General features: G+C 68.6%; 55 protein-coding genes and 1 riboswitch (2 of these 56 running past the window's edge). Of the genes, 32 read left to right on the forward strand and 23 right to left on the reverse strand.

Translation table 11 applies throughout. The features are described from left to right. The 13 genes from nifN to rpoN form a co-directional block, all read left to right on the forward strand. Nucleotides 1–877: the 3' portion of a nitrogenase iron-molybdenum cofactor biosynthesis protein NifN gene (nifN, locus tag ACK8CO_RS03015; protein WP_414898122.1), read on the forward strand. 524 nt of this gene lie to the left of the window's left edge; 877 of the gene's 1,401 nt are visible here — the last part of the coding sequence; its start codon lies off the left edge, out of view; its stop codon occupies nt 875–877. Nucleotides 878–890: 13 nt separating this feature from the next. Continuing rightward, entirely contained in the window at nt 891–1,334 is a 444-nt protein-coding gene (nifX, locus tag ACK8CO_RS03020; RefSeq protein WP_414898123.1) for a nitrogen fixation protein NifX, read from the forward strand. Next, complete coding sequence (locus tag ACK8CO_RS03025) at nt 1,331–1,804, forward strand: NifX-associated nitrogen fixation protein (RefSeq protein ID WP_414898124.1); 474 nt, start codon at nt 1,331–1,333, stop codon at nt 1,802–1,804. The genes nifX and ACK8CO_RS03025 overlap by 4 nt, the downstream gene beginning before the upstream one ends. A gap of 187 nt (nt 1,805–1,991) precedes the next feature. Next, nucleotides 1,992–2,285 (forward strand): ferredoxin III, nif-specific, encoded by a 294-nt coding sequence (fdxB, locus tag ACK8CO_RS03030; RefSeq protein WP_080615857.1) that lies wholly within the window; start codon nt 1,992–1,994, stop codon nt 2,283–2,285. Between the two features lie 426 nt (nt 2,286–2,711). Next, nucleotides 2,712–3,035 carry a HesB/IscA family protein gene (locus tag ACK8CO_RS03035; RefSeq protein WP_080615856.1) on the forward strand — a complete coding sequence of 108 codons (324 nt, stop codon included), beginning with the start codon at nt 2,712–2,714 and terminating at the stop codon, nt 3,033–3,035. Between the two features lie 17 nt (nt 3,036–3,052). Next, on the forward strand, nt 3,053–3,754 hold the full coding sequence (locus tag ACK8CO_RS03040; RefSeq protein ID WP_414898125.1) for an iron-sulfur cluster assembly scaffold protein: 702 nt from the start codon (nt 3,053–3,055) through the stop codon (nt 3,752–3,754). 11 nt (nt 3,755–3,765) lie between these two features. Continuing rightward, entirely contained in the window at nt 3,766–4,971 is a 1,206-nt protein-coding gene (gene nifV / locus ACK8CO_RS03045) for a homocitrate synthase (RefSeq protein ID WP_414898126.1), read from the forward strand. Continuing rightward, nucleotides 4,968–5,303 carry a nitrogenase-stabilizing/protective protein NifW gene (locus ACK8CO_RS03050; RefSeq protein ID WP_231119256.1) on the forward strand — a complete coding sequence of 112 codons (336 nt, stop codon included), beginning with the start codon at nt 4,968–4,970 and terminating at the stop codon, nt 5,301–5,303. Before nifV ends, ACK8CO_RS03050 begins: the two co-directional genes overlap by 4 nt. Further along, nucleotides 5,300–6,232, forward strand: a complete 933-nt coding sequence (locus tag ACK8CO_RS03055; protein WP_080615852.1) for an electron transfer flavoprotein subunit beta/FixA family protein — start codon at nt 5,300–5,302, stop codon at nt 6,230–6,232. Before ACK8CO_RS03050 ends, ACK8CO_RS03055 begins: the two co-directional genes overlap by 4 nt. A 12-nt stretch (nt 6,233–6,244) precedes the next feature. Then, the gene (locus ACK8CO_RS03060) at nt 6,245–7,336 is read left to right on the forward strand and encodes an electron transfer flavoprotein subunit alpha/FixB family protein (protein WP_080615851.1); all 1,092 of its coding nucleotides are present in this window, start codon (nt 6,245–6,247) and stop codon (nt 7,334–7,336) included. A gap of 12 nt (nt 7,337–7,348) precedes the next feature. After that, nucleotides 7,349–8,659, forward strand: coding sequence for an FAD-dependent oxidoreductase (locus ACK8CO_RS03065; RefSeq protein WP_080615850.1), 1,311 nt, complete (start codon nt 7,349–7,351; stop codon nt 8,657–8,659). Further along, nucleotides 8,656–8,967 (forward strand): ferredoxin family protein, encoded by a 312-nt coding sequence (locus ACK8CO_RS03070; RefSeq protein WP_080615849.1) that lies wholly within the window; start codon nt 8,656–8,658, stop codon nt 8,965–8,967. Before ACK8CO_RS03065 ends, ACK8CO_RS03070 begins: the two co-directional genes overlap by 4 nt. A 184-nt stretch (nt 8,968–9,151) precedes the next feature. Next, nucleotides 9,152–10,459 carry an RNA polymerase factor sigma-54 gene (gene rpoN / locus ACK8CO_RS03075; RefSeq protein ID WP_414898127.1) on the forward strand — a complete coding sequence of 436 codons (1,308 nt, stop codon included), beginning with the start codon at nt 9,152–9,154 and terminating at the stop codon, nt 10,457–10,459. Between the two features lie 9 nt (nt 10,460–10,468). Here the strand turns inward: rpoN and ACK8CO_RS03080 are convergent, their stop codons facing one another. The 3 genes from ACK8CO_RS03080 to ACK8CO_RS03090 all read right to left on the reverse strand — a co-directional run bounded on the left by ACK8CO_RS03080 (nt 10,469) and on the right by ACK8CO_RS03090 (nt 14,384). Continuing rightward, nucleotides 10,469–11,239, reverse strand: coding sequence for an HpcH/HpaI aldolase family protein (locus ACK8CO_RS03080; RefSeq protein ID WP_414898128.1), 771 nt, complete (start codon nt 11,237–11,239; stop codon nt 10,469–10,471). A gap of 89 nt (nt 11,240–11,328) precedes the next feature. Further along, nucleotides 11,329–12,630, reverse strand: coding sequence for an HlyD family type I secretion periplasmic adaptor subunit (locus ACK8CO_RS03085; protein WP_414898129.1), 1,302 nt, complete (start codon nt 12,628–12,630; stop codon nt 11,329–11,331). Further along, entirely contained in the window at nt 12,627–14,384 is a 1,758-nt protein-coding gene (locus tag ACK8CO_RS03090; protein ID WP_414898130.1) for a type I secretion system permease/ATPase, read from the reverse strand. Before ACK8CO_RS03090 ends, ACK8CO_RS03085 begins: the two co-directional genes overlap by 4 nt. A 268-nt stretch (nt 14,385–14,652) precedes the next feature. On the opposite strand from ACK8CO_RS03090, the gene ACK8CO_RS03095 reads away from it, so the two are divergent. The 6 genes from ACK8CO_RS03095 to ACK8CO_RS03120 all read left to right on the forward strand — a co-directional run bounded on the left by ACK8CO_RS03095 (nt 14,653) and on the right by ACK8CO_RS03120 (nt 21,955). Further along, a complete protein-coding gene (locus ACK8CO_RS03095) occupies nt 14,653–15,534 on the forward strand; it encodes a LysR family transcriptional regulator (protein WP_414898131.1) in 882 nt (293 codons plus the stop codon). 87 nt (nt 15,535–15,621) lie between these two features. Continuing rightward, a complete protein-coding gene (locus ACK8CO_RS03100; RefSeq protein ID WP_080615843.1) occupies nt 15,622–16,086 on the forward strand; it encodes a formate dehydrogenase subunit gamma in 465 nt (154 codons plus the stop codon). Continuing rightward, nucleotides 16,083–17,597 carry an NADH-ubiquinone oxidoreductase-F iron-sulfur binding region domain-containing protein gene (locus ACK8CO_RS03105; RefSeq protein ID WP_080615842.1) on the forward strand — a complete coding sequence of 505 codons (1,515 nt, stop codon included), beginning with the start codon at nt 16,083–16,085 and terminating at the stop codon, nt 17,595–17,597. Before ACK8CO_RS03100 ends, ACK8CO_RS03105 begins: the two co-directional genes overlap by 4 nt. A gap of 451 nt (nt 17,598–18,048) precedes the next feature. Beyond that, nucleotides 18,049–20,919 carry a formate dehydrogenase subunit alpha gene (fdhF, locus tag ACK8CO_RS03110; protein WP_414898132.1) on the forward strand — a complete coding sequence of 957 codons (2,871 nt, stop codon included), beginning with the start codon at nt 18,049–18,051 and terminating at the stop codon, nt 20,917–20,919. A gap of 6 nt (nt 20,920–20,925) precedes the next feature. Continuing rightward, on the forward strand, nt 20,926–21,744 hold the full coding sequence (gene fdhD / locus ACK8CO_RS03115; protein ID WP_414898133.1) for a formate dehydrogenase accessory sulfurtransferase FdhD: 819 nt from the start codon (nt 20,926–20,928) through the stop codon (nt 21,742–21,744). Beyond that, the gene (locus tag ACK8CO_RS03120) at nt 21,734–21,955 is read left to right on the forward strand and encodes a formate dehydrogenase subunit delta (protein ID WP_080615839.1); all 222 of its coding nucleotides are present in this window, start codon (nt 21,734–21,736) and stop codon (nt 21,953–21,955) included. The genes fdhD and ACK8CO_RS03120 overlap by 11 nt, the downstream gene beginning before the upstream one ends. Nucleotides 21,956–22,178: 223 nt before the next feature. Here the strand turns inward: ACK8CO_RS03120 and ACK8CO_RS03125 are convergent, their stop codons facing one another. From ACK8CO_RS03125 to ACK8CO_RS03165, 9 genes are all read right to left on the reverse strand, one after another. Continuing rightward, nucleotides 22,179–23,012, reverse strand: a complete 834-nt coding sequence (locus ACK8CO_RS03125) for a TonB family protein (RefSeq protein WP_414898134.1) — start codon at nt 23,010–23,012, stop codon at nt 22,179–22,181. Next, on the reverse strand, nt 23,009–23,395 hold the full coding sequence (locus ACK8CO_RS03130; RefSeq protein ID WP_414898135.1) for an ExbD/TolR family protein: 387 nt from the start codon (nt 23,393–23,395) through the stop codon (nt 23,009–23,011). Before ACK8CO_RS03130 ends, ACK8CO_RS03125 begins: the two co-directional genes overlap by 4 nt. Before the next feature lie 4 nt (nt 23,396–23,399). Next, nucleotides 23,400–23,783, reverse strand: coding sequence for an ExbD/TolR family protein (locus tag ACK8CO_RS03135; protein WP_414898136.1), 384 nt, complete (start codon nt 23,781–23,783; stop codon nt 23,400–23,402). Further along, a complete protein-coding gene (locus tag ACK8CO_RS03140; protein ID WP_414898137.1) occupies nt 23,783–24,406 on the reverse strand; it encodes a MotA/TolQ/ExbB proton channel family protein in 624 nt (207 codons plus the stop codon). Before ACK8CO_RS03140 ends, ACK8CO_RS03135 begins: the two co-directional genes overlap by 1 nt. Before the next feature lie 34 nt (nt 24,407–24,440). Beyond that, a complete protein-coding gene (locus tag ACK8CO_RS03145) occupies nt 24,441–25,199 on the reverse strand; it encodes an ABC transporter ATP-binding protein (protein ID WP_414898138.1) in 759 nt (252 codons plus the stop codon). After that, nucleotides 25,196–26,188: a FecCD family ABC transporter permease gene (locus tag ACK8CO_RS03150; protein ID WP_414898139.1), complete on the reverse strand. Its 993-nt coding sequence runs from the start codon at nt 26,186–26,188 to the stop codon at nt 25,196–25,198. The genes ACK8CO_RS03145 and ACK8CO_RS03150 overlap by 4 nt, the downstream gene beginning before the upstream one ends. 169 nt (nt 26,189–26,357) lie before the next feature. After that, a riboswitch (cobalamin riboswitch) is annotated at nt 26,358–26,559 on the reverse strand. A 37-nt stretch (nt 26,560–26,596) separates the two neighbouring features. Next, a complete protein-coding gene (cueR, locus tag ACK8CO_RS03155; RefSeq protein WP_414898140.1) occupies nt 26,597–26,986 on the reverse strand; it encodes a Cu(I)-responsive transcriptional regulator in 390 nt (129 codons plus the stop codon). Beyond that, nucleotides 26,983–29,424, reverse strand: coding sequence for a heavy metal translocating P-type ATPase (locus tag ACK8CO_RS03160; RefSeq protein WP_414898141.1), 2,442 nt, complete (start codon nt 29,422–29,424; stop codon nt 26,983–26,985). The genes cueR and ACK8CO_RS03160 overlap by 4 nt, the downstream gene beginning before the upstream one ends. A 147-nt stretch (nt 29,425–29,571) precedes the next feature. Continuing rightward, nucleotides 29,572–30,498 carry a LysR family transcriptional regulator gene (locus ACK8CO_RS03165; protein ID WP_080615830.1) on the reverse strand — a complete coding sequence of 309 codons (927 nt, stop codon included), beginning with the start codon at nt 30,496–30,498 and terminating at the stop codon, nt 29,572–29,574. Between the two features lie 110 nt (nt 30,499–30,608). Between ACK8CO_RS03165 and ACK8CO_RS03170 the strand changes: the two genes are divergently transcribed. The 8 genes from ACK8CO_RS03170 (at nt 30,609) to rpe (ending at nt 40,091) form a co-directional block, all read left to right on the forward strand. Then, nucleotides 30,609–31,616, forward strand: coding sequence for a class 1 fructose-bisphosphatase (locus tag ACK8CO_RS03170; RefSeq protein WP_080615829.1), 1,008 nt, complete (start codon nt 30,609–30,611; stop codon nt 31,614–31,616). 17 nt (nt 31,617–31,633) lie between these two features. Beyond that, nucleotides 31,634–32,506: a phosphoribulokinase gene (locus ACK8CO_RS03175; protein ID WP_080615828.1), complete on the forward strand. Its 873-nt coding sequence runs from the start codon at nt 31,634–31,636 to the stop codon at nt 32,504–32,506. 10 nt (nt 32,507–32,516) lie between these two features. Further along, complete coding sequence (gene tkt, locus ACK8CO_RS03180) at nt 32,517–34,508, forward strand: transketolase (RefSeq protein ID WP_414898142.1); 1,992 nt, start codon at nt 32,517–32,519, stop codon at nt 34,506–34,508. 17 nt (nt 34,509–34,525) lie between these two features. After that, nucleotides 34,526–35,527, forward strand: a complete 1,002-nt coding sequence (gene gap / locus ACK8CO_RS03185; protein WP_080615826.1) for a type I glyceraldehyde-3-phosphate dehydrogenase — start codon at nt 34,526–34,528, stop codon at nt 35,525–35,527. After that, nucleotides 35,527–36,735, forward strand: coding sequence for a phosphoglycerate kinase (locus ACK8CO_RS03190; RefSeq protein WP_414898143.1), 1,209 nt, complete (start codon nt 35,527–35,529; stop codon nt 36,733–36,735). Before gap ends, ACK8CO_RS03190 begins: the two co-directional genes overlap by 1 nt. A 13-nt stretch (nt 36,736–36,748) precedes the next feature. Further along, complete coding sequence (gene fba, locus ACK8CO_RS03195; protein WP_414898144.1) at nt 36,749–37,813, forward strand: class II fructose-bisphosphate aldolase; 1,065 nt, start codon at nt 36,749–36,751, stop codon at nt 37,811–37,813. 110 nt (nt 37,814–37,923) lie between these two features. After that, nucleotides 37,924–39,312: a ribulose-bisphosphate carboxylase gene (locus tag ACK8CO_RS03200; protein ID WP_414898145.1), complete on the forward strand. Its 1,389-nt coding sequence runs from the start codon at nt 37,924–37,926 to the stop codon at nt 39,310–39,312. A gap of 83 nt (nt 39,313–39,395) precedes the next feature. Next, complete coding sequence (rpe, locus tag ACK8CO_RS03205) at nt 39,396–40,091, forward strand: ribulose-phosphate 3-epimerase (protein ID WP_080615822.1); 696 nt, start codon at nt 39,396–39,398, stop codon at nt 40,089–40,091. 128 nt (nt 40,092–40,219) lie between these two features. Here rpe and ACK8CO_RS03210 read toward each other — a convergent pair whose 3' ends face one another. Next, the gene (locus ACK8CO_RS03210; protein ID WP_414898146.1) at nt 40,220–40,387 is read right to left on the reverse strand and encodes a transposase; all 168 of its coding nucleotides are present in this window, start codon (nt 40,385–40,387) and stop codon (nt 40,220–40,222) included. Between the two features lie 209 nt (nt 40,388–40,596). On the opposite strand from ACK8CO_RS03210, the gene ACK8CO_RS03215 reads away from it, so the two are divergent. Genes ACK8CO_RS03215 through ACK8CO_RS03225 form a run of 3 tightly spaced genes read left to right on the forward strand, consistent with a single transcriptional unit; the run spans nt 40,597 to nt 42,511 of the window. Further along, nucleotides 40,597–41,154, forward strand: coding sequence for a thioredoxin family protein (locus ACK8CO_RS03215; protein WP_080615820.1), 558 nt, complete (start codon nt 40,597–40,599; stop codon nt 41,152–41,154). Further along, the gene (gene gph / locus ACK8CO_RS03220; protein WP_155773966.1) at nt 41,151–41,813 is read left to right on the forward strand and encodes a phosphoglycolate phosphatase; all 663 of its coding nucleotides are present in this window, start codon (nt 41,151–41,153) and stop codon (nt 41,811–41,813) included. Before ACK8CO_RS03215 ends, gph begins: the two co-directional genes overlap by 4 nt. Continuing rightward, nucleotides 41,810–42,511, forward strand: coding sequence for an HAD-IA family hydrolase (locus ACK8CO_RS03225; RefSeq protein WP_414898147.1), 702 nt, complete (start codon nt 41,810–41,812; stop codon nt 42,509–42,511). Before gph ends, ACK8CO_RS03225 begins: the two co-directional genes overlap by 4 nt. 737 nt (nt 42,512–43,248) lie before the next feature. On the opposite strand, the gene ACK8CO_RS03230 is transcribed toward ACK8CO_RS03225, so the two are convergent. The 7 genes from ACK8CO_RS03230 to ACK8CO_RS03260 all read right to left on the reverse strand — a co-directional run bounded on the left by ACK8CO_RS03230 (nt 43,249) and on the right by ACK8CO_RS03260 (nt 51,433). Then, entirely contained in the window at nt 43,249–43,518 is a 270-nt protein-coding gene (locus ACK8CO_RS03230; RefSeq protein WP_080615816.1) for a hypothetical protein, read from the reverse strand. Nucleotides 43,519–43,636: 118 nt separating this feature from the next. After that, the gene (locus ACK8CO_RS03235; RefSeq protein ID WP_414898148.1) at nt 43,637–44,803 is read right to left on the reverse strand and encodes a M20 aminoacylase family protein; all 1,167 of its coding nucleotides are present in this window, start codon (nt 44,801–44,803) and stop codon (nt 43,637–43,639) included. Nucleotides 44,804–44,806: 3 nt separating this feature from the next. Next, nucleotides 44,807–45,973, reverse strand: a complete 1,167-nt coding sequence (gene argE / locus ACK8CO_RS03240; RefSeq protein ID WP_414898149.1) for an acetylornithine deacetylase — start codon at nt 45,971–45,973, stop codon at nt 44,807–44,809. 277 nt (nt 45,974–46,250) lie between these two features. Continuing rightward, on the reverse strand, nt 46,251–47,534 hold the full coding sequence (locus ACK8CO_RS03245) for a DUF3422 family protein (protein ID WP_414898150.1): 1,284 nt from the start codon (nt 47,532–47,534) through the stop codon (nt 46,251–46,253). Between the two features lie 272 nt (nt 47,535–47,806). Next, nucleotides 47,807–49,252, reverse strand: coding sequence for an NAD(P)(+) transhydrogenase (Re/Si-specific) subunit beta (locus ACK8CO_RS03250; protein WP_080615812.1), 1,446 nt, complete (start codon nt 49,250–49,252; stop codon nt 47,807–47,809). 13 nt (nt 49,253–49,265) lie between these two features. Next, nucleotides 49,266–50,840, reverse strand: coding sequence for a Re/Si-specific NAD(P)(+) transhydrogenase subunit alpha (locus ACK8CO_RS03255; protein WP_414898151.1), 1,575 nt, complete (start codon nt 50,838–50,840; stop codon nt 49,266–49,268). A gap of 119 nt (nt 50,841–50,959) precedes the next feature. Next, entirely contained in the window at nt 50,960–51,433 is a 474-nt protein-coding gene (locus ACK8CO_RS03260; RefSeq protein WP_414898152.1) for a methyltransferase family protein, read from the reverse strand. A gap of 109 nt (nt 51,434–51,542) precedes the next feature. Between ACK8CO_RS03260 and kynU the strand changes: the two genes are divergently transcribed. Both kynU and ACK8CO_RS03270 read left to right on the forward strand, forming a co-directional pair. Continuing rightward, complete coding sequence (gene kynU, locus ACK8CO_RS03265; protein ID WP_414898153.1) at nt 51,543–52,736, forward strand: kynureninase; 1,194 nt, start codon at nt 51,543–51,545, stop codon at nt 52,734–52,736. A gap of 17 nt (nt 52,737–52,753) precedes the next feature. Further along, on the forward strand, nt 52,754–53,215 hold the full coding sequence (locus tag ACK8CO_RS03270) for a GNAT family N-acetyltransferase (RefSeq protein ID WP_414898154.1): 462 nt from the start codon (nt 52,754–52,756) through the stop codon (nt 53,213–53,215). A 21-nt stretch (nt 53,216–53,236) separates the two neighbouring features. Here the strand turns inward: ACK8CO_RS03270 and ACK8CO_RS03275 are convergent, their stop codons facing one another. The 3 genes from ACK8CO_RS03275 to ACK8CO_RS03285 form a co-directional block, all read right to left on the reverse strand. Next, on the reverse strand, nt 53,237–53,680 hold the full coding sequence (locus ACK8CO_RS03275) for a c-type cytochrome (RefSeq protein WP_414898155.1): 444 nt from the start codon (nt 53,678–53,680) through the stop codon (nt 53,237–53,239). A gap of 135 nt (nt 53,681–53,815) precedes the next feature. Then, the gene (locus ACK8CO_RS03280; protein ID WP_414898156.1) at nt 53,816–54,592 is read right to left on the reverse strand and encodes a gamma-glutamyl-gamma-aminobutyrate hydrolase family protein; all 777 of its coding nucleotides are present in this window, start codon (nt 54,590–54,592) and stop codon (nt 53,816–53,818) included. A gap of 220 nt (nt 54,593–54,812) precedes the next feature. Continuing rightward, nucleotides 54,813–55,368, reverse strand: the final stretch of a protein-coding gene (locus tag ACK8CO_RS03285) for an FAD-binding domain-containing protein (protein ID WP_414898157.1). It continues 674 nt past the right edge of the window; the window shows 556 of its 1,230 coding nt (coding positions 675–1,230); its start codon lies beyond the right edge, outside the window; it ends in the stop codon at nt 54,813–54,815.

The raw sequence follows: 55,368 nt of genomic DNA on the forward strand, positions 1-55,368 counted from the left end.
CGTCCTGCCCTCGGCCAACGTCACCCCGGCCGAGATCGAGGAGATCGACCGCCTGATCCGCGCCTTCGGGCTGACCCCGATCTTCCTGCCCGATCTCTCGACCGCGCTTGACGGCCATCTGGCCGAGGACTGGTCGGGGCGCTCGCTGGGCGGCACCCGGCTCGACGCGATCCCGGCGATGGCGCGCTCGGCCGCGACCTTCGCCATCGGCGAAAGCATGCAAGGGGCGGCGCGGCTTCTGGGCGCGCGCGGCGGGATGCCGGTACAGGTCTTCCCCGCGCTGACCGGGCTGCGCGCCGTCGACGGCTTCGTGCAGGCGCTGATGGCGCTGGCCGGCACCGCCGATGCGCCCGAGGCGATCCGGCGCGACCGCGCCAGATTGCAGGACGCCATGCTGGACGCGCATTTCCAGATCGGCGGGCTGCGCTATGCCATAGCCGCCGATCCCGACCTCGCCTATGCGCTGAGCTCGGCACTGGCGGGCCTGGGCGCCGAGGCGGTTGCCGTCATCACCAGCTCGGGCGCCAATCCCATCGTCGAGCTGATCCCGGCCGAAGAGGCCGTGCTGGGCGATCTCGGCGATCTCGAGGCCGGCGCCCGCAAGGGTTGCGCGCGCCTTCTGATCAGTCATGCCCATGGCCGCCACGCGGCCCAGGCACTGGACCTGCCGCTGGTGCGGGCGGGCTTTCCCATCAATGACCGGCTCGGCGCGCAGGATATCTGCCGGGTCGGCTATCGCGGCACCCGCGCCTTCCTCTTCGAGATCGCCAATGCGGTGCTTTCCCATCCGCATGACGCGGCCCGCCCCGAGGATTTCGGCGCCGCCCCCATCGAGCCGGAGTTCGAGCATGACCGCCCGCAGACTGCGCCTCATTGAGCCGGAGACAGCCATGACAGACAGCGAGATCCCGCTGAAAATCGCCATTGCGACCAATGACCTCGAACATCTCGACGCGCATTTCGGCGCGGCCGCGAAATTCGCCATCTACGAGGTGACGACCGCGTCGTCGCGTCTCGTCGAGGTGCTGGAGTTCGACACCGTGACCGACCAGAAGGGCGGCCATGACAGTCTCGACGACCGGATCACCCCCAAGGTCGAGGCGCTGAGCGGCTGCGCGCTTCTGTTCGTGCTGGCGATCGGCGGGCCCTCGGCCGCCAAGGTGGTGCGCGCCGGCATCCATCCGATCAAGCGCAAGGACCCCGAGCCCATCGCCGAGGTCATCGCCCGGACCCGGACCATGCTGAAAGGCTCGCCCCCACCCTTCCTGCGCAAGGTGCTGGGCCGTCCGCAGACCGATTTCGCCTCTGATTACACCGGGGAGTACAGCGAATGAGCACCGAGGCCGACACCCTGGCCCGCGGCGGCGCGCTGCCGGTCAGCGACTACCTGAGCCAGCTGATCGCGGTGATCCGCGCCGAGGACATCCATGGCAGCTGGGATGGCAAGCCCGATGCCGAGATCCTGGCCGATTTCATCGTGACCCGGGAAGAGCGCCGCGAGATCCCGATCATCTGCGACCCCGATCCGGACCTGCTCTGGCGGGTCGAGCGGTTCTACGACGCGGTCGCGCTCTTGCTGGAACGTCGGACCGGCGCCCAGGCGGCGCAGATGTCGAAGATCACCCATGAGGGATTCGGCCGGATCGTCCTGATATCCGGGCGGCTGGTGGTGCTGTCCAGACATGTGCGCGACATCCACCGCTTCGGTTTCGAGACCTTCGCGAAGCTGGCCGAGACCGGCGAAGCGCTGACCCGGGACGCAGCCGACATGGTCGCGCGCTTCCCCGAGGCGGCCCGGGCCTGACCGGTCCCGCCGGTTTTCCCCCGGGGATGACATCCCCCTAGGAGGCAGGACATGAGCCCCCCGATGGGCCCGGAGGATCAGAACGGGCCTCCGTCCCGAAACCGGCCCCGAGCTGACGCCGACGGCCGCAAAAAGGCATGCAAGGCACACAAAAGCGGCCCCGAAAGCCGCAAAGGAGATCCCAGCCATGACGATCACAGCCACGACCCGCGGCGGCACCGAATACATCCCCGAATTCCTGATGAGCATCGATCAGGGCAAATGCATCGGCTGCGGCCGCTGCTTCAAGGTCTGCGCCCGCAACGTGCTGACCCTGAAGGGCGTCACCGACGAGGATGAGATTGTCGATCTCGACGACGAGGAGGTCGAGGACGAGATCGAACGCAGGATCATGGTCATCGCCGATGGCGACGACTGCATCGGCTGCGGCGCCTGCGCCCGGGTCTGCCCCTCGGGTTGCCAGACCCACGCCCCCGCCTGACGAAATCGGCGTAGCTTCACTCCGACCGGCGCGGCGAGCCGCGCCTCCCGGGGCCGGCTCGACACCTGTTCGGCACCGGGGGCTCTGCCCCCGGACCCCCGGGGTATTTCCGCCAGGAAGAAACAGGGAACGCGGTTCTTCTTCTTGGCGCAAATACCCTCCGCGAAGCGGCCGCGGCCCGCAGGGGCGCGGCCCGGCCCAAGGCCGGACAAGCGGGGCGCATGCCCCGCGCAGGCCGGGTGCGGGAGCCCTCCTGTTTCTGACAATCGGCCGCGATCGGCATGTCGCAAATCCGCCAAAGAGCGCACCGACAAAGCCAACACCGGTCGGAGCCGGAGCGCAAATCTCCCTGAAACCAACGTGAACGGCTCCTGGCACGCTCCTTGCTTCACTCCTGTCAGGGACCGAGACCGACAGGAGACAGCCATGATCCAGATCACCGAAGCCGCCAGAGACGCCATGGCCAGCGCGATCCAGGGCGCGGGCCAGCCCATCGCGGGGCTGCGCCTGATGGTGCAATCGGGCGGCTGCGCCGGGCTGCAATATGCCATGGCGCTCGAGCTGACCCGCGAAGCGACCGATGCGGTGGTCGAGACCGAGGGCGGGGTCACGGTGCTGATCGATCCCGAGAGCCAGGGCTATCTGCTCGGCACCACCATCGATTTCGTCACCGGTCTCGAGGGCTCGGGCTTCGTCTTCGACAACCCCAATGCCAAGGGCGGCTGCGGTTGCGGCAAGTCCTTCTGCTGACACCCCGGGAGAGAGAGATGCTGGACTATTCCGAAATCCTCACCGACCATTTCCTGAACCCGCACAACCGCGGCACGCTCGAGGCAGCCAATGCGCTGGGCGAGGCCGGTGCCGTCCGTAGCGGCAATGCCTTCCGGCTGACCCTGAAGATCGAGGCCGGGCGTATCGCCGCCGCGATGTTCCAGTCGACCGGCGGCGGGCCCGAAATCGCCGCGGGCTCGGCACTGACCGAGCTCGTGATCGGCAAGCCCCTCGCCGAGGCCCGCGGGCTCGACGCCGATGCCATCGAGGCCGCTTTGGGCGGGCTGCCCGCCGAGGACCGCTCGGCCGCAGAGGTCGCAGCCGAGGGCCTTGTCGCCGCGCTGAAGGATTACGCCCAGCCCCCGGCCTTCCGGGCCGCGCAAGGCATCCGCGTCGCCCGGCCGCTGGGCCTTGCCCCGATCAGGCCCGCCCTGCCCTCGGCGACCGGCGCCCCGCGCATGTCGGCCGAAGAGGAACGCGCGCGCGTCGAGGCGGTGCTGGACGAGATGCGGCCCCGCTTCCGGGCCGATGGCGGCGATGTCGCCTTCCACGACATTCTGGGCCCCCGCGTCCGTGTGCATCTGAAGGGCAGTTGCTCGGGCTGCCAGCTGGCCGGGCTGACCCTTGGCGGGCTGCAGAAACGCCTGGCCGAGGAACTCGGCCGGCCGGTCTTCGTCGTTCCCGCCCCCAGCCGCTGAGGACCGCCGCCATGACTGCCCCCTATGTCTTCGAGAACTTCACCCCTGCCCCGCCTCCGGCGCAGATATGCGACACCACGCTTCGGGATGGTGAGCAGGCCGCTGGCGTGGCCTTCTCGGCCGCCGAGAAGATCGGGATCGCGGTCGCGCTCGACCAGGCGGGTGTGGCCGAGATCGAGCTTGGCGTGCCCGCCATGGGCATGGCCGAGGTCGCGGCGATCCGCGAGGCGGGCGCGCATCTGACCCGCGCCCGGGGCGTTGCCTGGTGCCGGTTGCGCGACAGCGATCTGGAGCTGGCGGCGATGACCGCGCTGTCGCGCCTCCACCTGACCGTACCTGCCTCGGACCGCCAGCTGGCGGGCAAGCTCGGGCGCGACCGCGACTGGGCGCTGAAAGAGGTCTCGCGGCTGGTCCGGTTGGCCGCGCGGGCGGGATTTGAGGTCTCGGTGGGCGCCGAGGATGCCTCGCGCGCCGATATCGGCTTTCTTGCCCAGCTGGCCGAGGTCGCGGCCGAGGCGGGCGCGATCCGGTTGCGGCTGGCTGACACGCTGGGGCTGATGGACCCGTTCGCGGCCCATACGCTGGTCTCGATCCTGGCGCCGGGGCCGTTGCCGCTGGAATTTCACGCCCATGACGATCTGGGGCTCGCCACCGCCAACACGCTCGCGGCCCATCGCGGCGGCGCGACCCATCTGTCGGTCACCGTCAACGGGCTGGGCGAACGGGCGGGCAATGCCGCGCTGGAACAGGTCGTGGCGGCCCTGGCCGTGCAGGGAAGGCCGACCGGGGTCGCGCTCGACCGGCTTTGCGCCCTGTCGCAGACCGTCGCCCGGGCCTCGAACCGGCCGCTCTCGCCGACCCGGCCCATCGTCGGGGCCAATGTCTTCAGCCATGAAAGCGGCATCCATGTCGACGGGCTTCTGAAAGATCCCGGTACCTACGAGGCCCAGGCCCTCAGCCCGGCCCGCTTCGGCCGCAGCCGCGAGATCGTGCTGGGCAAGCATTCGGGGCTCGCGGCCGTGACCCGGGCGCTGTCCGCCGCGGGGCTGCCCTCGGACGAGGCCTCGGCCCGCGCGGTGCTGCCGCTTCTGCGCGACTGGGCCGACCGCGAGAAGCGCACCGCCACCGCGGCCGATCTGATCCTTCTCACCGCCCGGGCCGAGGCGCTTGCGCGCCATCCCGGACCGACCGAACCCCAAGAACGGAGCCTGACATGACACGCCCCGCGTCCCGGCCGAGCATGCTCGACCAGCTCTATGCCCTGTCCTCGGCCGAAGATCTCTTCGCCTTTCTGGACCTGCCCTTCGATCCGGCGGTGCTCAACCGGGCGCGTCTGCATGTGATGAAACGGATGGGCCAGTACCTGGCCGAAACCGATCTGAGCCAGCTCGATGACGCGGCCGTGCGCGCCGCCGCCCGGCAAGCGCTGCGAAAGGCCCATGCCGATTTCGAGAATTCCACCCCGCGCGCCCAGAAGGCGCTGAAGATCTACACGCAACCGCGCGGCAATGTCGTGCCGATGGAGGGGCTCCGGCTGTCTGTCAAATGAGCGAGAAACTCACCGAACCCGACTTCCCCGCCGCCGAGGCCATCGACGCGCCCGAACAGCCCGTCGAGGCCAGGAAGGGGCTCAAGATCGTCGTCTGCATCAAGCAGGTGCCGGACTCGGCCCAGATCCGGGTCCATCCGGTGACCAACACCATCATGCGCCAGGGCGTGCCGACGATCATCAACCCCTATGACCTCTTCGCGCTCGAAGAGGCGATGCGGCTTCGGGACGATTACGGCGGCACGGTCACCGTCCTGACCATGGGCCCGCCCATGGCCGAGGACGCGCTGCGCCGCGCGCTGGGGCTGGGCGCCGACAAGGCGGTGCTGATCACCGACCGCCGCTTTGCCGGCTCGGACACGCTGGCCACGTCCTTCGCGCTGAGCTCGGCGCTGGACAAGTTGGCCGAGGACGGGCCGATCGACATCGTCTTCACCGGCAAGCAGACCATCGATGGCGACACCGCGCAGGTCGGCCCCGGCATCGCCCGGCGGATGGGGCTGAACCAGCTGACCTATGTCTCGGCCATCGACTCGCTGGAAACCGAGGCGGCCACGATCACGGTCCGTCGCCGCTCCGAGGGCGGGGTGCAGGTGCTGCAGTCGAAGCTGCCCTGCCTGATCACCATGCTCGAGGACACCAACCAGCTGCGCCGGGGCAGCCTGCAGGACATGCTGCGCGCCGCCCGCGCGCCGCTGACGGTCTGGTCGGCCGAGGATGCCGGCATCGAGGACCCGATGAAATGCGGGCTGCGCGGCTCGCCCACCGTGGTCCGGCGCGTCTTCGCGCCCCAGCCCCGCGCCGAGAAGGCCGAGATGGTCGCCGTCGAAGGCAAGGCGCCCGCCCAGATCGGCGATGCGATCCTCGACGTCCTGTTCGCGAAAAGCCCGAAACTCGAGGCGGAGCTTTCCGCCAAGACCCCTGCATAAGGAGACAGCGTGATGGCACAAGCGCCGCAAACCCCTGCCGGCAGCCGCGCTGCGATGCAGATGCAGCTGGCCGAGAAATACAAGGATTACAAACACGTCTGGGTCTTCGTCGAGATCGAGCGCGGCAAGGTCCACCCGGTCTCATGGGAGCTGATGGGCGAGGGCCGCAAGCTTGCGGACGATCTGGGCGTCGATCTCTGCGGCGTTGTTCTGGGCGCGCGCGACGAGGGCACCAAGCAGGCGATCCGGCAGGCCTATCACCACGGCGCCGATGTCTGCTACATCTGCGAGGACCCGCTGCTCGCCGATTACCGCAACGAGCCCTTCACCCTCGCGATGACGGATCTGGTCAACAAGTACCAGCCCGAGATCCTTCTGCTGGGCGCGACGCCCCTTGGCCGCGATCTGGCCGGCTCGGTCGCGACCACGCTGCAGACCGGTCTGACGGCGGACGCGACCGAGCTGAAGATCGCCGATGACAAGTCGCTGGCCGCAACCCGGCCGACCTTCGGCGGCACGCTCCTGTGCACCATCCACACGCTGAACCACCGCCCGCAGATGGCGACGGTGCGGCCGCGGGTGATGGCGATGCCCGAACCCGATACCTCGCGCTCGGGGCGGATGGTCTGGCACTCGCTCCGGATGAAGGAGGACGACATCGTCACCAAGGTGCTCGAATTCGTCTCGGACTCGCAGGTCGAGAAGGCCAACCTCGCCTATGCCGATATCGTGGTCGCCGGGGGCATGGGGCTGCAACAGCCGCAGAACCTGGCGCTGGTGCAGCGACTGGCCGAGGTGCTGGGCGCCGAATGGGGCGTCTCGCGGCCGCTGGTGCAGAAGGGCTGGGCGCCTGCCGAACGCCAGATCGGCCAGACCGGCAACACCATCCGGCCCAAGCTTTACATCGCCGCCGGGATCTCGGGCGCGATCCAGCACCGGGTGGGCGTCGAGGGGGCGGATCTGATCATCGCGATCAACACCGATCCCGAGGCCAAGATCTTCGATTTCGCCCATCTGGGCGTTGTGGCCGACGCGCTGAGCGTGTTGCCGGCGCTCACCGATGCCTTCGCCCGCCGGCTCTCGGCGCGTGCGATGGCCAGCTGAGAGGACTGACCGATGCCTGCTGAACATTTCGATGCCATCGTCGTCGGGGCCGGTCCGTCCGGCAACGCGGCCGCCTACACCATGGGCAAGGCGGGAATGAACGTGCTGCAGATCGACCGGGGCGAATATCCCGGCTCGAAGAACGTGCAGGGCGCGATCCTCTATGCCGACGCGCTGGAACGCATCATCCCCGATTTCCGCGAGACGGCGCCCTTGGAACGCCATGTGGTGGAACAGCGGTTCTGGATGCTGTCGGAGAACTCCCATACCGGCACCCATCACCGCTCGGACACCTTCAACGAGGAAAAGCCGAACCGCTACACCATCCTGCGCGCACAGTTCGACAAGTGGTTTTCCAAGCAGGTGCGCGATGCGGGCGTGACGCTGATCACCGAGACCACGGTGACCGAGCTGGTGAAGAACGAGGCCGGCAAGGTGATCGGCGTGCTGACCGACCGCGAGGGCGGCCCGGTCTATGCCGATGTGGTGGTGCTGGGCGAGGGCGTGAACGGGCTTGTCGGCCAGCGCTCGGGCCTGCGCCCCGAGCTGAAGCCCCAGCATGTGGCGCTGGCGGTCAAGGAAACCCATTTCCTGCCCGAGGAGACCATCCGCGAACGCTTCAACCTCGCCGACGAGGACGAGGGCGTGGTGATCGAGGTGCTGGGCTCGGTCTCGTCGGGCATGGTCGGCACCGGCTTCCTTTACACAAACAAGGAATCGATCTCGATCGGCGTCGGCTGTCTGGTCGCCGATTTCGCCCGCGAGAAGATCCCGCCCTACGAGCTGCTCGACCGGTTCAAGAGCCATCCCTCGGTCAGGCCGCTGCTGAAGGGGGCCGAGATGAAGGAATATGTCGCCCACCTGATCCCCGAGGGCGGCTATGACGCGATCCCGCGTCTGACCGGCGATGGCTGGCTGATCGTGGGCGATGCGGGCCAGTTCCTGAACGCGGTCCACCGCGAGGGCTCGAACCTCGCCATGACCTCGGGTCGTCTTGCGGGCGAAAGCCTCGCTGCGCTCAAGGCCCGGGGGTTGCCCGCCAGCGAGGAGAACCTAAAGCTCTACCGCGACGCGCTCGAGCAGAGCTTCGTGATCAAGGACCTGAAGAAATACCGCAAGATCCCCGGGCTGCTCGAGAAGAACCGGCAGCTCTTCACCACCTACCCCGCGATCCTCAACCGGTCGATGAACGCCTTCCTGCGGGTCGACGGGCGCGACAAGCGGGCCAAGGAAGCCGAGATCCTCAAGGGTCTCAAGACATCCCGCGGCAACTGGCTGAATGTTGCCTTTGACATGCTCAAAGTGGCGAGGGCCTGGAGATGACGGACAAGATGAACGGCACCAAATCCCCCCGCATGGAAGAGCGGCTTTACCAGAACCGCTACCAGGTGGACGAGGGCCGCCCCCATGTGAGGATCAACCACCAGCCCGGCGGCGACAGCGAAGAGCTGAAGGCGCTGACGAAGATCTGCCCGGCCGGCTGCTATTCGATCAACGAGCAGGGCCAGGTCGAGGTCGCAGCCGACGGTTGCATGGAATGCGGCACCTGCCGGATCGTGTGTCAAGCCACGGGCGAGCTGGAATGGTCTTATCCCAGAGGTGGTTACGGGGTTCTCTTCAAGTTCGGCTGAGCCACCGGACCGCAGCCTGCGACAGGCCCGGACCAGATGCCCGCGCCCGGTCGCGACAGGACCCTCCGCCAGCCGGACAACCGGATTTTGCGGCAGGGCCCGATGCAGGATCCTGACGAAAGGTCCTGCCGGAATGCTGCGCTATGAGTGTGGAACAGGGCCGTTTCCGTGCTAGGGTTGTGCCATGGAGATGATGGTTTCCCAGCGCCAGACCCAGGGTCTGGCTATGACCGCGAAGATGCAGGCCGCCCTCCGGATCCTGCAGATGACGGCGGTCGACCTCTCGGCCTATCTGGCCGAGGAGGCGCTGGAGAATCCCTGTCTCGAAGTGTCGGTGCCGCAGGTGCTGCGCGCGGTGCCGACCGGCGTTGCGGGCAGCGGCGCGGCCTCGGGATTCGATGCGGTCGCCGCGCTGGCCTCTGACAAGCCCAGCCTTTACGACCATGTCCTGCGCCAGATCGCGCTGGCCTTCCCCGATCCGCGTCTGGCCCGCGTGGCCGAGACCTTCGCCGAGGCGCTGGAACCCACAGGCTGGCTCGGCAGCCCGCCCGAGGCCATCGCCGCCGCGGCTCGGGTGCCGGTCAGCGTGGCCGAGGCGGTGCTGGCGCGACTGCAGCAATTCGAACCGGCCGGGCTGTTCGCCCGCGGGCTGGCCGAATGTCTCAGGCTGCAGGCCGAGGACAAGGACATGCTGACCTGGGAGCTGTCGGTCATCCTCGACAATCTCGACATGGTCGCCGAGGGCCGGATCGACGCGCTGGCCGAGCTGTGCGACGGCACGCCCCAGGACGTGCGCAACGCGCTGCGCGCGATCCGCGGGTTCGATCCCAAGCCGGGGCTCGCCTTCGCCGCGACCGAGCCCCCGATCCAGCCGCCCGATCTGAGGGTGATCCGCAAGGAAGGCACCTGGGCGGTCGAGCTGAACCGCTCGACCCTGCCCGCGATCAAGATCACCGAAGCCCCCGAGACCGGGCGCGACGCCGCCGCGCGGAGCTTTGCCCTTCGTGCCCGCGCGCGGGCGCAATGGCTGGTCCGGGCGGTCGAGCGGCGACAGTCCACGCTGCTGGCGGCTGCGGTCTGCCTGGTGCGGCGGCAAGGCGACTATCTCGACCGCGGCCCGCGCCATCTGCATCCGCTCGGCACCGAGGACGTGGCCGAGGAGCTGGGCCTGCATGCCTCGACCATCAGCCGCGCGGTGCAGCACCGGATGATCGAGACACCGCGCGGCACGGTGCCGCTGCGCAGCTTCTTCAGCCGCGCCTTCACCCCCGGATCGGGCGAGGACGGGCCGTCGCAGGATGCGCTGATCGCTCTGGTGGGCGATATCGTGGCGAAGGAGAACCCGGCCCGGCCGCTTTCGGATGCGGCGATCGCGGCCGAGGCCAAGGCGGCGGGATTTGCCCTCGCCCGCCGCACCGTCGCCAAGTATCGCGACGTGCTGGGCATCCCGTCTTCCTACGACCGCCGCCAGATCGCCCGCATCAGCGCCTGAGCGCTCTGTTCAGCCGCCTGCGAAGGTCTCGATTAGCGCCGTCATCCCGCGCTGCAATGTGACCATGTCGACCCCGACCGCGGTGAAGCCGGTCCCGAGCGCGATGCAATGCCGCGCGAAATCGGGATCGAGCGCCAGGATGCCGGCGGGCACCCCCACCGCCTTCAGCCGCCCGATGGCGCCTTCGATGGCCGCGACCACGGCGGGATGCCCGGGCTGGCCCGGATAGCCCATGCTGGCCGACAGATCGGCCGGGCCGATGAAGATGCCGTCGACGCCCTCGACGGTCGCGATCTCCTCCAGCCGCTCGAGCGCGGCCACGGTCTCGATCTGCAGGATCAGGCACAGCTCGTCCTCGGCGCGGCGGGCGTAATCGGTCACCAGCCCGTAGCGGCAGGCCCGCGTCATCCCCGCCATCCCGCGCAGCCCGCGCGGCGGATAGCGCATCGCCTGCACCGCCGCCTCGGCCTCGTCGCGCGACTGCACATAGGGCAGCATCAGCGTCTGCGCCCCCTGATCGAGATGGCGCTTGATAAGCACCCAGTCATTGATCGCCGGGCGCACCACCGCCGAAGCCCCCGGATAGCCCGCCACCGCCTGCAGCGTGGGCAGCGCATCGGTCACCTCCATCGGCCCGTGTTCGCCGTCGATCACGATCCAGTCGAAGCCGCAGGCGGCCAGGCATTCGGTGACCGTCGGATGCAGGATCGCGTTCCACACCCCAAGCTGATGACGCCCCTCCCTCAGCCCCGCCTTGAACCTGTTGACCGGATTTTCCATGGGTTTCCTCCCGTTTGCGCATTGCCGGGCGCAGGCTGCGGCGAGCCTCGCCCCGGGTCAAGCCCCACCGGCGGCCGCGCCGGACAGGCTCAGCTTTCGCGGAAGGCGCGCTCGAAATAGACCGCCAGCGGATGCAGAAGGTAAGACAGCGGCGAGCGGTCGCGGGTGCGGATGAAGGATTCGACCGGCATGCCCGGCACCAGCTCGATATCGGGCAGATCGGCCATCTCGCCGATATCGGGCTGGATCACCACCTCGTAAAAGCTTGCCCGCGTCGCCTCGTCAGTCAGCGCGTCGGCCGAGACACGCAGCACGGTGCCCGAGACATTGGGCGTGGTCCGGCTGTCGAAGGTGGTGAATTTCAGCGAGACCGGCTGACCCGGGAACACCTCGTCGATATCGGTGGTCTCGACCCTGGCCGAGACCAGCAGCGCCTGCCCGCCCGGCACGACATACATCATCGGCTCGGCCGCCGTGACCACCGAGCCCACGGTGAACACCGTCGAGCCGAACACCACCCCGTCGACCGGGCTGCGGATATCGAGCCGCGACAGCCGCTCGGCCAGGCTGAGCCGGCGCTCCTGCAACTCGATCTCGGAATATTGAAGATCGCGCAGCGTGGTGATCGCATCCTCGCGGCGGCTTTCCTGCAGCCGGAGCCCGCGCACCGCAAGTTCCGAGATCTTGGCGCGCAGCTCGGCCTCCTGCGAGGTCAGCCGCCCGATATTGCCCTCGAGCCCCGCCTGCTCGCGCTGAAGCGCGAGCACCTGGCTCGCCGGCACGAGGTTCTGGCGATAGAGGGTCATCTTGTCGGCCAGTTCCTGCTCGATCAGCCCCAGCTGCCTTTGCAGCGCCTCCTGCTGGGCGCGGGTGCCCTCGATCTGGTTGTCGATCTGCACGGTCTGCTCGTGCAACTGATCGAGCTCCTGCGCCAGCGCCGCCCTGCGCGCGGCGAACAGCCGGGTCTGGCCGTCGACATGATCGCGGACCCAGGCGGGATCGATATTTCCGAACCTGTCGAGGAGGACGAAATCCGGGCTGTCGAGCCCGTCGCGTTCGGCCATCAGCCGGGCCTTGCGGGCCTGGATCTCCAGCAGCTGCCGTTCGACGATCATCTGCTCCGAGAGCAGGAAGGTGCCGTCGAGCCGGACCAACACCTGCCCGGCCGCGACCCTGTCGCCATCCTTGGCCAGGATCTCGCCGACCACGCCGCCATCGGCATGCTGCACCACCTGGCGTTCGGACTCGACCTTGATCTTGCCCGACGCGACGACGGCGCCCGCGATGCTGGTGGCCACGCTCCAGACCCCGATGCCGCCCACCAGGCAGAGGATGGCGATCATCCCCACTGCCAGCGGCAACCGGGCGCTGTAAGGCGATCCCGCGCTCATCCCCGCGCCTCCCTTTGCGGCACCGGGGCTTTGCGGGCCGCGCCCATCGCACGCTGCACCTCGGGCGCGTTCCGGATCGCGCTTCTGAGAACCTCGTCGCGCGGCCCCAGCGCCTTCTGCCGGCCGCCATCGATCACCATCAGCCGGTCGCAGACCGCGATGGCGGTCGGGCGGTGGGTCATGATCAGAACCGACTTTCCGGCCCGTTTCATGTCGGTCACGACCGCGTTCAGCGCCTCGGAGCCGTCGGCATCGAGCGCGGAATTGGGCTCGTCGAGCACCAGCAGCACCGGGTCGTGATAAAGCGCACGCGCCAGCGCCAGCCGCTGCCGCTGACCGCCCGACAACAGCCCGCTGCCCTCGACCAGCAGGGTGTCATAGCCCTGCGGCAGCTTCAGGATGATGTCATGCACCCGCGCCAGCCTGGCCGCCTGCACCACCCGCGCCGGATCGGGGTTCAGTTCCATATGGGCGATATTCTCGGCCACGGTGCCGTCGAAGAAGCGCACCTCCTGCGGCAGACAGCCCATCACCCGGCCCAGCCGCTCGGGCCCGTATTGCTCGAGCGTGGCGCCATCGAGCCGGACCTCGCCGGTCGTGGGGGCAAGCAGGCCCTGGATGATCCGGGCCAGCGTGGTCTTGCCGACGCCGCTTTTGCCGATCACGCCCAGCGCCTCGCCCGGTGCGATCTCGAAGCTGATGCCCTGCAGCACCGGCGGCGCGCCCGGCGCGGCGGCGCGCAGGCCGATATTGCTCACCGTAAGATGCGCGACCGGGTCGGGCAGGTCGGTCGGCCGGATCCTCTCGGGCACCGATTGCAGGAACTCGGTCAGCGCGCGCCAGCCGCTGCGGGCGCGCTGGATCAGCGCCCACTGGCCCAGCACCTGCTCGATGGGCGCAAGCGCCCGGCCCAGCAGGATCGACGAGGCGATCATCGCGCCCGGCGTCACCGCATGCTGCAGCACGAGATAGGCCCCGAGCGCCAGAAGCGCCGATTGCAGGAAGAAGCGGAAGGCGCGCGAGAAGCTGGCGAGGCTGCCGCTGCGATCGCTGGCCGACATGCCATCGGCATTGGCCTCCTCCTGCATCCGCGCCCAGCGCTCGGACATCACCGGGGCCATGCCCTGCGACCAGATCAGCCCGCCGCCCTCCTCGGCCTGCCGCGCCAGCCGCGCCGCGCGCGAGGATTTCACCTGCGAGCGTTCCAGCGCGCCACCGGTCAGCCAGCGGTTGACGAGCGTGGCCAGGATCAGCACCGCGCCGCCGCCGATGGCGGCGAGCCCCAGCCAGGGGTGAAACAGGAAGATCGCCGCCAGGAAGACCGGCGTCCAGGGCATGTCGAACAGCGCCAGCAGCACCGGCGCCGCGAAGAGATTGCGGATCGCGTCGAGATCGCCGATGGCGGTGGCGCCCGGCCCCTGCCCGCCGCGCAGGGCCGCGCGCTCGACCATCGCCGCGAAGACCCGCCGCGACAGCGCCGCCTGCAGCCGTGCGCCGATCCGCGCCATGACCCGGCCGCGGGCATAATCGAGCAGCCAGTAGAACAGATAGAGCGCCGCGACCAGGATGAAGAGCGCGACCAGCGTCTCTTCCGAGCGCGAGCCCAGTACCCGGTCATAGACCTGCAGCATGAAGATCGGGCCGGTCAGCATCAGGAGGTTGGTGAAGATGCTGAAGACCAGCACCGCCAGAAGCAGGCCCCGGCTTTGCGCCCGGCCAAGCGTCAGCTCCTTCCTCGGGCTGCGCCGGCTCATCGCGGCCCCCTCCGGCAATCGGCCCGGAAACGGGGCTGGCAGTCTCGGCAGACGGCAAGCAGGCGCGGCCTCATCTGGCATCCTTTCGGTTCGGCCCCGGTCTCGGAAGGGCTGCGAGGCGCAGTCAAAGCGGCTTCCGGATCACTTTTCAAGCGCGCGCATGGTGGACGGCACATCACATCTTCTCGGCCCATATGCGCGTTGCGATACCGTTAAGGTGCTTTTCGCCAGGCGCGGCCCGGTGCAGTCTGTCGCGAGGAGGGGACCGATGATCGACAAGCTCGAGATGTTCATTGCGCTCGCGCGCGAGCGCCATTTCGGTCGTGCGGCCGAGGCCTGCGGGGTGACCCAGCCCACACTTTCGGCGGCAATAAAGCAGTTGGAGGAACAACTTGACGTACTTCTCGTCTGGCGCGGCTCGCGCTTCGGCGGGCTGACCCCCGAAGGCGCAAGGGTGCTGGAACGCGCCCGGGTGATCGTCGCCGACACGCGCGCGCTGCGCGAGGAGATGCGCGCGGTCAAACGCGGGCTGTCGGGCGATCTGAGGCTTGCCGCGGTGCCGACCGCTCTGGCAGCGCTCACCGCGCTGACCGCCCCCCTGACGTTGCGTCACCCTAATTTGCGAATCACCATCTTCTCGCGGAATTCGGCGGAAATCGTCCAGATGCTGGACGATCTCCAGGTCGATGCGGGGCTGACCTATCTCGAAAACGAGCCGCTCGGCCGGATCGCGACGGTGCCGCTTTATACCGAGCATTACTCGCTGGTGATGCGCGCAGATCACCCGCTGGCCGGGCGCCGGGCGGTGCCCTGGGCCGAGGCCGCGGCCGAACCGCTCTGCCTGCTGACCCGGGACATGCAGAACCGCCGGATCGTCGACCGCCATATGGCCGAGGCGGGCGCGGTGGCCACGGCCCGGCTCGAGTCGAACTCGCTTCTGGCGCTGGTCGCCCATGTCCAGAGCTCGGGCTGGGTCACGATCCTGCCACAGAGAACCGCCCGGCCCTTTCTCGGCGCCGGATCGCTGGTCGCGGTGCCGCTGACCGAGCCCGAGGCCGGGCATGTGCTCGGGCTGATCGCGCCCCATCGCGAACCGATGACCCCGGTGCTCGACGCGCTGATGGAGGCCGCGCGGCAGGTGAAGTTTTAATAGAATATTTCTATCACCCGACGAATCCCGGCCATTGATCACGCGCGGGCCGAGACGGCACACTATGGCATGCAAAGGGAGGACTGCATGACCACCGACATCATCGCGCGATGCCGCGGCATCGCCGCGGCCCATGCGCATCTCGACGGCCCGCTGCTCCCCGTGCTGCATGCGGTGCAGGCCAGTATCGGCCATGTGCCCGTCGCGGCCTATCCGGCCCTGGCCGAGGAACTGGGGCTCAGCACGGCCGAGATCCATGGCGTGGTCAGCTTCTACCCCGATTTCCGGACCGGGCCCGGCGGGCGCCGGGTGCTGCGCCTCTGCCGGGCCGAGGCCTGTCAGGCGATGGGCGCGGCGGCGCTGGGCGAGGATCTGAAGGCGCGTCTGGGGGTCGAGTGGCACGGCACCACCGAGGATGGCGCGGTGACGCTGGAACCCGCCTATTGCCTCGGGCTCTGCGCCTGCGCGCCCGCGGCGCTGGTCGATGACCGCCCGGTGGGCCGGGTCACCGCCGACCGGCTGGAACGCCTCGCGCGGGAGGGATCGGCATGAGCCTCACGCTCTATCTGCCGCTCGACGCGGCCGCCCTGGCGCTGGGCGCCGACGAGGTCGCCGCTGCCCTGCAGGCCGAGGCCCGGGCGCGCGGGCTCGATCTGGTGCTGAAACGCACCGGAACCCGCGGCATGGTCTGGCTGGAGCCGCTGCTGGAAATCGAGGAAGACGGCGTGCGCATGGGCTTCGGCCCGCTCGGGCCAGCCGATGTGCCCGCGCTTTTCGACGGCGCCTTCGAGGATCACCCAAAGGCGCTTGGCCCGGTCGAACAGATCCCCTTCTTCGCCCGCCAGACGCGCCTCGCCTTCGCCCGCTGCGGCATTGTCGAGCCTCTGGATCTTGACGCCTATCGCGCCCATGGCGGGATGAAGGGGCTGGAACGGGCGATGACGATGACGCCCGAAGAGATCGTGGCCGAGATCACCGCCTCGGGCCTGCGCGGCCGGGGCGGCGCGGGCTTTCCCACCGGCATCAAGTGGCAGACCGTGCTCGAGGCCGAGGGCGCGCGCAAGGCCGTGGTCTGCAATGCCGACGAGGGCGACAGCGGCACCTTTGCCGACCGGATGCTGATCGAGGGCGATCCGTTCTGCCTGATCGAGGGCATGGCGATCTGTGCCCGCGCGGTCGGTGCCGACCGGGGCTATGTCTACATGCGCTCGGAATATCCTCAGGCGATCGCGATGCTCGATGCCTCGCTGCGCGTCGCGCGCGAGGCGGGCATTCTGGGCGATCACTTCGACATCGAGGATCGGGTCGGCGCCGGGTCCTATGTCTGCGGCGAGGAAACCGCGCTTCTGAATTCGATGGAGGGCAAGCGCGGCATCGTGCGCCCCAAGCCACCCTTGCCCGCACATAAGGGCTTCATGGGGCGGCCGACCGTCGTCAACAACCTGATCACGCTCGCGTCGGTCCCGGCGATCCTGTCGGAAGGGGCCGAGCATTACCGCTCGCTCGGGCTGGGCCGCTCGCTTGGCACCGTGCCGCTGCAGATCGCGGGCAATGTCAGATATGGCGGGCTCTTCGAGGCGGCCTTCGGCATGACCATCGGCGAACTCGTCGAGGGTGTGTGCGGCGGCACCGCCTCGGGCCGTCCGGTGAAGGCGGTGCAGATCGGCGGGCCGCTCGGCGCCTATTTCCCCCGGTCTCTTTTCGACACGCCGCTGGGCTATGAGGAATGCGACGCGGCGGGCGGGCTGATCGGCCATGCCGGGCTCGTGGTCTTCGACGATACGGTCGAGATGGGCGCGATGGCCCGCTTTGCCATGGAGTTCTGCGCGGTCGAGAGCTGCGGCACCTGCACCCCCTGCCGGATCGGCGCGGTCCGGGGCATGGAGACCATCGACCGCATCCTCGCGGGCGATCCGGCTGCGCCTGAGATCCTCGCCGATCTGTGCGAGACGATGCGCGCGGGCTCGCTTTGCGCGCTGGGGGGCTTCACCCCCTACCCGGTCGAAAGCGCGCTGCGGCATTTCCCCGAGGATTTCGCCCCCGCGCGGGAGGCGGCGGAATGAGAACGCCGGCAACGCATGAGCGGCTGCCAGGAGCTCACCGCACGGAAGCGGCAGACAGGAGGCGGGTTTCGTCGCGAGTCCTGCCACAACGGCACCCCTCTCGCACCTCACGACCTGCCAAGACGCGATCTCGCCTGCACCAAGCGCAAAACGCCATTAGTTCGCCATTCTGGTCACGCACCGCCCAACCCTCTGGCCCGGGCAGCCATCCCGGGCCGCGCCCGTCCGGGGCTCCGCCCGTTCGCCAGCGAAACGCGCCACTGGCGCGTTTCCGGGACGCTATCTCACCCCTCCCCAAGCGAGGGCGCATTGCAACGTTTCAAGCAGGAGAACGCGTGGCAGCAGGCCGCAGTATGAACCGCGCCGCCACACCCTCGGGAAACGCCCTCCCGGGATCGGGCGCGGCCCTTTTCGCGTCACTTGACCAATCCGCCAGCCCGGAGGCCAGCAGATGAAAGACTTCATCCTTCCCGATGCCGATTTCGGCACCCCCGCCCGCCGCTCCGGCAAGACCGTGACGCTCACCGTCGACGGCATGGAGGTGACCGTGCCCGAGGGCAGCTCGGTCATGCGCGCCGCCGCCGAAGCCGGGATCGAGATCCCGAAGCTCTGCGCCACCGACAGCCTCGAGCCCATCGGCTCCTGCCGGCTCTGCATGGTCGAGATCGAGGGTCGCCGCGGCACGCCCGCCTCCTGCACCACGCCTGCCACCCAAGGCATGGAGGTCCGGACCCAGACGCCCAAGCTTGCGAAACTCCGGCGCGGGGTGATGGAGCTTTACATCTCGGATCACCCGCTCGACTGCCTGACCTGTGCGGCCAATGGCGATTGCCAGTTGCAGGACATGGCGGGCGCGGTGGGCTTGCGCGAGGTGCGCTACGGCCCCGGCGCCAACCATTTCGAGACCCGGCAGAATGGCGAGGCGAACCCGCGCTTCGAGGCCAAGGATACCTCGAACCCCTATTTCACCTATGATCCGTCGAAATGCATCGCCTGCTTCCGCTGCGTGCGGGCCTGCGAAGAGGTGCAGGGCACCTTCGCGCTGACCGTCGAGGGGCGCGGCTTCGAGGCGCGGATCGCCTCGGGCACTTCCGATTTCCTGAGTTCCGACTGCGTCAGCTGCGGCGCCTGCGTGCAGGCCTGCCCGACCGCGACCCTGCAGGAAAACGCGGTGATCGAGCACGGCACGCCCGACCGCGCCATCGTCACCACTTGCGCCTATTGCGGTGTCGGCTGTTCCTTCCGGGCCGAGATGAAGGGCGACCGGCTGATCCGCATGGTGCCCTGGAAGGAGGGCAAGGCCAATCGCGGGCACAGCTGCGTCAAGGGCCGCTTCGCCTTCGGCTATGCCGCCCATCCCGACCGCATCCAGAGCCCGATGATCCGCGAGACCGTCGATCAGCCCTGGCGCGAGGTATCGTGGGACGAGGCGCTGACCTTCACCGCGCAAAGGCTGCGCACGATCCAGGCCGAAAGCGGCCCCGGCGCCATCGGCGGCATCACCTCGTCGCGCTGCACCAATGAGGAGACCTTCCTGGTGCAGAAGCTGATCCGGCAGGTCTTCGGCAACAACAATGTCGATACCTGTGCGCGGGTCTGCCATTCGCCCACCGGCTATGGCCTCAAGACCACCTTCGGCACCTCGGCCGGGACGCAGGATTTCGACAGCGTCGAACAAGCCGATGTGGTGCTGGTGATCGGTGCCAACCCGACCGACGGCCACCCGGTCTTCGCCTCGCGACTGAAGAAGCGGCTCCGCCAGGGCGCCAGGCTGATCGTCGCCGATCCGCGCCGGATCGACCTGGTCAGGAGCCCCCATGTGCAGGCCGCCCACCATCTGGCGCTTCGGCCCGGTACCAATGTGGCACTCCTGACCGCCATGGCCCATGTCATCGTGACCGAGGGCCTGACCGACAGGGCCTTCATCGCCGAACGCTGCGACACCGAGGCGTTCGCCGACTGGGCCGCCTTCGTCTCGGAAGACCGCGTCAGCCCCGAGGAGACCGAGGCTCTGACGGGCGTCCCGGCCATCGAGGTCCGGCAGGCCGCGAGGCTTTACGCCACCGGCGGCAATGCCGCGATCTATTACGGGCTGGGGGTGACCGAACACAGCCAGGGCTCGACCACCGTCATGGCGATCGCGAATCTCGCCATGGCGACCGGCAATATCGGGCGGCCGGGCGTCGGCGTGAACCCGCTGCGGGGCCAGAACAACGTGCAAGGCTCCTGCGACATGGGCAGCTTCCCGCATGAGCTGCCGGGCTACCGCCATGTCCATGACGCCGGGACCCGTGCCATCTTCGAGCGGCTCTGGAACGTGACGATCTCGGACGAACCGGGGCTGCGCATCCCCAACATGCTGGACGCGGCCGTCGATGGCAGCTTCCGCGGACTCTACATCCAGGGCGAGGACATCCTGCAATCGGACCCCGACACGAAACACGTGGCCGCCGGGCTGGCGGCGATGGATTGCGTGATCGTGCACGATCTCTTCCTGAACGAGACCGCGAATTATGCCCATGTCTTCCTGCCGGGCTCGAGCTTCCTCGAAAAGGACGGCACCTTCACCAATGCCGAACGGCGGCTGAACCGGGTCCGCCGGGTGATGGCCCCGAAGACGGGGCTGGCCGACTGGGAGGTCACCATGGCGCTCGCCAATGCCATGGGCGCGGGCTGGGGCTATGCCCACCCCTCCGAGATCATGGACGAGATCGCCGCCACCACCCCCAGCTTCGCGGGCGTGAGCTACGATCTGCTCGACCGCGAAGGCTCGGTGCAATGGCCCTGCAACGAGGCCGCCCCCACGGGCACCCCGGTCATGCACGAGGCGGGCTTCGTGCGCGGCAAGGGGCTTTTCGTAATCACCGACTATGTGCCGACCGACGAGCGCACCGGCCCGCGCTTCCCGCTTCTGCTGACGACGGGGCGCATTCTCAGCCAGTACAATGTGGGCGCCCAGACCCGGCGCACCGCCAATACCGCCTGGCATGACGAGGACCGGCTGGAGATCCACCCCCATGACGCCGAGACCCGCGGCATCTCCGAGGGCGACTGGGTGCGCCTCGCCTCGCGCTCGGGCGAGACCTCGCTCAGGGCCACCCTGACCGACCGGGTCAGCCCGGGCGTCGTCTACACCACCTTCCACCACCCCGAGACACAGGCCAATGTGGTGACCTCGGACTATTCCGACTGGGCCACCAACTGCCCCGAATACAAGGTGACGGCGGTGCAGGTGGCGCTGTCGAACGGGCCCTCGGACTGGCAGGAGGATTACGCCGCCCATGCCCGCGCCGCGCGCCGCATCCTGCCTGCGGCGGAATAGGCCCCGATGCGGCCCTGGACAACATCGCAGGTGCAGAGCCTCGGCCCCGACGGGGCCGCGCCCGACATCCGGCGGCTGGCCGAGGAGGTGCCGGTCGCGCTGTGCTATGACGGCACGACCCATGCGGTGATGCTGGCCAGCCCCGCCGATCTCGAGGATTTCGCCCTGGGATTCTCGCTGGGCGAAGGCATCGTCGAGCGCCCCGATCAGATCGCGCGGATCGAGCGTGCAGATCACGACGAGGGGATCGAGCTGCGGATCTGGCTGGCGCCCGGACTGGGCGCGCGTCTGGCCGGGCGGCGGCGCAGCATGGCGGGGCCGGTCGGCTGCGGGCTTTGCGGTGTCGAAAGCCTTGCCGCCGCGAGCCGGCCGCTGCCGGTGCTGCCTCCGGGCGGGTTCTGCCTGACGCCGCCCGAGATCGCCGAAGCGATGACCGCGCTCGGGCTGGGTCAGGAACTGCACGGCGCGACGCGGGCAGCCCATGCGGCGGGGTTCTGGACCCGCGCGGAGGGGCTGGTTGCGCTTTGCGAGGATGTCGGGCGGCACAATGCGCTCGACAAGCTGGTGGGGCGGCTGGCGCGGATGGGGCGCGACGCCTCGGGCGGCGCGATCCTGCTGACCTCGCGGGTCTCGATCGAGCTGGTGCAGAAGGCGGTTTTTGCCCGGGCGCCCGCCCTGATCGCGGTCTCGGCCCCGACCGCCCGCGCCGTCGCCACGGCCGAGGCCGCGGGGCTGACCCTCGTCGCCCGCGCGCGCGGCGCGAATTTCGACATCCACACCCATGCCCGGCGGATCGCTGCGGCGGAGATCCCCCATGACCCCTGACAAGCTTGCCTACATGGCCAACCAGATCGCGACCGCCTTCGCCCGCCTGCCCGATGACGAGGCAGAAGCCGCCATCGCCGCCCATATCGACCAGTTCTGGGATCCGCGCATGCGGGCACGACTGCTGATCCTGGCCGAGACCCCGGGCGCGGGTCTGTCCGACCGGGCCCGGGGCGCGGCCGCGCTGATCCGACGCCCCCAAACCGCCTGAGGGCCGCCCCGGAAAGACCGAAAGACCGGGCTCCAGACCTGCCTGCCCAGCCTGCCCCGGAAAGCAGGCGTCGCGAGGCTTGTCAGTCCCCGCAAAACCGGACCGCCCGGGCAGGCGGATTACCCCGGTCGGGCGGACAAGGCGGCGGGCTTGAGTCACAACACCCGAAACGCCCCCGGCCCTTTGGCGGCGTTCCCTTTGACGGCACTGGCCCGCGGGGGACCTATCCTCGCCACTCGAACCGGAGCGGAAGCGTGAAGCTGTAGCGCGCGGCCTCGAGCCCGTGGGGGGCGGGCGGAAAGCGCCCGGCCCGACGCACCGTCGCCAGCGCCGCCTCGTCGAGCCTCGCATCGCCCGCGCTCCGGACCAGCCGGGCCGACAGAAGCCGTCCGTCGCGCGCCAGGACCAGTTCGACCAGCGCCCGGCCGCTGGCCCGCGTACCGCGCGGATAGCGGTGGCTGCGATCGACCCGCGCCAGGATCCGCGCGCCCCATTCGGCCCGTAGCGACGAGGCCCGGGCGGGCGACAGCGTCGGCGCGCCGCCGGCCGCCCCCGCCCCGGCCTCGGCAGCCTCCGCCCGCCCCCGCGCCACCTGGGCCGCACGGGCCTCGGATGGCGGCGCGGAGCGGGCAGCTTTGCGCAGGAGATCGGGGCGGGCCTCGGGCCGAAGCACCGGCGCCGGGTCCGGCGCGCGCTGGGCCTCGGGTTTCTCGGGGCGCGCGGGCAGGTCGGCCTCGGAGCGCGGTTCGGCAAGCTTCGGCAGGGCCGGACGCGGCGTCGCAGCGCTGAGCGGCTCGGCGCGCGGCACGCTTTCGGGCTCTGGCTCTGGCGCGGGCAGGCCGGCAAGGTCGGTCTCGGGCGCCGGGGCCTCGGTCCAGTCATCGGCAAGCCTGGCATAGGACGCAGGCGCCGCCGCCAGCGTCACCAGCGCGTCGTCCCCCGGGCCGCCCTCGGCCCCGGCAACGCCCCCCTGCGGCGGCCGCGCCAGCGCGAAGGCCCCGACATGAAGCGCGAGGGCCAGCGGCACGAAGGCCAGAAGCTCGCCCGCCCGTTTCATCGCGGCACCGTCACCAGCCGCAGTGGGCCACGCCCCTCGGCCGTCAGCCGCGCGGCAAGACGCGCCAATGCTGCCGCCTCGACCCCGGCATCGGCCCGGATCACCAGCGGCGCGGCACCCTCGGGACGGGCGGCGAGAGCCGCAAAGACCGCCTCGCCCCTAAGATCGCCGAAGGCCAGATCGCCCGCGGCCGACAGATGCAGCATGTCACCCGTGGCGGGCTCGGCCCCGTCCGCCTGCGGCGGTGCGGTCTCGAAGGGGGCGGGCGGCACGAGCCGCGCGCTCATCAGAAAGAAGATCAGCAAAAGAAAGACGACATTGATCATCGGAACGATGCTTTCGCCCTGCCTGTCCTGCCGCTCGTCCTCGCCGAAGTCGAACATCGCCTCACTCCACCATCATGAGCCCCGCGACCCCGGCCCGGCCGAGCGCCTCCATCGCATCGACCAGCCCCTGCAGATCGGCCCCGTCCCGGGCGCGCAGCAGGACCGGATCGCCCGGCACAGGCGTGATCCGCGCCAGTTCGGCTGCGATGGCCTCGGGTGCCATCGCCTGCCCGTTCAGGGACAGCCCGTCGGGGCGCAGCTCAATGAGCCTTGGCGGCCCCTGCCAGTCGGCCGCCCCGCCGCCTTGCGCTGCAAAGATCCCGATCCCTGCCTCGGGGCCGAAGCGGGCGGCGATCATGAAGAAGACGAGCAGCAGGAAGACCACGTCGATCATCGGCGTGAGGCTCGGGCGGCGCGTCCGCCGGGGCGTGTCGAAGCTGAACATCAACCCGCATCCGCTGCCAGGAAAAGCCGGGTCGCGAGGTCCTCCATGTCGGCGCGGGCGCTGTCGGCAACGGATTCGAACCAGCTGAGCGAGACCGCCGCCGGGATCGCCACCGCCATGCCGGCCGCCGTGGTCAGAAGGGCCTCCCAGATACCACCCGCCAGATCGGCCGGGTCGGCTGCGGCCCCCGCCGATTGCAGCGCCTGAAAGGCGTCGATCATGCCCAGAACGGTTCCCAGAAGCCCCAGAAGCGGCGCGATCACCGCGATCAGTTCCAGCGCCCGCAGCCCCGCGCGAAGCTCGGCCAGCAGCCGCCGGGCGACGCGGGTCGTCTCTTCGCGGGCCTTGGCCTCGGGCAGGCCCAGCGACAGCGCCCCGATGGCCGCGCGAACCAGCCGCGCCCGCAGCCCGACCCGGCCCGAGACCGCCGCCACCGCCGCCTCGCGCGCGCCCTCCTGCCAGAGCGCGACCGAGCGTTCGGCCCGGGCGCCCGCGAAGGCACCCATCCGTGCGAGGCCCCAGAGCTTCCAGAGGATCAGACTGAGCGTTGCGACCGACAAGGCCGCGATGGCCCACATCGCCGCGCCGCCGGTGTGAAGGAAGGACAGGATCGGCTCGATCATGCGGCGGGCTCCTCGGTCAGGCAGGAATTGGGGGTCATCGCACCACCTCCAGCGGCTGGAAGACCGGGCCGTCGGGGGTCTCGGCCAGATAGGCGCGCAGCCCGAAGACCTCGGCCAGATTGGCCTCGCTCAGCACCGCGCGCGGCGGACCGTCGGCCACCAGACGGCCCCGATGCATCAGCAGGAGCCGGGTGCAGAACCGGACCGCCAGCCCCAGATCGTGCAGCGAGACCATCACCAGGCGGCCTTCGGCGGCGAGCCCCGCAAACAGCTCCATGGTGGTGAACTGATGCGCGGGGTCGAGCCCGGCGATGGGTTCGTCGGCCATCAGGACCGGCGCCTCCTGCGCCAGCGCCCGGGCGATCAGCACCCGCGCCTGCTCGCCCCCCGACAGCTCGGTCGCGCGGCGCGTGGCGAACCCGGCAAGCCCGAGCCTGTCCATCGCGGCAGAAATGGCGGCACGGTCGCGCGGGCCAGGGCCCTGGCCCGGCCCCAGATGCGGCGTGCGGCCGAGCCCGACCAGGGTCTCGACGCTGACCGGCCAGGCGATCTCGCGCATCTGCGGCAGCCAGGCGGCGATGCGGGCACGCTCGGAGGCGGCAAGGCGGGCAAGGCTCGATCCGCCCTTGTGCGGCACGAGGCCGAGGGCTGCGCGCATCAAGGTGGTCTTGCCCGCGCCATTGGGGCCGACAAGGCCCACGCATTCGCCGGGGGACAGCCGCGCGGTGACATCGTCGACCACCGGGCAGGCGCCGCGCAGGACGCTCAGATGCGTGAGGTTGAGGCCGGTCATGCGCCTGCCTCCGCCCGGGTGCGGAAGATCAGCCGGATGAACAGCGGCGCCCCGATCAGCGCGGTGACGACACCCAGCTTGAGATCGCGGTCGGGCAGCACCAGACGCACGCCGATATCGGCGGCAAGCAGCAAGGCCGCGCCGCCCAGCGCCGAGGCCGGCAACAGGCGCCCGGGCCGGGCGCCGACCAGCGGGCGCAGAAGATGCGGCACGATCAGCCCGACAAAGCCGATGGCCCCCGCGACCGCCACCCCGGCCCCGACCGAGGCCGCGACGCCAAGCACAAGCGCGAGGCGCAGCCGCCCGAGCCGGATGCCCAGCGCCGCCGCCGCATCCTCGCCCAGCGTCAGCGCGTCGAGCCCGCGGCCGAGCCCGGCCAGCATCAGCCAGCCCAGAAGCGTCAGCGGCAGCGCCAGCCAGACATGGGTGAAGGAGCGATCGGCGAGCGAGCCCATCAGCCAGAACACGATATCGGCCGTGGCATAGGGGTTGGGCGAGAGGTTCAGCACCAGTTGCGTCAGTGCCCCCGCCAGCGCCGAGAGCGCGATGCCCGCGAGGATCAGCGTGAAGGCGCCGCCGCGCGGCCCGGCCAGAAGCAGCAGAAGCGAGACGGCGATCAGCGCGCCGGTCAGCGCCGAGGCCGGCAGCGCCAGCACATGCGCCGAGGCGAGCCCCGTTTGCAGCGCCAGCACCGCGCCCAGCGCGGCACTCGACGAGACGCCGATCAGACCGGGCTCGGCCAGCGGGTTGCGCATGTAGCCCTGAAGGGCCGCACCCGAGAGCCCGAGGCTCGCGCCCACCAGCACGGCAAGGATCGCGCGTGGCAGCCGGATCTCGCGCATGACCAGCACCGCCGCCTCGCCGCGCCCGGCCAGCAGCGCCGAGAGGCTGTCGCCGACCGACAGCCCGGCCGGACCGATCAGCAGCGACAGCCCGAAAAGCGCCGCCACCAGCAGCGCAAGCGCCCAGAAAAGCCCCTGCCCCCTCATGCGCGCGCTCCGTCCTGGTCGGCCGGTCTTGTCTCCGGATCGTCCATCGCCCTGCCCTTCCCTGCCCTTGCGGGCGGTCCGGGGTGCGGCGGGATCGGGCCAGCTCCCCGGACGGTGATCTGTCTCACCGCTGCGGGCTGGCCGCTCCGGGGCGCGCCCCGCGCCCGGAAAGGGTGATCGTCGCTCCGGCAGGTCTCCTGGCTTGCGGGTCCTTGCTTGGCTGGCCTTCCCGGGCCCTGGCCCAGTGGCATCTGTCAGCCGCGCTCTCCGCCTACAGTTGCGGGGGCAGCCGCGGAGTTGCCCCTGAGAGGGCGCACCGCGTTCCCTTTTATCCGGCCTTCCCGGCCGGAACCGAAGTCGCTCCTGCCTAGCCCATCGGCGCGCATTGTCAAAGCCCTTTGAGCGGGCTCAGCCCTCGCCCGCCAGCCCCTTCAGGATCGGACAATCGGGACGCTGATCGCCCGCACAGGCCGAGACCAGCTCGGCCAAGGTGGCGCGCATCGCCTGCAACTCGGCGATCTTGGCCTCGATCTGCGCCAGATGGACGCGGGCGATCTGCTTCACATTGGCGCTGGCGCGCTCCTTGTCGGTGTAAAGCGCCAGAAGCGCCCGGCATTCCTCGATCGAGAAGCCGAGCGACCGGGCCCGGCCCAGAAAGGTCAGGTTGTGCCGGTCGGTTTCCGAGAAATGCCGGTAGCCATTGTCGCCCCGGGCCGGACGGATCAGACCGATCTCCTCGTAATAGCGGATGGTCTTGGCCGGCAGCCCGGTGGCCTTCGAGATGTCGCCGATATTCATGACCCGGCCTCCAGCGGGCCGAGCCCGCGCAGCCGAAGCGCGTTCGACAGCACGAAGAGGCTCGAGCAGGCCATCGCGCCCGCGGCCAGCATCGGCGACAGGAGAAGGCCGTTCAGCGGATAGAGCACGCCTGCCGCCACCGGGATCAGCGCGACGTTATAGGCGAAGGCCCAGAACAGGTTCTGGCGGATATTGGCCAGAGTCCGGCGGCTGACATGGAGCGCATTGACCACGCCCTGCGGATCGCCCGACATCAGCACCACGTCGCCCGCCTCGATGGCGACATCGGTGCCGGTGCCGATGGCAAGCCCCACATCGGCCGCGGCCAGTGCGGGCGCGTCATTCAGCCCGTCGCCGACGAAGGCGACCGGGCCCTCGGCGCGAAGCCCCTCCAGCGCCTCGACCTTGCCGCCGGGCAGAACGCCCGCCACGACACGGTCGATGCCAAGCTCGGCCGCGACGGCGCGCGCGGTCGGCTCGGTATCGCCGGTGATCAGCGCGGTCGCGACACCCATCCGGTGGAGCCCCGCGATCGCCGCGCGCGCCGAGGGCTTGATCGGGTCGGCCAGCGCCAGCACGCCCGCCGCCCCTCCGTCGATGGCCACGAAAACGGGCGTCGCCCCCGTGGCGGCCAGCGTCGCGGCCTCGGCCTCGAGGGGCCCGAGCGCGATGCCCTCGCGCGCCATCAGCCGTTCGGCGCCCACCAGGACGTCACGGCCGCCGATCCGTCCCCGGACGCCGAAACCGGGCAACGCCTCGACCCCTTCGGCCTCGGGATGATCTGGCGCGGCGGCCAGGATGGCCCGGGCAAGCGGATGTTCCGAGCGGGCCTCGAGCGCGGCGGCAGCGGCCAGGACATCGTCCCTTTCAAAGCCGTCGGCCAGCCGGATCCCGGTCAATTCGGGATGGCCCTCGGTCAGGGTGCCGGTCTTGTCGAAGGCGACCGTCGCGACGCCCGACAGGCTTTGCAGCGCATCGCCCTTGCGGAAGAGAACCCCCATTTCGGCGGCGCGGCCCGTGCCCACCATCACCGAGGTCGGCGTGGCCAGCCCCATTGCGCAGGGACAGGCGACGATCAGCACCGAGACGCCCGCGACCAGCGCAAGCCCCAGCGCCGGGTCGGGACCGACAATCAGCCAGAGCGCCACGGTCAGCGCGGCAACGACGAGGACGGCGGGAACGAAGATGCCGGTGATCCGGTCGGCCAGCGCCTGCACCGGCAACTTGGCGCCCTGCGCCGTCTCGACCATCGCCACTATCTGGGCCAGCGCGGTATCGCGGCCGACCCGGGTGGCGCGGAATCTCAGCGCGGAGGCGCCATTGACGGTGCCGCCCGTGACTGCGTCGCCGGGCGCCTTGTCGACCGGCATCGGCTCGCCGGTCAGCATCGATTCGTCGACCGGGCCCTGGCCCTCGACGATCTCGCCATCGGTCGGGATGCGCTCGCCGGGCCGGATCTCGATCAGATCGCCGGGCGCGAGTTGCTCGACGGGCCGTTCCTCGAGGCCATTTTCGGTCACCACCCGGGCGCTGCGCGGCTGCAGGCCCAGAAGATGCCGGATCGCCTCGCCGGTGCGGCCGCGGGCGCGGGCCTCGAGGCTGCGGCCGATCAGGATCAGGGTGACGATGACCGCGGCGGCCTCGAAATAGATATGCGCCGTGCCTTCGGGCAGCAGGCCGGGGGCGAAGGTTGCAAGGGTCGAATAGGCCCAGGCGGCGGCGGTGCCGAGCGCGACCAGAGCATTCATGTCGGGCGCGCCCTTCAGCAGGAGCGGCACGCCCTTGACGAAGAAGGCGCGGCCGGGACCGGCGAGGATCGCGGTGGTCAGCAGGAAGGAGACGATGCGCAGACCGGTCTCGGAGACGATCCCGGCGAGCGCCTCGCGGGCACCGGGCGCCACATGTCCGCCCATTTCCAGCAGCACGACCGGCAGCGCCAGAAGTCCCGCGGTCCAGGCCCGGCGGGCAAGCCCACGGGCCTCGGCGGCCTGGGCTGCGCCGGGCTCGGGCCGGTCCTCGGCACCCAGCGGGCGGGACGGATAGCCGACCTCGGTCACCGCTCGGGCGAGCGCGGCGGCGTCGTCCAGCCCTTCGGCGACGGTGACGCGGGCCTCACCGCTCGCAAGGTTCATCGCCGCCCCGAGCACACCGGGCTGGGCCATGAGCGTCCGCTCGATCCGGCCGGTGCAGGAGGCACAGGTGGCACCCTCGACCGCCAGCGCGATCTCGGTCTGGCCCACGCCGAAGCCCACGCCCTCGACGGCCCCGATCAGCGGCGCGACCGGGCCCGAATGCTCGATCTCGGCCGAGCCGGTGGCAAGATTGACCCGGGCGGCACCGACATCGGGCAGCTCGGTCAGGGCGCGCTCGACCCGACGCACGCAGCCCGCGCAATGCAGCCCTTCGAGTTTCAGTCTGGTTGTGGTCATTGCGGTCATGGCAGCCTCCTTCACGGCGAACGCCTTACCGAGATAGGACTTCCAGTCGCTGGAAGGTCAACCCCCCTGCCGCCCCCAGTGGCCGCAGAAACCGCAGGCCCGCCATCCCGCGCGAATTTTCGACGAAAATTCGGGGCCGGAACCGGGCTATCGGGGCAGGAAGGCCCCCTGCCGTCCCACGATATAGCCGTGGATCCGCCGACCGGCCGCGCTGAGCGCGGTGTCGCTGCGATGGACCAGGAACCATTGCCGCACCAAGGGCAACGAGGGCGCGTCGAGTTCGACCAGGCGCCCGTCGTTCAGTTCGCCGGCCACCGTATGGCGCGAGATCAGCGCGATCCCGAGCCCCGCCATCACCGCCTGCTTGATGGTTTCGTTGCTTTCCAGTTCGACCACCCGTTGCGGCCGCCCCTTGCCAAGCCGCTCGATCAAGCGCTCCATCAGAATCCGGGTGCCCGACTCGGGCTCCCGCGCGAGGAACGTCTCGGCCAGCACCCGCTCGGCCGCGATCCTCTCATGTCCGGCCAGAGGATGATCGGGCGGCGCGATCAGCACATGCGGATGCGGGCCAAGCACCGTCGCATGAACCGCGGGCAGCCGGGGCGGCCGCCCCATGATCGCGATATCGACGCTCGCCGCCTGCAAGGCCGTCACCACCATCTCGCGCGAGCCCACGCGCAGGATCACGTCGATCTCGGCAAAGGCGCGGTGCAGTTCGGCCACCAGGCGCGGCGCGAAATACTTGGCGGTGGCGACCACGCCCAGCGTGACCATCCCCTCCATCCCGTCATTGAGCGCGCGGACATGATCGACGCAGGCCTCGAGCGCGGTCTCGATGGCGCGCGCCCCCACCAGGGCCGCCTCGCCCTGCAGCGTGAGGCGCGCCACCCCCTGCGGCCCGCGATCGACCAGCCGCGCACCGAAATTCTCTTCGAGCTGGCGCAGCTGGGTATGGACGGCCGGAGTCGTCAGGTGAATGGACTCGGCCGCCGCGGTCAACGTGCCGTGCTCGGCGACGGCGCGCAACGCCCTGAGTTGCTTGAAGGTTATGGCCTCGGGTCGGAGCGTCGACATTCGGTTTTCAAAAAAATCTAATACAGCTTCCGGGTTTTTAAATTCTCTACCATCCCGTCATCCTCTAGCAACCAATAACGACAAGTTGCCGCCAGATTCGGGAGAATTTTATGCAAACGGAAAATCCGATCAGGGATTTACAGCATATCCCCGCCGCGCTTCAGCCGATCATGACTGCACTTTGCGAGGTCGGCATCGATCTTTCGCGCGTGATCCAGCGCGGCCCGCTGGGCGGGGCGCTGGGGGCAGCCGTGGGCGAGAATACCGGCGGCGATACCCAGAAGGCGCTGGACCTGATGGCCGACGATGCCTTCTGCGAACGCCTCAGGACCGCCAATGTCCGCCACTACGCCTCGGAGGAACAGGACACGGTGGCGGTTCTCGACCCCGGGGGCGCCTATGCGCTGGCGATCGACCCGCTGGACGGCTCGTCGAATATCGACGTCAATGTCTCGATCGGCACGATCTTCTCGATCTTCGAGGCGGCCGAGGATCCCGATGCCAGCTTCCTGCGCCCGACCGACCAGCAGATCGGCGCGGGCTACATCATCTACGGGCCGCAGACGATGCTGGTCTGCACCTTCGGCCAAGGCACCCAGGAATATCTGCTGGACCCCGACAGCAAGCAGTTCGTGCTGGTGGCCGAGGCGATCAAGATCCCCGACACCTCGCGCGAATTCGCCATCAACGCCTCGAATTACCGCCACTGGTCGCGCCCGATCCGGGCCTATATCGACGACTGCCTGGCCGGCGAGGAAGGCCCGCGCGCCTCGAATTTCAACATGCGCTGGGTCGCCTCGCTGGTGGCCGAGACGCATCGGATCCTGACCCGGGGCGGCGTGTTCCTCTATCCCGGCGATGCCCGCAAGGGCTATGCCCGCGGCCGGCTCCGGATGGTCTATGAATGCGCCCCCATCGCCTTCGTGATCCAGCAGGCCGGGGGCCTTGCCACCGACGCCCAGGACCCGATCCTCGGCAAGACCGCCGAGAAGCTGCACGCCCGCACGCCGTTCGTCTTCGGCTCGACCGACAAGGTCAGCCGCATCGCCGCCTATCACGATCTGCCGGACGAAGAGGTCAACGCCCTGTTCGGCAACCGCGGCCTGTTCCGCGTCTGAGTTCCTGGAGGACTGTCATGAGCAAGAAGCACCCGATCATCTCCGTTACCGGCTCTTCCGGGGCGGGCACCTCGACGGTCAAGCATACCTTCGACCAGATCTTCCGCCGCGAGGGCGTGAACGCGGTCTCGATCGAGGGCGACGCCTTCCACCGCTTCAACCGCAAGGACATGAAGGCCGAGCTCGACCGTCACTATGCCGAGGGCGATGCGGGTTTCAGCCATTTCAGCTACGAGGCCAACGAGCTGAAGATCCTCGAAGAGGTGTTCCGCCAATATGGCGAGACCGGCACCGGGCGCAGCCGCCATTACGTGCACGATGCCGAAGAGGCCGAGAAGCGCGGCGTGGCGCCGGGCGAGTTCACCGACTGGGCGCCCTTCGCCGAGGGCTCGGACCTGCTGTTCTACGAGGGGCTGCACGGCTCGGTCGTCAATGACGAGGTCGACATCGCCCGGCATGCCGATCTCAAGATCGGCGTGGTGCCGGTGATCAACCTCGAATGGATCCAGAAGATCCACCGCGACAAGGAAAAGCGCGGCTACACCACCGAGGCGATCCGCGACGTGATCCTGCGCCGGATGTATGCCTATGTGCATTGCATCTGCCCGCAATTCACCGAGACCGACATCAACTTCCAGCGCGTGCCGGTGGTCGATACCTCGAACCCCTTCGTCGCCCGCTGGATCCCGACCCCGGACGAAAGCCTCGTCGTGATCCGCTTCCGCAATCCGCGCGGGATCGACTTTTCCTACCTGGTCTCGATGATCCACGGATCCTGGATGAGCCGGGCCAACTCGATCGTGATCCCGGGCGGCAAGCTCGATCTCGCGATGCAGCTTATCCTGACGCCGATGATCAATCGTCTCGTCTCCGAATCGAAACGCGCCTGAGGAGCCCAAAATGAACGCGCCCACCAAGATCGACACCAGCGCCGAAGCGCTGATGGCCACCGCGATCCGTGTCCTGACCATGGATGCGGTTCAGGCCGCCAATTCGGGCCATCCCGGCATGCCGATGGGCATGGCCGATGTGGCCGCGGTGCTGTTCAACCGGTTCATACAGATCGACCCGTCCTGCCCGAAATGGGCCGACCGGGACCGCTTCGTGCTGTCGGCCGGGCATGGCTCGATGCTGGTCTATTCGATCAACCACATGCTGGGCTATGCCGATATGGACATGGACCAGATCCGCAGCTTCCGGCAATGGGGCGCGCGCACGGCGGGGCATCCGGAATACGGCCATGCCGAGGGCATCGAGACCACGACCGGCCCGCTGGGCCAGGGCATCACCACCGCGGTCGGCATGGCGCTGGCCGAGCGGATGCACAATGCCCGCTTCGGCGACGATCTGGTCGATCACTACACCTATGTGATCGCGGGCGACGGCTGCCTGATGGAAGGCATCAGCCACGAGGCCATCGACATGGCCGGCCACTGGCAGCTCGGCCGGATGATCGTTCTGTGGGACGATAACAAGATCACCATCGACGGCTCGACCGAGCTGTCGACCTCGGTCGACCAGAAAGCGCGTTTCGCCGCCGCCGGCTGGCATGTGGCCGCGGTCGACGGCCATGACCGCGAGGCCGTCGCCGCCGCCATCGAGGCCGCGCGCAAGGACCCGCGCCCCTCGCTGATCGCCTGCCGGACCGTGATCGGCCAGGGCGCGCCCAACAAGGCCGGCAGCCACAAGGTCCATGGCGCGCCTCTGGGCGCCGACGAGATCGCCGCGACCCGCACGGCCCTTGGCTGGGCCCATGAGGCCTTCACCCTGCCGAAAGAGGTCTATGCCGCCTGGCATGCGGTTGCCGCGCGCGGCCGCGAGGCCCGCGAGGGCTGGGAAGCGCGTCTGCTCTGCGCCGAGCATGGCGGTGCCTTCGAGGCCTCGCTGGCCCGGCCCGACAAGGCCGCCATGGCCGAGGCCATCACGGCCTACAAGCAGCAGCTTTCGGCCGATGCGCCCAAGGTCGCGACCCGGAAGGCCTCGGAGATGGCGCTGGCCGTGGTCAATGCCACCCTGCCCAACGCCATCGGCGGCTCGGCCGACCTCACCGGCTCGAACCTGACCCTGACCAAGGGCATGTCGCCGGTGTCGAAGGACAATTACGGCGGCAATTACATCCATTACGGCATCCGCGAATTCGGCATGTCGGCGGCGATGAACGGCATCGCGCTGCATGGCGGCTTCTTCCCCTATGGCGGCACCTTCCTCGTCTTCGCCGATTATGCCCGCCCCGCGATCCGGCTCTCGGCGCTGATGGGGCTGCCGGTGGCCTATGTGATGACGCATGACTCGATCGGTCTTGGCGAGGACGGCCCGACCCACCAGCCGGTCGAGCATCTGGCCAGCCTCCGCGCCATGCCCAATCTCAACGTCTTCCGTCCCGCCGATGTGGTCGAGACCGCCGAGGCCTGGGAAATCGCCGCGACCTCGGAGAAGACCCCGAGCCTTCTGGCGCTGTCGCGGCAGGGCCTGCCCTGCCTGCGGACCGAGCACCGGGCCGAGAACCTGACGGCCAGGGGCGCCTATGTGCTGCGCGAACCCGAGGGCGGCCGCGACGTCACCCTGATCGCCACCGGCTCGGAAGTCGAGATCGCGATGAACGCGGCCGACGAGCTGGCGCGCCAGGACGTCAGGGCCGCCGTTGTCTCCGCCCCCTGTTTCGAGCTATTCGCAGCTCAGGACGACGCCTACCGGGCATCCGTCCTTGGCGACGCGCCCCGGGTCGGGGTCGAGGCCGCCGTGGAACAGGGCTGGGCGCCGCTTCTTGGCGCCAGATCCGCCTTCGTTGGCATGACCGGATTCGGCGCCTCGGCGCCGGCCGACGACCTTTACAAGCACTTCGGCATCACCGCCGAAGCCGTGGCCGCCGCCGCGAAGAAACTGATCAAGTAAGACAAGAAGGGTGGAAGATGACAGTCAAGGTAGCAATCAACGGCTTCGGCCGGATCGGGCGCAACGTCCTGCGGGCCATCATTGAATCGGGCCGCACCGATATCGAGGTCGTCGCGATCAACGATCTGGGTCCGGTCGAGACCAATGCCCATCTGATGCGCTACGACAGCGTTCACGGCCGCTTCCCCGGCACCGTGACCGTCGACGGCGATACCATCGATGTGGGCCGCGGCCCGATCAAGGTGACCGCGATCCGCGATCCGAAAGAGCTGCCCTGGGGCGATGTCGACGTCGCGCTGGAATGCACCGGCATCTTCACCGCCCGCGACAAGGCCGCGATCCATCTGGAGAACGGCTCGAAGCGGGTGCTGATCTCGGCGCCGGGCGCCGGGGCCGACAAGACCATCGTCTATGGCGTCAACCATGACGTGCTGACCAAGGACGACCTGGTGGTCTCGAACGCCTCCTGCACGACGAACTGCCTGTCGCCGGTCGCCAAGGCCCTGAACGATGCCATCGGCATCAAGCGCGGCTTCATGACCACGATCCACAGCTACACGGGCGACCAGCCGACGCTGGACACCATGCACAAGGATCTGTACCGCGCCCGCGCAGCGGCGATGTCGATGATCCCGACCTCGACCGGCGCCGCCAAGGCCGTGGGCCTGGTGCTGCCGGAGCTGAACGGCAAGCTCGACGGCGTCGCGATCCGCGTGCCGACCCCGAATGTCTCGGTCGTGGACCTGGTGTTCGAAGCCGGGCGTGACACCACCGTCGAGGAGGTCAACGCGGCCATCCGCGCGGCGGCCGACGGCCCGATGAAGGGCATTCTCGGCTACACCGACGAGAAACTGGTCTCGTCGGACTTCAACCACGACCAGCATTCCTCGGTCTTCCACATGGACCAGACCAAGGTGATGGACGGCAACATGGTCCGGATCCTGAGCTGGTATGACAACGAGTGGGGTTTCTCCAACCGCATGGCGGATACCGCCGTGGCGATGGGGGCGCTGATCTGATGGCGGGCCTGCCCCTGACATCGCTGGATGTTGCGGGCAGGCGCCTGGCAGTCCGGGCGGATCTGAACGTTCCGCTCGGGCCCGCCGGGGTCACCGACGCCACCCGCATCACCCGCTTTGCAAGCGGCATGAAACCGCTTCTGGCCCGGGGCGCGCGGCTGGTGGTCATGAGCCATCTGGGCCGTCCGGGGGGCGAGATGACCCCGGCGCTGACTCTCGAACGGGTGCAGGGCGCCTTGTCCGATGCCCTGGAGGCGCCGGTGCGCTTCATCGATACCTGTGCCGGGCCGATGGCCGAACGGCTCAGCCATGATCTGGCGCCGGGCGAGGTGCTTCTGTGCGAGAACCTGCGCTTCGAGCGCGGCGAGGAGCGCAACGACCCGCGGCTCGGGGCCGAACTGGCCCGGCTTGGCGACATCTATGTCAATGACGCCTTCTCCTGCTGCCACCGGCTGCATGCCTCGACCACGGCGGCGGTCGACGCGGCCGAACGGGTGGCGGCGGGGCCCCTGCTGCTCGAGGAGCTGGCCCAGCTCGAACGCGCGCTCGACACCCCGCCCTCGCCTTCAGTCGCGCTGATGGGCGGGCAATCGATGATCGAGCGGCTGGGGCTGATGAAGCGTCTCCTGCGCCGGGTCGACACCATCCTGCTGGGCGGCGGGCTGGCCAACAGCTTCCTCTTTGCCCGCGGCTACAGCATCGGGCGCTCGTTCTGCGAACCGGAACTGGCCGACGACATTCTCGAGATCGCCGCGCTGGCCGAGGTCGCGGGCTGCCGGATCGTGATGCCCCGGGATTTCGTCGTCGACGGGCTTCAGCATGCCGGCGGGCATGCCTATCCGGTGCCGCTGGGCGGCATCCGGCCGAACCGCCGGGTCTACGATCTGGGTCCCGACACGGTCGAGCTCTATCGCGGCCTCCTGCGCAAGGCCCGGACCATCGTCTGGAACGGCCCGCTGGGCATCTGCGAGACCCCGCCCTTCGACGCCGCGACCCGGGCGCTGGCCGAGACCGTGGCCGAACAGACCCGGGCCGGGCTGTGCGTCTCGGTGGCGGGCGGCGGCGATACGCTGGTCGCACTGAACCGCTCGGGCCATGCCCATGATTTCACCTATGTCTCCACCGCGGGTGGAGCATTTCTCGAATGGCTGGAAGGACGCCCGCTCCCCGGCCTCGAAGCTTTGGAACGCGCAGGACGCGCAGACTGACGGAGATTTAACGATGGCCCTTATCACCCTTCGCCAACTTCTGGACCATGCAGCCGAGCACGGCTACGGCGTGCCCGCCTTCAACATCAACAACATGGAACAGGGGCTGTCGATCATGGAGGCCGCCAAGGCCTGCGACGCGCCGGTCATCATCCAGGCCAGCCGCGGGGCCCGGCAATATGCCAATGACATCATGCTGGCCAAGATGATCGAGGCGCTGGCGGAGATCTATCCCGACATCCCGCTCTGCATGCATCAGGACCACGGCAACAACGAGGCGACCTGTCTCGGCGCCATCAAGCACGGCTTCACCTCGGTGATGATGGACGGCTCGCTGGAAGGCGACGGCAAGACGCCTGCCTCCTACGAGTACAATGTCGACATCACCCGGCGCGTGGCCGAAATGGCGCATTGGGTCGGCGCCTCGGTCGAGGGCGAGCTGGGCGTTCTGGGCAGCCTCGAGACCGGCAAGGGCGAGGCCGAGGACGGCCATGGCGCCGAGGGCGAGCTGTCGCGCGACCAGCTTCTGACCAATCCCGATCAGGCCGCCGATTTCGTCTCGAAGACCAAGGTCGACGCGCTGGCCATTGCCTGCGGCACCTCGCATGGCGCCTACAAGTTCACCCAGAAGCCCACCGGCGAGACGCTGGCGATGAGCGTGATCGAGAAGATCCACGCCAAGCTGCCCGACACGCATCTGGTGATGCATGGCTCGTCCTCGGTGCCGCAATACCTGCAGGATCTCATCAACGAGAATGGCGGCGCCATGCCCCAGACCTATGGCGTGCCGGTCGAGGAGATCGAGCGCGGCATCAAGATGGGCGTGCGCAAGGTCAATATCGACACCGATAACCGGATGGCGATGACCGGCACCTTCCGCCGCATCGCCAAGGAAAACCCGGCCGAATTCGACCCGCGGAAATTCCTCAAACCCGCCATGGCCGAGATGACCAAGCTCTGCAAGGACCGCTTCGAGCGCTTCGGCACCGCCGGCAATGCCTCGCGGATCAAGGTGATCCCGATGGCCGACATGGCCAGGCGCTATGCCGAGGGCAGCCTCGATCCGAAGACGAAATAACCCTCTGGTGCCCGGCCCTCGCGGGGGCCGGGCCCGCTCCGGAAACGCGCGCAACGTAGAACGAAGACCACCGGAACCCGGGGACAAGACGAACCGAAAGGCCATAGGAAATGGATCAGTCGAACCGATATGCCCGCCTCGACCTCGATGAGAAAGCACTCATCGCCGGCGGCCGTCACGTGCTTTGCGCCTACACGATGAAGCCCAAGGGGGACGGGGACTACCTGGCCACCGCGGCGCATTTCGCCGCCGAAAGCTCGACCGGCACCAATGTCGAGGTGCACACCACCGACGATTTCACCAAGGGCGTCGATGCGCTCGTCTACGAGATCGACCCCGGGAACGAGGTGATGAAGATCGCCTATCCGGTCGAGTTGTTTGACCGCAACATCATCGACGGCCGCGCCATGCTGGCCTCGTTCCTGACGCTGACGATCGGCAACAACCAGGGCATGGGCGACGTGGCGCATGCCAAGATGCGCGACTTCTATGTGCCGCCGGCCTATCTGCGGCTCTTCGACGGGCCCACGATGAACATCGCCGACATGTGGCGCGTGCTCGGCCGCAGCGTCACCGATGGCGGCATGGTGGTGGGCACCATCATCAAGCCGAAACTCGGCCTGCGTCCGCAGCCCTTCGCCGATGCCTGCTATGAATTCTGGCTGGGCGGGGACTTCATCAAGAACGATGAACCCCAGGGCAACCAGGTCTTCGCGCCGCTGAAAGAGACGATCCGCCTGGTCTCGGACGCCATGAAGCGCGCCCAGGACAAGACCGGCGAGGCCAAGCTGTTCTCGGCCAACATCACCGCCGACGACCATTACGAGATGCTGGCCCGCGGCGAGTATATCCTCGAGACCTTCGGCGAGAATGCCGATCACGTGGCCTTCCTCGTCGACGGCTACGTGGCAGGCCCCGCGGCCATCACCACTGCGCGCCGCGCCTTCCCGCACCAGTTCCTGCACTATCACCGTGCGGGCCACGGCGCCGTGACCTCGCCGGAATCGCAACGCGGCTATACCGCCTTCGTGCTGTCCAAGATGTCACGTCTGCAGGGCGCCTCGGGCATCCACACCGGCACGATGGGCTTTGGCAAGATGGAGGGCGATCCCTCCGACAGGATCATGGCCTTCATGCTGACCGAGGACGTGGCGGACGGCCCCTTCTACCGCCAGGACTGGCTGGGGATGAAGCCCACCACCCCGATCATCTCGGGCGGCATGAACGCGCTGCGCCTGCCGGGCTTCTTCGACAATCTGGGCCATTCCAACGTGATCCAGACCTCGGGCGGCGGCGCCTTCGGGCATCTCGACGGCGGCACCGCGGGCGCGATCTCGCTGCACCAGGCGCATGATGCCTGGAAGGCGGGCGTGAACCTCGTCGACTATGCCAAGGAGCACCGCGAACTGGCCCGCGCCTTCGAGAGCTTCCCCTTCGATGCCGACAAGCTCTTCCCGGGCTGGCGCGAGAAGCTGGGCGTGACCGAAGCCGCCGAGTGACCGAGCGGTGTAACGACCTGTGCGGCCCCGTCGCGGGGCCGCGCCTTCCCTGAAAATCCGGCCCTATCGGGAGGAACCCAAAGATGTTCGACCGTTCGATCAAGATCGCGCCCTCGATCCTGTCCGCCGATTTCGCGAATTTCGGTGCCGAGATCCGGGCGATTGAAGCGCAGGGCGCCGACTGGGTGCATGTCGACGTGATGGACGGGCATTTCGTCCCGAACCTGACCTTCGGCCCGCCCGCGGTGAAGGCCTTCCGCCCGCATGTGAAGACCTTCATGGACGTGCATCTGATGATCTCGCCGGTCGATGCCTATATCGAGGCCTATGCCGAGGCCGGCGCCGACATGATCACCGCCCATATCGAGGCGGGCCCGCATATCCACCGCACGCTGCAGGCGATCCGGGCGCAGGGCGTCAAGGCCGGCGTGGTGCTGAACCCCGCGACCCCTGCCGAAAGCGTCGAGCATATCCTCGATCTTTGCGACATGGTCCTGATCATGACCGTGAACCCGGGCTTCGGCGGGCAGAAATTCATCCCCTCCTGTATCGACAAGATCCGCCGCGTCCGCGCGATGATCGGCGACCGGCCGGTCCATATCCAGATCGATGGCGGCGTCACCCCCGAGACCGCGCCGCTTGTCGTCGAGGCCGGCGCGAATGTGCTGGTCGCGGGCTCGGCCGTCTTCAAGGGCGGCTCGGTCGATGCGCCCGACGTCTACGGCCAGAACATCCGGGCGATCCGCGAGGCCGCCGAGGGCGCGCTGCAGGCGGCCTGACGCCAGAGACAATTCCGCCCGACCGCGGCCGCCCGATATGGCGGATGCACGCGGCAACGATCCGAGACCGGCGCAGGCACCGCGCCGGTCTTTGCTTGCCCCCGGATCCCGGACTGGCGCGATATTCATTATGCGGCTATCGCGGCCGCCAGATCGAGCCGCCAGCCTTTCAACTGCGACGGCGTCACGCCGAGTTCGCGCGCGACGGTGGTCTGGCTGACGCACGGCTCGGAAAGGCGCGCGACGGCCTGTTCCTTGAACTCGGCGGTGAAGTGACGGCGGGGCTGCCTGCTCATCCGGGGTCCCTCTCTCTGGGAGGACCTTAACTCCCAGTCCTGGATCCGGGGACAAGGTCAGCCCGGCGGAAGTCTCGGGAACCGGCCGCCGCATATCGCCTCTCTCCGCCCTGTTCCGCTCGGGCCGGGATGCGACAAAGCGGCTGGCACGCGCTTCGATCCGCGTTAATTTCTGCTCCGACAGACATGCTATCCGAAGGAGGTTCCCCATGGCCGTCTCTCCCCCGATCTGCGATTTCGGCTGGCAGGCCCCCGATTTCACCCTGCCCGGCACCGATGGCAAGCTGCATACCCTGTCGGATGTGCACGGGCCGATGGGCACGCTGATCATGTTCATCTGCAACCACTGCCCCTATGTCATCGCCGTGCGCGACCGCATCATCCGCGACGCCCGCGACCTGCAGGCCCAGGGCGTCGGCATCTGCGCGATCTGCTCGAACGATGCCGAAGCCTATCCCGAGGACAGCTTCGAGGGCATGAAGAAGGTGGCGGCGGAACTTGACCTTCCCTTCCCCTATCTCCATGACGAGGACCAGTCGGTCGCGCGTGCCTATAACGCCATCTGCACCCCGGATTTCTTCGGCTTCAACAGCCTGCTGGAGTTGCAGTATCGCGGTCGGCTGGATGCCTCGCGCAAGGAGGCCGGGCCTGCGGACCTGCGGCGCGATCTTTACGAGGCGATGCTACAGGTGGCCCATACCGGCCACGGACCGCACGAGCAGATCCCCTCGATGGGCTGCTCGATCAAATGGAAGGACGCCGCGTGAAGGCCATCATCTTCGACCTCGACGGAACGCTGATCGACAGCGCTCCGGACATCCATGCCGCCGTGAACAGGACGCTGGCCGGGCTCGGCCAGGAGGCGTTCGACCTCGACACCATCCGCGCCTTCATCGGCAACGGGGTCGAGGTACTGATGGAGCGTGTGATCAAGGCCCGCGGGCTTGAACCCGGCCAGCGCGACGCCCTGGTCGAGGCCTTCCTTGGCCATTACGCGGCAGACCCCGCGACGCTGACGACGCTTTATCCCGGCGTCGAGGACGCGCTGGAACAGTTCCGCGACGAAGGCTGGGCGATGGGCATCTGCACCAACAAGCCCGAGGCGCCCTCGCGCGCGATCCTGAAGACCTTCGGCATCGACGGCTTCTTCGGCGCCGTGGTCGGCGGCGATACGGTCGAGGTGAAGAAACCCGACCCGAAACCTCTTCGCGCGGTCTGCGAGCAGCTTGGCGCGACGCAGGCGGTCTTCGTCGGCGACAGCGAGATCGACGCGGCGACCGCACAGGCCACCGGCATGCGCTTTGCGCTCTTCACTGAGGGCTATCACCGCGCCGAGGATGTCGACGACATCCCGCAGGATGCGCGCTTTTCCGATTACGACGTGCTGGTCGCCATCGTGGCGCGGCTGGCCGACGAGCTGAGATGACCATCAGGGCCCTGATCTTCGATCTCGACGGCACGCTGGCCGAGACCGAGGAAACCCACCGTGCGGCGTTCAACGCAAGCTTCGCCGCGCGGGGGCTCGACTGGCACTGGTCGCGCGAGGACTATGCCGTTCTTCTGAAGATCGGCGGCGGCAAGGAACGGCTGCGCGCGTTTCAGGCGGGGCTGCCCGAGGCGGCCCGGCTGCCCGAGGCCGATCTGCTGCGGCTTCATGCCGAGAAGACAGAGGCCTATGGCCGGATGATCGCCGAGGGCGCGGTCGGGCTGCGCCCCGGGGTCGAGGATCTGATCCTGCATGCGCGCGAGGCCGACATGGCCATCGCCATGGCCACCACCACCACGCGGCCCAATGTCGAGATCCTCGTGCGCCGCTGCTGGCGCAAGCCGGCCGAGGGGGTCTTCGACGTGATCGCCGCAGGCGACGAGGTCGCGCGCAAGAAGCCCGATCCCGAGATCTACCGGCTGGCGCTCGAGCGGCTGGGCCTGCCGCCCCGCGAGTGCATGGCCTTCGAGGATTCCCATATCGGCCTGCAATCGGCGCGGGCCGCGGGGCTTGGCGTGGTCATCACGCCCAGCGCCTATACCGCTGACGACGACTTCACCGGCGCCGCCCATTGCGCGCCGACGCTCGAACAGCGGAACTGGCCATTGATCCTGAAGGCGATGCTCCTGAGCTGCTAGCCTGTACCGACCGCCGCCAGGTCGGAACAGTTTTGCCGAACGCCTTGCAGCAAACAGGCAGGACAGCATGCGCTGGACACATTAGGAATGGTCCGCTCTGGGCAGTATGCTCTCGGGCATCGGCACAATTGGTGTAGCCATCGGCACAATTTCTGGAGCCGTCGCGGTCATTTTTGTCGCATGGCTCGGCTCCAGAACGTTCGAAAGCTGGCGTGAACAGAAGATCTCTGAGCGCCAGATCGATCAGGCAGAGTGCCTATTGATCGCGACCTATGACGCCAGGCGAAGCCTGGGCGATCTGCGCCATGCCGCGGCGAACCTCTTCACGCCCGGATCCGCTCAGAGGGACTTGCACGACGGTGCAGAGGCCCTCACGTCAGAGGCCGCCAAGGCTCACAGATATTACGAGACACTCCGCGAAACCGCGTCTCTTTCCCGTCGGTCATTGGCGGACTGCATGCCGACCGCAAAAGCGCTGTTCGACGCCGACCTCGAACAAGCCCTCGGAGAGCTGATGAAACAGCTCGATATCGTGTTCCAGGACGTCAGGTCGCGGGACGAATTGTCCCCCCCGACAAGCGCCAAGCGACATGGAACAAACTCACTCCGGGCGGCCCATCTGAAAACCGCAACAAGATGGACGCCACCGTCGACGCACAAATCAATCGGATCGAAGACATCTGCCTTCCGCAGCTCAGAGCGGCAGGCAGAAAACCCTGCGATGACAGGCCTTCCGTCTAGCGCCAGGACAGCAGCCGGCCGCCGGTCCAGAGCCGCGTCTTCGAGCGGCGGCGGAAGACCAGGGGCAGGTGCAGCGCGCCCGAGAAGGGGGTCGGCCGCCTTGTCGTCAGCGCCGCCGTGACCGCGCCCCTCGACAGCATCGCCAGCCCGAAGAAATCGGAAAACGGGGTCGAGCCGTTCTCGGCCATGTTCCATTTGGTATCGGTCACGAGCCGGTCCGCCCGGATCAGGCTTTTCGGAAACCGCTCGTCATTCGCTCCGGTCATGGGGGTCCCCTCGCTGGCGCCTCTTTCCCAGCAGGCTATCCCCTGCCCCGGGATCGCGCCATAGGCCCAGACAGCGCAGGGCGATGTCGCGGCCCACGTCGGCCAAAGGGGCCCGCCCTCAGTCCGCAGGCAGACGATTCTCGACCAGTTCGACGAACCAGGACGCGCCGAAGGGAATGGCCCCGTCGTCGAATTCATAGGCCGGGTGATGCAGCGAGGCGGTGTCGCCATTGCCAAGGAAGATATAGGCGCCGGGCCGTTCGAGCAGCATATAGCTGAAATCCTCGCCCCCCATCAGCGGCGCGGTCGCCCTCTCGACCCGGTCCGAGATCTTTTCGGCCATCGCGGCCGCGAAATCGGTCTGTTCGGGGGCGTTGGCCGTGACCGGATAGTTGCGGCTATAGCGCAGCTCGGCGGTTGCGCCATAGGCCGCTGCCGTCGCCTCGGCCACCGCCGTCACGCGCGCCTCGGCCAGATCGCGCATGCCCTCTTCCAGCGTCCGGACCGTGCCTTTCAGAAGCACCGTCTGCGGGATCACGTTATAGGCCTCGGAATCGGTCCGGAAGCTGCAGACCGAGACCACGAGCTGTTTCAGCGGGTCGGCATTGCGCGCGGCGATGGATTGCAGCGCGACGACGATATGCGCAGCCACCAGCGTCGTGTCGATGCAGTCATGCGGCTTGGCGGCATGGCCGCCCCTGCCGGTGACGATGATGTCGAACTCGTCGGTCGCGGCCATGATCGGCCCTGGCCGGATCGCGAAGGCACCGACCGGGATGCCGGGCATGTTGTGCAAACCATAGACCTCATTGATGCCGAAGCGCGCCATCAGCCCGTCCCTGCACATTGCCAGACCGCCTGCGCCGCCCTCTTCGGCGGGCTGGAAGATCACCACCGCGCGGCCGTCGAAATTGCGGGTCTCGGCCAGGTATCTGGCAGCCCCCAGCAGCATCGCGGTATGGCCGTCATGGCCGCAGGCATGCATCCTGCCCGGCGTCTTCGAGGCATGGGGCAGCCCCGTCGCCTCGAGGATCGGCAGCGCATCCATGTCGGCGCGAAGCCCGATCACCCGCCCCTGCTCGTCCGACCGGCCCCTGATGACGCCCACGACGCCCGAGCGCCCGATGCCCTCGACCACCTCGTCGCAGCCGAATTCGCGCAGCTTCGCGGCGACCAGCGCCGAGGTCCGCGGCAGATCGTACATCAGTTCGGGATGCGCGTGGAGGTCGCGCCGCCAGGAGGCGATCTCGGGCTGCAGTTCGGCGAGGCGGTTCCTGACGGGCATGGGCTATTCCTGAAGATCGGCCAGCAGCCGCGCCATGAAGGCCTCGCCCTGCCGGAACTGCTCGAGCGTGATGTATTCGTCGGGCTGATGCGCCTGGGCGATGTCGCCGGGGCCGCAGACCACGGTCGAGAAGCCGCCCTCCTGGAACTGTCCGGCCTCGGTCGCATAGCTGACCACATGGGCGGCATTGTCGCCTGTCAGCCGCCGCGCCAGCGCCTCGGCCACGCCGTCCCGTTCGGGGGCGAGCGCAGGCACCGAGAAGGTTTCCTCGACCGTGATGCCCGCCGCGGGGCAGACGGCCTTCATGCCCGCCTCGACCCGCGCCACCTCGGCCATGAGCGCCGTGCGGCAGGCCTCGAGACTGTCCGAGGGCACACAGCGATAATCGAGCCCCATCCGGCAATCGGCGGCGGTGATGTTCTGCGCGGTGCCGCCCGCGATCTCGCCGACATGCAGGCTGGTCCAGGGCGGATCGAACAGCCCGTCATCGCCTTCGGGCGCGCGGACCCGGTTGCGGTCATTGGCCTCGTTCGCCCACTGGATCAGCCGCCCCGCCTCCATCACCGCAGAGACGCCGCGATGCTGCAGAGAGGAATGCACCTCATGGCCCTTCAGCCGGATCTCGAAGCCGATATTGCCCTTGTGGCCGGTCACCACCTGCATCATCGAGGGCTCGCCCACGATGACCGCCGCAGCCTTCGGGAAGCCCTCGCGCGCCATCTGCGCAATCAGCGGCGGCGCGCCGATGCAGCCCAGTTCCTCGTCATAGCTCAGCGCCAGTTGCAGCGGCCGCGCCGGCTGCACGCGCTGCGCCTCGACCATGGCCCAGATCGCCAGCGCATCGAAGCCCTTCATGTCGCAGGCGCCGCGCCCGTAAAGCCGCCCGCCGCGTTCGGTCAGCTCCCAGGGGTCCGAGCTCCAGTCCTGGCCGTCGACCGGCACCACATCGCTATGGCCCGACAGCATGACGCCGCCCGCGACCTGCGGGCCGGCATGGGCATAAAGACCGGCCTTCGAGCGCGCCGGGTTCCAGACCCGGCTGGCGGCGATCCCGGCCTCGGCCAGATAGCCCTCGACCCAGTCGACCAGCGCGAGATTGCCATCGCGGCTGACCGTCGGAAAGGAAACAAGCTTTTCAAATATTTGCCGGGGCGTCAGCGGGCTGGCCATGGGGATCTCCGGAAGGGCTTCCAGCCGAGACTGGGGGCCGCCCCTGACAAGGTCAAGCGCGAAGCTCGAAAGCCCGACCGAAACGGACGCGCGGAAGCGCCCGCAACAAGAGTCCGCAGCCGGAGCCAGAGACCGAATGCGCCGGGCGCCGGGCGCCGGGCCGCGGCGCATTGCCTGCCGCGATGGCACGGACGGACCGCCCGGTTCTGCGGCCTGTCCCGGCGCCCCGGAATGCCATGACAGGGTCGTGCGCGGGCCGCCCATCAGGGCGTGAGGCTCAATGATCCATGCCCTTGCGCAGCCGCCGGATCATCAGCCAGACCACCAGCACCACCACCGGCGTCACCACCGCCGTCGCCAGCGCTTTCGAAACCGCCAGCGCCTCGGCCCCGGGCGCGATCATGTAGGACACTAGGCTGACCGCATAATAGCTGATGGCCACCACCGACAGCCCCTCGACCGTGCGCTGCAGGCGCAACTGCAGATCGGCGCGCCGGTCCATGCTTTCCAGCAGCTTCTGGTTCTGGGCCGAGCGTTCCACATCGACCTGGGTCCGCAAGAGGTTGGCCGCGCGGACCGCGCGCCGGGTCATCGAATCGAGCTGCGCCTCGCTGGCTTTCACCGTCCGCATCGAGGGGTCGTAGCGGCGCATCATGAATTCCTGAAAGGTCTGGCGGTGCTGGAAGCGTTCCTCGCGCAGCACCTCGACCCGCTGATGCACCAGCGCCTCATAGGCCGTCGTCGCCGAAAACCGGAAGGCGGATTGCGCCAGCAGGCTTTCCAGCTCGGCCGAGACCGCCAGCAGGTTCCGCAGCGTCTCTTCGGGCTGGCGCTGTCCGCCGGTCATCTCGCCCACCAGCGCGCTCAGCTGCGGATCGAGCTCGGCGAGGCGGGCATTGACCTGCCGCGCCCGGGGCAGGCCCAGCATCGACATCGCCTTGTAGGTCTCGACCTCGGTCAGGCGCTGCACGATGCGGCCGATCCGGCGCTGACCGATCTCGGGCTGCACGAAGATCGCCATCCGCATGTGACCGCCGGTATCGATGCGGAAATCCGTCGCCATGACCGCCGCACCGTCGAGGATCGCCGCCGCCGAGAGGCTGTCGGGTACGAACCATTCGCCGATATGCGCGCCGATCTCCGTCCCGCCGTTGCGGATCTGCTCGATCCGGATCAGGGCCGAGGTCAGCCGCGCGCCCGGTGCGGCTTCGAGCCAGTCATCGGGAAACACCTCGAAGGCGGCCGGATCGAAGGGCTGGTCGGCGACGCCGGGGGTGAAGACGGTGTAGGTGGCGAATTCGGTATGGCTTTCCCATTTCAGCTTGTGCCGCCCCATCTGGCCGAAGAAATGGGTCTCGCCGGGCCTGGGATGCTGGGCCCCGAAGCGGTCGAGCAGGTCGATCACATGGGCGCGGTCGGCATCGCGGTCGCGGATCGCGGCATCGAGCGGCGGCTTGATCGCGAGAAAGGCGGCATGGCAGGGCGCCTGCAGCGACGGAAAGGGCCGCGTATGCAGCTCGTTGGTCAGCGCATAGCGCAGGGGATGGTCCTGGATCGGCATGGCGGCTGGCCTTCTGTTCGCGCGCGTTGCACCACCTCTAGCCAAGCCGCGCGATTTGTAAACGCGGCAGGGCGCGCCCCGGGGGCGCGCAGCCCCTGCGGGGCCGCGGGTATTTTTTCCAAGAAGAAGACGGCAGGGGCGGCTTTCTGCCCGGTCCTTCCCCCAAGGCGCGCGGCCCGGGCCCGTGCCGCCGCCGAAGGCAGGGGGCCCTCAGATGCAGAACGCCCCGCCGGTCGGGGCGGGGCGTTCCTGTTTCGCGATCCCGGGCGGGATCAGCGGATGATCGACAGCAGCTTGTCGAGGCTCTGCTTGGCATCGCCGTAGAACATCCGGGTGTTCTCCTTGTAGAAGAGCGGGTTCTCGATCCCCGAATAGCCGGTGCCCTGGCCGCGTTTCGATACGAAGACCTGCTTGGCTTTCCAGACTTCCAGAACCGGCATGCCGGCGATGGGCGAATTCGGGTCGTCCTGCGCCGCCGGATTCACGATGTCGTTCGAGCCGATGACGATGGCGACGTCGGTTTCGGGGAAATCCTCGTTGATCTCGTCCATCTCCATCACGATGTCATAGGGCACCTTGGCTTCGGCCAGGAGCACGTTCATGTGCCCCGGAAGACGGCCTGCCACCGGGTGGATGGCGAAGCGCACGGTCTTGCCCTGCTTTCTCAGATGCTCGGTCAGGACCGAGACCGAGTTCTGCGCCTGCGCGACCGCCATGCCGTAGCCCGGCACGATGATGACGCTGTCGGCATCCTCGAGCGCCGCGGCCACGCCATCGGCGTCGATTGCGATCATCTCGCCCTCGACCTCGGCCGCAGGACCGCCTGTGCCGCCGAAGCCGCCCAGGATCACGCTGACGAAATGCCGGTTCATCGCCTTGCACATGATGTAGCTGAGGATCGCCCCCGACGAGCCCACCAGCGCGCCGGTCACGATCAGGAGGTCATTGCCCAGCGTGAAGCCGATGGCGGCCGCAGCCCAGCCCGAATAGCTGTTCAGCATCGAGACCACGACCGGCATGTCGGCGCCGCCGATGCCCATGATCAGGTGCCAGCCGATGAAGCCCGCGAGGATCGCCATCAGGACCATGGTCCAGATGCCCGCGCCGGTGAAGTAGAGATAGCCCAGCGCGATCGACAGCAGGAGGGCTGCGAGGTTCAGCATATGGCCGCCCGGCAGCTTGTGCGGCTTGCCGTCGATCCGGCCCGCGAGCTTGCCGAAGGCCACGACCGAGCCGGTGAAGGTCACCGCCCCGATGAAGATGCCGAGGAAGACCTCGACCTTGAGGATCGAGATCTCGACCGGCGTCTTGTGCGCCAGCACCGAGGCAAAGCCCCGCAGCGCCTCGACGGCGGCGCCGTCATCGGCCGCCTTCAGCGCCAGCACATGGCTCAGCTCGAGCTGGGCGTTGAGCCCGATGAAGACCGCGGCGAGGCCGACGAAGCTGTGCAGCGCCGCCACCAGCTGCGGCATCTCGGTCATCTCGACCCGGCGCGCGACCTCGTAGCCGGCATAGCCGCCGATCAGGACGGCCGGGATCAGCAGCCAGTAATGGCCGATGCCGGGGCCGAAGACGGTGCCCAGCACCGCAAGCCCCATGCCGACGATGCCGTACCAGACGGCGCGCTTGGCCTTTTCCTGGTTCGACAGCCCGCCGAGCGCGAGGATGAAGAGAACGGCGGCGGCGATATAGGCCGCGGAAACGATACCGATGGACATATCCCCTGCCCCCTTAAGATTTCTGGAACATGGCCAGCATCCGGCGTGTCACCAGGAAGCCACCCACGATGTTGATCGTCGCGATCAGGACAGAGAATGTGGCGAGGATCACCACCAGCCAGTTGCCCGACCCGATCTGCAGAAGCGCGCCCAGGATGATGATGCCCGAGATCGCGTTGGTCACCGCCATCAGCGGCGTGTGCAGCGAGTGGCTGACATTCCAGATCACCTGGAAGCCGACGAAGCAGCTCAGCGCGAAGACGATGAAATGGCTCATGAAGCTTTCCGGCGCGAAGGTCCCGATCAGCGCCATCAGAAGACCGCCCGCGACCAGCATGCCGATCTGGGTGATCGTCTGCTTGCGGAAGGCGGCGGCCTCCTGGGCCTTCTTCTCCTCGGGGGTCAGCTCTTTCGGCTTGTCCTTCTTCGGGGCTGCCGCGATCGCCTTCACCTTGGGCGGCGGCGGCGGGAAGGTGATCTCGCCCTCATGGGTGACGGTCGCGCCCCGGATCACGTCATCTTCCATGTTATGCACGACCTGGCCGTCCTTGCCGGGCGTCAGGTCGGTCATCATGTGACGGATGTTGGTGGCGTAAAGCGTCGAGGATTGCGTCGCCATGCGGCTGGCGAAATCGGTATAGCCGACCACGGTCACGCCATTGTCGCTGACGATCTTCTCGCCGGGCCGGGTCAGGTCGCAGTTGCCGCCCTTCTCGGCGGCCAGATCGACCACGACCGAGCCGGGCTTCATCGCCGCCACCATGTCCTCGAGCCAGAGCTTGGGCGCGGGGCGACCGGGGATCAGCGCGGTGGTGATGACGATGTCCATGTCGGGCGCCAGCTCGCGGAACTTCGCAAGCTGCTTTTCGCGGAATTCCGGCGAGGAGGGCTTGGCATAGCCGCCCGTTTCCGAGCCGTCGGCGGTATCCTCATCGAAATCGAGGAAGACGAATTCGGCCCCCATCGACGAGATCTGCTCGGCCACTTCGGGGCGCACGTCGAAGGCATAGACCATGGCGCCCAGCGAGGTCGCGGTGCCGATCGCGGCCAGACCCGCGACGCCCGCACCCACCACCAGCACCCTGGCCGGGGGCACCTTGCCCGCCGCCGTCACCTGGCCGGTGAAGAAGCGGCCGAAATTCGAGCCGGCCTCGATCACCGCGCGGTAGCCCGCGATATTGGCCATCGAGGAGAGCGCATCCATCTTCTGGGCGCGGCTGATCCGCGGCACCATGTCCATCGCGATGACATTGGCGCCCCTGGCCTTGCACTGCTCGAGCAGCGCCTCGTTCTGCGCCGGCCAGAAGAAGCTGATCAGCGTCTGGCTCTTGCGCAGCCGCGCCACTTCCTCGGCGACAGGCTCGCGCACCTTGACGACGATGTCGGAGCCCTGCCACAGCGCCTCGGCGGAGTGCACCACCTTGACGCCCGCCTCCTCATAGGCGGCATCGGCAAACCCCGCGGCCGCTCCCGCCCCGGTTTCGATCAGACAGTCATAGCCCAGCTTCCGAAGCTGGACCGCAGAGTCGGGGGTCATGGCCACGCGGGCCTCGCCCTCCAGAATCTCTTTCGGTGCCCCGATTTTCACGTTCTTGTCCCCTCTTTCAGGCGTTGGGCCGCTTAAGGCCGCTGTCTCATAGCATTGCGCAACAATGTTTCACAAGTTTCAGGATCGGTGCATCCCCTGTCCCGGATTTTCCCGTGGCCTCAGAGCCAGCGTCCGACCCGTCGGCAATAGGCGTCATATTCGGCCCCGAAAGCCTCGCGGATCAGCGCCTCTTCGCGGCGGATGAAGCGCCGTTCGATCAGCTTCAGGAAGACCGGCACGAGGATCAGGCTCGGCAGCGCGTCCCAGATCAGGATCAGTCCCGTCAGGATCGCCGCATCGGCCAGATAGATCGGATTGCGGGTGAGGCCATAAGGGCCGGTGACGACCAGCCGGTCGGGCCGCTCGCGCGGGATCAGCGAGCTGCGCGCCAGAACCACCCGCAGCGCCGCCCAGGAGGCCAGCGCCAGCCCGAAGACCACCAGCAACAGGCCGCCGACATCGCCCACCCAGCCCAGGAAGCCGAAGGGCAGGATGGTCGACTGCGCCCAGGCCAGCCCCGCGAACAGGGCCAGCCACATCGGCGGCAGTTCCAGGTAATGCAGTAGCCGGGTCATCGGATCTCCGTCGCGCATGTCGTTCTCCTTTAGAGAGTCCCGCCCGGCACGATCAAGGGGCTGAATCGTCCCGCCCCTTGCGCAACGGAAGCTTTCAAGCCAAAGCTTTGGTCAGGGAGGCCCATGAATGACCGATTTCGCGGCGACGCGCGCGCAGTTCCACATTCCCGAGGGAGTGATCTATCTCGACGGCAACTCGCTCGGACCGATGCCCCTGGGGGCCGAGGCGAGGGCAGCACAGGCGGTGCGCGAGGAATGGGGCGAGATGCTGATCGGCGGCTGGAACAAGGCCGGATGGATGGCCATGCCCCGCGTGCTCGGCCGTCTCGTCGGTCGGCTGATCGGCGCCGAGCCGGGAACGGTCGTGATCGGCGACACGCTGTCTATCAAGGTCTACCAGGCGCTTGCCGCAGCCCTGGCCATGCGGCCGGAGCGCCGCGTCGTGCTGAGCGACTCGGGCAATTTCCCGACCGATCTCTACATGGCCCAGGGCTTGCTCCAGAGCCTCGGCCAGGATCATGAGCTGCGCATCGTCGCCCCCGAGGAGGTCGAGGCCGCCATCGACGAGGATATCGCCGTGGTGATGCTGACCGAGGTCGACTATCGCACCGGGCGACTGCATGACATGGCCACGATCTCGGCGCGCGCGCGCGACGCGGGGGCGATGACGGTCTGGGATCTGGCCCATTCGGCGGGCGCGATTCCTATAGATCTGGCCGGCAGCGGTGCCGATTTCGCGGCCGGCTGTACCTATAAATACCTCAATGCCGGGCCGGGCGCTCCGGCCTTCATCTATGTCGCACCCCGCCATGCCGACATGGCGCTGCCCGCGCTGTCGGGCTGGCTCGGCCATGCCGCGCCCTTCGCCTTCGAACAGGGCTATCGACCGGGAGAGGGCATCGACCGGATGCGCGTCGGCACCCCGCCGGTCCTGCAGATGGCCGCGCTCGAGGCCGCGCTCGCGGTGTGGGAGGGGGTGTCGATGACCGATATCCGCGCCCGCTCGATCGAACTTGGCGAGCTTTTCCTGGCCGAGGTCGAGGGCCGCTGCCCGCAGCTCGAACTGGCCTCGCCGCGCGATCCCCTGCAGCGTGGCAGCCAGGTCTCGTTCCGCTTCACGGACAGCTATGCCGCAATCCAGGCGCTGATCGCGCGGGGCGTGGTGGGCGATTTCCGCGCGCCCGACATCATGCGGTTCGGCATCGCCCCGCTTTATACCGGCGAGGACGACATCAGGCGTGCGGCGCTGATCCTTCAGGACGTGATGGAGAACCGGCTTTGGGACGACCCGACCTACCGCACCCGCGCCGCCGTCACCTGAGTGCCTCTGAACCGCGGATGCGGCTGCGCCGGGCACGGGCGGGCGATGGCGCGCCGACCCGCGCGCTGTTTCACGACGCGGTCCATCGCGGCGCCTCGCTCAGCTATTCTCCGGAAGAGCGCGATGCCTGGTCGCCCTCGCCCGAGGCCCCGCCCGACTGGGAAGACAAGCTTCTGCGGCGCCACACCGTCATCGCCGAGATCCGCCGCAGCCCCGTCGGCTTCATGACACTGGGCGGGGACGGCTATCTCGACTTCGCCTATGTCTCTCCCGACTGGACCGGTCGCGGCATCGGCCGGGCCTTGTTGCAGGCGATCCTGCGCGAGGCGCGCCGCTCTGGACTCGACCATCTCTCGACCGAGGCCAGCCTTGTCGCGCGTCCGTTCTTCGCGCGTCATGGCTGGCACGAGACCGCCCGCCAAAGCGTCATCCGCCACGGCGTGGCACTGACGAATTTCCGCATGGAAATAAAGCTCTAGGCCCGGGGGTCCGGCTCGCGTTCAGCGGATGCCATTGGCGCGCTGAACCTCGCGCACGAAACGGACCACAGAGGCAATGTCGGCGGTACTGACACCCGGCACCGGCGCCATGTCGCCGAAGCGCCAGTGATGCGCCTGAACCCCCTGCCGCGCCGCCCGCAGGAAGGCATAATCGCCATGGTGGTTCGGTTCGTAGATCGGGTGGATCAGAGGCGGGCCGAGCCCCTCGCGCCCATCGGCCCGCGTGCCATGACACTGGGCGCAATTCTCAGAGAACACCGCCTGCCCGGCCTCGGCCTGCGAGCTCAGCCGCGGCATCTCGACCTGCACCAGCGCGCGCGGCCCGTCCGCCTCACCGCCCTCCATGCCGGGATCCGCCCCGGGAGGCTGCAGCCAGAGCCAGCCGCCAAGGCCAGCCGCAACCGCGGCACCGCCCGCCACGCCGATCAGAAAAGGTCGTTTCATCGTCTCGTCTCCGCCGTTATCGGTCTTGCGGCGCGACGCCTAGAGGGTCCAGCAACTGGAAGCTCAAGTCACGAGCGCGTGCGCAGGTGGATCTTCTGACGAATCTTCTGGCCGATTTTCGGGCCCGGGCCCGCCTCAGGCCGTCTTCAGGACCGCCGGGCGGTCGCCCCGCGCCCAGGCGGCGACGGCTTTGCCGAAGGCCTCGAAGAGCGGCCGCGAGACCGGATCGCGGGCGGCGCGGTATTCGGGATGCCACTGCACCGCCAGCGCAAAGCCCGGTGCGTCGGCAACATGGATCGCCTCGGCCGTGCCGTCGGGCGCCACCCCCTCGATCACGATCCGCGGCCCGGGCCGCTTGATGCCCTGCCCGTGCAGCGTGTTGGTCATCACCTCGGTCGCGCCGAGAATGCGGTGAAACAGCCCGCCTTCGGTCAGCGTCACCATGTGGCGCAGGGCGAATTTCTCTTCAAGCGTGCCGTCGGGCGGCATCCGGTGGTTCATCCGCCCCGGCAGGTCGCGGATTTCGGGATCGAGCGTGCCGCCCATCGCGACATTGACCTCCTGAAAGCCGCGACAGATCGCGAAGAAGGGCTGGCCGCGTTCGACCAAGGTCCGGATCAGCGGCAGGCTGATGGCATCGCGCGCCCGGTCGAAGGCGCCATGCGCCTCGGTCGCGGCCTCGCCATATTCCTCGGGATGCACATTCTGCCGTCCGCCGGTGAACAGGAAGCCGTCGAAACACTCGACCAGCTCGGGCACGCTGACAAAGCGCGGATCGGCCGGGATCAGAAGCGGCAGCGCCCCCGCCACCTCGGCCACCGCCTCGGAATTCATCGTGCCACCGGCATGGGCGGGGTATTCGTCGTTGATCAGAAAGCTGTTGCCGATGATGCCGACCCTGGGGCGCGCCATGGGATCCTCGTTTGCCTGTTCCGCGCGACGATATAGCGCTTTTGCCAAAGGGTGAAGGGCCGCGCCCCGGCGCCGCGCCCGCGATGTCGGGGCGCGTGACAGGAGCGAACGGGCGGCAAGCGCAGGTTTTGCGGCCCCTCCGCCCGTTTTCCGGGGCATAACGCGCCCGGGCTTCTCCGCACCGGCCGAGAGCCGCACAGCCCCTGTGCGCCCGCCAATCTCAGAGATCGAAGGCCAGTTGCCGCGAATCCTGCCGCCGCGCGGCCGGGCTTGCGGACCGAGAGCCCGGCGGCCGGCAGCGACCGGGGGCGACCAGCGGATGCGGATAGCGGCGTCCCAGTCGCCGCGCCGCCGCCGGGCAGGTCCAGGGCGCATGCAGCGCGTCGGGCGGCAGATCGGCCAGCTCGGGCAGCCATCTGCGCAGGAAGACCCCCTCGGGATCGGCCGCGCGCCCCCAGCGCAGCGGATCGACGCGTCGCGCCGCCGCCGCGCGGAACTGAGCCCCGTGCAGGCGCGGATCGTAATCGGCCGAGAGCCGCGCCAGGACCTGACAGCAGGCGCCCGGATCGAGCCCGAGTTGGCCGCAGCCGACCGCGGCCAGAAGCCCGCGCCGCCCGGCGTCGAGCATGCCGTCATGGATCAGCGCGCGCATCGCGGCATCGACCGCGGGCAGCCCGGTCTCGCCGCGCGCCCAGGCCGCCAGTCGCGCATCGGCCGCAGGGTCCGGGGGCGCGGCCACAGGCTCGGGATCGGCGGCCGGGACCCGCTGAAACCGG

Source organism: Rhodovulum sp. HP10 (genome assembly GCF_047553435.1).
Classification (GTDB): Bacteria; Pseudomonadota; Alphaproteobacteria; order Rhodobacterales; family Rhodobacteraceae; genus Rhodovulum.

Excerpts from the sequence above, each read along its gene's own strand:
- ACK8CO_RS03105 (WP_080615842.1), top strand. The coding sequence starts at position 16,083 with ATGAGCCTCACGCTCTATCTGCCGCTCGACGCGGCCGCCCTGGCGCTG.
- ACK8CO_RS03145 (WP_414898138.1), bottom strand. The coding sequence starts at position 25,199 with ATGACCGGCCTCAACCTCACGCATCTGAGCGTCCTGCGCGGCGCCTGC.
- fdxB (WP_080615857.1), top strand. The coding sequence starts at position 1,992 with ATGACGATCACAGCCACGACCCGCGGCGGCACCGAATACATCCCCGAA.
- ACK8CO_RS03125 (WP_414898134.1), bottom strand. The coding sequence starts at position 23,012 with ATGAAACGGGCGGGCGAGCTTCTGGCCTTCGTGCCGCTGGCCCTCGCG.
- ACK8CO_RS03050 (WP_231119256.1), top strand. The coding sequence starts at position 4,968 with ATGACACGCCCCGCGTCCCGGCCGAGCATGCTCGACCAGCTCTATGCC.
- ACK8CO_RS03250 (WP_080615812.1), bottom strand. The coding sequence starts at position 49,252 with ATGTCCATCGGTATCGTTTCCGCGGCCTATATCGCCGCCGCCGTTCTC.
- ACK8CO_RS03130 (WP_414898135.1), bottom strand. The coding sequence starts at position 23,395 with ATGTTCGACTTCGGCGAGGACGAGCGGCAGGACAGGCAGGGCGAAAGC.
- ACK8CO_RS03165 (WP_080615830.1), bottom strand. The coding sequence starts at position 30,498 with ATGTCGACGCTCCGACCCGAGGCCATAACCTTCAAGCAACTCAGGGCG.
- ACK8CO_RS03055 (WP_080615852.1), top strand. The coding sequence starts at position 5,300 with ATGAGCGAGAAACTCACCGAACCCGACTTCCCCGCCGCCGAGGCCATC.
- ACK8CO_RS03160 (WP_414898141.1), bottom strand. The coding sequence starts at position 29,424 with ATGACCGCAATGACCACAACCAGACTGAAACTCGAAGGGCTGCATTGC.
- rpe (WP_080615822.1), top strand. The coding sequence starts at position 39,396 with ATGTTCGACCGTTCGATCAAGATCGCGCCCTCGATCCTGTCCGCCGAT.
- ACK8CO_RS03070 (WP_080615849.1), top strand. The coding sequence starts at position 8,656 with ATGACGGACAAGATGAACGGCACCAAATCCCCCCGCATGGAAGAGCGG.
- ACK8CO_RS03065 (WP_080615850.1), top strand. The coding sequence starts at position 7,349 with ATGCCTGCTGAACATTTCGATGCCATCGTCGTCGGGGCCGGTCCGTCC.
- gap (WP_080615826.1), top strand. The coding sequence starts at position 34,526 with ATGACAGTCAAGGTAGCAATCAACGGCTTCGGCCGGATCGGGCGCAAC.
- ACK8CO_RS03260 (WP_414898152.1), bottom strand. The coding sequence starts at position 51,433 with ATGCGCGACGGAGATCCGATGACCCGGCTACTGCATTACCTGGAACTG.
- ACK8CO_RS03085 (WP_414898129.1), bottom strand. The coding sequence starts at position 12,630 with ATGAGCGCGGGATCGCCTTACAGCGCCCGGTTGCCGCTGGCAGTGGGG.
- ACK8CO_RS03080 (WP_414898128.1), bottom strand. The coding sequence starts at position 11,239 with ATGGAAAATCCGGTCAACAGGTTCAAGGCGGGGCTGAGGGAGGGGCGT.
- ACK8CO_RS03150 (WP_414898139.1), bottom strand. The coding sequence starts at position 26,188 with ATGAGGGGGCAGGGGCTTTTCTGGGCGCTTGCGCTGCTGGTGGCGGCG.
- ACK8CO_RS03215 (WP_080615820.1), top strand. The coding sequence starts at position 40,597 with ATGGCCGTCTCTCCCCCGATCTGCGATTTCGGCTGGCAGGCCCCCGAT.
- argE (WP_414898149.1), bottom strand. The coding sequence starts at position 45,973 with ATGGCCAGCCCGCTGACGCCCCGGCAAATATTTGAAAAGCTTGTTTCC.
- ACK8CO_RS03035 (WP_080615856.1), top strand. The coding sequence starts at position 2,712 with ATGATCCAGATCACCGAAGCCGCCAGAGACGCCATGGCCAGCGCGATC.
- ACK8CO_RS03170 (WP_080615829.1), top strand. The coding sequence starts at position 30,609 with ATGCAAACGGAAAATCCGATCAGGGATTTACAGCATATCCCCGCCGCG.
- ACK8CO_RS03140 (WP_414898137.1), bottom strand. The coding sequence starts at position 24,406 with ATGATCGAGCCGATCCTGTCCTTCCTTCACACCGGCGGCGCGGCGATG.
- fdhD (WP_414898133.1), top strand. The coding sequence starts at position 20,926 with ATGCGGCCCTGGACAACATCGCAGGTGCAGAGCCTCGGCCCCGACGGG.
- nifV (WP_414898126.1), top strand. The coding sequence starts at position 3,766 with ATGACTGCCCCCTATGTCTTCGAGAACTTCACCCCTGCCCCGCCTCCG.
- ACK8CO_RS03275 (WP_414898155.1), bottom strand. The coding sequence starts at position 53,680 with ATGAAACGACCTTTTCTGATCGGCGTGGCGGGCGGTGCCGCGGTTGCG.
- ACK8CO_RS03235 (WP_414898148.1), bottom strand. The coding sequence starts at position 44,803 with ATGCCCGTCAGGAACCGCCTCGCCGAACTGCAGCCCGAGATCGCCTCC.
- ACK8CO_RS03280 (WP_414898156.1), bottom strand. The coding sequence starts at position 54,592 with ATGGCGCGCCCCAGGGTCGGCATCATCGGCAACAGCTTTCTGATCAAC.
- ACK8CO_RS03090 (WP_414898130.1), bottom strand. The coding sequence starts at position 14,384 with ATGAGCCGGCGCAGCCCGAGGAAGGAGCTGACGCTTGGCCGGGCGCAA.
- ACK8CO_RS03025 (WP_414898124.1), top strand. The coding sequence starts at position 1,331 with ATGAGCACCGAGGCCGACACCCTGGCCCGCGGCGGCGCGCTGCCGGTC.
- nifX (WP_414898123.1), top strand. The coding sequence starts at position 891 with ATGACAGACAGCGAGATCCCGCTGAAAATCGCCATTGCGACCAATGAC.
- ACK8CO_RS03225 (WP_414898147.1), top strand. The coding sequence starts at position 41,810 with ATGACCATCAGGGCCCTGATCTTCGATCTCGACGGCACGCTGGCCGAG.
- fdhF (WP_414898132.1), top strand. The coding sequence starts at position 18,049 with ATGAAAGACTTCATCCTTCCCGATGCCGATTTCGGCACCCCCGCCCGC.
- ACK8CO_RS03100 (WP_080615843.1), top strand. The coding sequence starts at position 15,622 with ATGACCACCGACATCATCGCGCGATGCCGCGGCATCGCCGCGGCCCAT.
- ACK8CO_RS03175 (WP_080615828.1), top strand. The coding sequence starts at position 31,634 with ATGAGCAAGAAGCACCCGATCATCTCCGTTACCGGCTCTTCCGGGGCG.
- kynU (WP_414898153.1), top strand. The coding sequence starts at position 51,543 with ATGACCGATTTCGCGGCGACGCGCGCGCAGTTCCACATTCCCGAGGGA.
- ACK8CO_RS03245 (WP_414898150.1), bottom strand. The coding sequence starts at position 47,534 with ATGCCGATCCAGGACCATCCCCTGCGCTATGCGCTGACCAACGAGCTG.
- tkt (WP_414898142.1), top strand. The coding sequence starts at position 32,517 with ATGAACGCGCCCACCAAGATCGACACCAGCGCCGAAGCGCTGATGGCC.
- rpoN (WP_414898127.1), top strand. The coding sequence starts at position 9,152 with ATGGAGATGATGGTTTCCCAGCGCCAGACCCAGGGTCTGGCTATGACC.
- ACK8CO_RS03190 (WP_414898143.1), top strand. The coding sequence starts at position 35,527 with ATGGCGGGCCTGCCCCTGACATCGCTGGATGTTGCGGGCAGGCGCCTG.
- ACK8CO_RS03270 (WP_414898154.1), top strand. The coding sequence starts at position 52,754 with ATGCGGCTGCGCCGGGCACGGGCGGGCGATGGCGCGCCGACCCGCGCG.
- ACK8CO_RS03135 (WP_414898136.1), bottom strand. The coding sequence starts at position 23,783 with ATGTTCAGCTTCGACACGCCCCGGCGGACGCGCCGCCCGAGCCTCACG.
- fba (WP_414898144.1), top strand. The coding sequence starts at position 36,749 with ATGGCCCTTATCACCCTTCGCCAACTTCTGGACCATGCAGCCGAGCAC.
- ACK8CO_RS03095 (WP_414898131.1), top strand. The coding sequence starts at position 14,653 with ATGATCGACAAGCTCGAGATGTTCATTGCGCTCGCGCGCGAGCGCCAT.
- ACK8CO_RS03200 (WP_414898145.1), top strand. The coding sequence starts at position 37,924 with ATGGATCAGTCGAACCGATATGCCCGCCTCGACCTCGATGAGAAAGCA.
- ACK8CO_RS03210 (WP_414898146.1), bottom strand. The coding sequence starts at position 40,387 with ATGAGCAGGCAGCCCCGCCGTCACTTCACCGCCGAGTTCAAGGAACAG.
- ACK8CO_RS03040 (WP_414898125.1), top strand. The coding sequence starts at position 3,053 with ATGCTGGACTATTCCGAAATCCTCACCGACCATTTCCTGAACCCGCAC.
- ACK8CO_RS03060 (WP_080615851.1), top strand. The coding sequence starts at position 6,245 with ATGGCACAAGCGCCGCAAACCCCTGCCGGCAGCCGCGCTGCGATGCAG.
- ACK8CO_RS03230 (WP_080615816.1), bottom strand. The coding sequence starts at position 43,518 with ATGACCGGAGCGAATGACGAGCGGTTTCCGAAAAGCCTGATCCGGGCG.
- ACK8CO_RS03120 (WP_080615839.1), top strand. The coding sequence starts at position 21,734 with ATGACCCCTGACAAGCTTGCCTACATGGCCAACCAGATCGCGACCGCC.
- cueR (WP_414898140.1), bottom strand. The coding sequence starts at position 26,986 with ATGAATATCGGCGACATCTCGAAGGCCACCGGGCTGCCGGCCAAGACC.